The sequence below is a fragment of the Ruegeria sp. CF3 genome (assembly GCF_056537365.1).
Window position 1 is genome coordinate 1 of record NZ_JBQFRK010000006.1, and the last position, 57,671, is coordinate 57,671.

51 protein-coding genes and 1 pseudogene (1 of these 52 running past the window's edge) are annotated in these 57,671 nt (G+C 53.6%); 37 read left to right on the forward strand and 15 right to left on the reverse strand.

Going from position 1 to position 57,671, the window contains the following annotated elements; all coding sequences use genetic code 11:
• On the forward strand, positions 1-298 hold a 298-nt coding region (locus ACR0KC_RS17635; protein ID WP_480796368.1), incomplete at its 5' end, for a hypothetical protein.
• Positions 299-493: 195 nt separating this feature from the next.
• Here the strand turns inward: ACR0KC_RS17635 and ACR0KC_RS17640 are convergent.
• Positions 494-1,075 (reverse strand): TetR/AcrR family transcriptional regulator, encoded by a 582-nt coding sequence (locus tag ACR0KC_RS17640; RefSeq protein ID WP_170408611.1) that lies wholly within the window; start codon positions 1,073-1,075, stop codon positions 494-496.
• A gap of 124 nt (positions 1,076-1,199) precedes the next feature.
• On the opposite strand from ACR0KC_RS17640, the gene ACR0KC_RS17645 reads away from it, so the two are divergent.
• Entirely contained in the window at positions 1,200-1,790 is a 591-nt protein-coding gene (locus tag ACR0KC_RS17645) for a YceI family protein (RefSeq protein ID WP_480707230.1), read from the forward strand.
• Positions 1,791-1,855: 65 nt separating this feature from the next.
• The gene (locus ACR0KC_RS17650) at positions 1,856-2,395 is read left to right on the forward strand and encodes a luciferase domain-containing protein (RefSeq protein WP_480707232.1); all 540 of its coding nucleotides are present in this window, start codon (positions 1,856-1,858) and stop codon (positions 2,393-2,395) included.
• 491 nt (positions 2,396-2,886) lie between these two features.
• On the opposite strand, the gene ACR0KC_RS17655 is transcribed toward ACR0KC_RS17650, so the two are convergent.
• The gene (locus ACR0KC_RS17655; RefSeq protein WP_170733646.1) at positions 2,887-3,801 is read right to left on the reverse strand and encodes a LysR substrate-binding domain-containing protein; all 915 of its coding nucleotides are present in this window, start codon (positions 3,799-3,801) and stop codon (positions 2,887-2,889) included.
• Between the two features lie 181 nt (positions 3,802-3,982).
• Here ACR0KC_RS17655 and ugpB point away from each other — a divergent pair, with 181 nt between their 5' ends.
• From ugpB to ACR0KC_RS17725, 14 genes are all read left to right on the forward strand, one after another.
• Entirely contained in the window at positions 3,983-5,293 is a 1,311-nt protein-coding gene (ugpB, locus tag ACR0KC_RS17660; protein ID WP_480707234.1) for a sn-glycerol-3-phosphate ABC transporter substrate-binding protein UgpB, read from the forward strand.
• Between the two features lie 61 nt (positions 5,294-5,354).
• Complete coding sequence (ugpA, locus tag ACR0KC_RS17665) at positions 5,355-6,236, forward strand: sn-glycerol-3-phosphate ABC transporter permease UgpA (RefSeq protein ID WP_155150415.1); 882 nt, start codon at positions 5,355-5,357, stop codon at positions 6,234-6,236.
• Between the two features lie 20 nt (positions 6,237-6,256).
• On the forward strand, positions 6,257-7,093 hold the full coding sequence (gene ugpE, locus ACR0KC_RS17670; protein ID WP_170392936.1) for a sn-glycerol-3-phosphate ABC transporter permease UgpE: 837 nt from the start codon (positions 6,257-6,259) through the stop codon (positions 7,091-7,093).
• Between the two features lie 3 nt (positions 7,094-7,096).
• Positions 7,097-8,152, forward strand: a complete 1,056-nt coding sequence (gene ugpC, locus ACR0KC_RS17675; RefSeq protein WP_170636329.1) for a sn-glycerol-3-phosphate ABC transporter ATP-binding protein UgpC — start codon at positions 7,097-7,099, stop codon at positions 8,150-8,152.
• The gene (locus ACR0KC_RS17680; protein WP_480772055.1) at positions 8,152-9,099 is read left to right on the forward strand and encodes a glycerophosphodiester phosphodiesterase family protein; all 948 of its coding nucleotides are present in this window, start codon (positions 8,152-8,154) and stop codon (positions 9,097-9,099) included. Before ugpC ends, ACR0KC_RS17680 begins: the two co-directional genes overlap by 1 nt.
• Before the next feature lie 341 nt (positions 9,100-9,440).
• Positions 9,441-9,914 (forward strand): LysR substrate-binding domain-containing protein, encoded by a 474-nt coding sequence (locus ACR0KC_RS17685; protein ID WP_480772056.1) that lies wholly within the window; start codon positions 9,441-9,443, stop codon positions 9,912-9,914.
• 907 nt (positions 9,915-10,821) lie between these two features.
• Positions 10,822-11,406, forward strand: coding sequence for an ANTAR domain-containing protein (locus tag ACR0KC_RS17690; RefSeq protein WP_170513598.1), 585 nt, complete (start codon positions 10,822-10,824; stop codon positions 11,404-11,406).
• On the forward strand, positions 11,403-12,572 hold the full coding sequence (locus tag ACR0KC_RS17695) for an ABC transporter substrate-binding protein (RefSeq protein WP_170407176.1): 1,170 nt from the start codon (positions 11,403-11,405) through the stop codon (positions 12,570-12,572). Before ACR0KC_RS17690 ends, ACR0KC_RS17695 begins: the two co-directional genes overlap by 4 nt.
• 271 nt (positions 12,573-12,843) lie before the next feature.
• Positions 12,844-14,208, forward strand: a complete 1,365-nt coding sequence (locus ACR0KC_RS17700) for a CmpA/NrtA family ABC transporter substrate-binding protein (RefSeq protein ID WP_170663071.1) — start codon at positions 12,844-12,846, stop codon at positions 14,206-14,208.
• Between the two features lie 73 nt (positions 14,209-14,281).
• Entirely contained in the window at positions 14,282-15,364 is a 1,083-nt protein-coding gene (locus ACR0KC_RS17705; RefSeq protein WP_480707245.1) for an ABC transporter permease, read from the forward strand.
• Between the two features lie 5 nt (positions 15,365-15,369).
• Positions 15,370-17,049, forward strand: a complete 1,680-nt coding sequence (locus ACR0KC_RS17710) for an ABC transporter ATP-binding protein (protein ID WP_480772057.1) — start codon at positions 15,370-15,372, stop codon at positions 17,047-17,049.
• A gap of 4 nt (positions 17,050-17,053) precedes the next feature.
• The gene (gene nirB / locus ACR0KC_RS17715; RefSeq protein WP_480707249.1) at positions 17,054-19,489 is read left to right on the forward strand and encodes a nitrite reductase large subunit NirB; all 2,436 of its coding nucleotides are present in this window, start codon (positions 17,054-17,056) and stop codon (positions 19,487-19,489) included.
• Positions 19,486-19,818, forward strand: a complete 333-nt coding sequence (nirD, locus tag ACR0KC_RS17720; RefSeq protein ID WP_480772058.1) for a nitrite reductase small subunit NirD — start codon at positions 19,486-19,488, stop codon at positions 19,816-19,818. Before nirB ends, nirD begins: the two co-directional genes overlap by 4 nt.
• Positions 19,818-22,478: a molybdopterin-dependent oxidoreductase gene (locus ACR0KC_RS17725; protein WP_480772059.1), complete on the forward strand. Its 2,661-nt coding sequence runs from the start codon at positions 19,818-19,820 to the stop codon at positions 22,476-22,478. Before nirD ends, ACR0KC_RS17725 begins: the two co-directional genes overlap by 1 nt.
• 986 nt (positions 22,479-23,464) lie before the next feature.
• Here ACR0KC_RS17725 and ACR0KC_RS17730 read toward each other — a convergent pair.
• Complete coding sequence (locus ACR0KC_RS17730; RefSeq protein ID WP_480772060.1) at positions 23,465-24,211, reverse strand: IclR family transcriptional regulator; 747 nt, start codon at positions 24,209-24,211, stop codon at positions 23,465-23,467.
• Between the two features lie 217 nt (positions 24,212-24,428).
• Between ACR0KC_RS17730 and ACR0KC_RS17735 the strand changes: the two genes are divergently transcribed.
• The 11 genes from ACR0KC_RS17735 (at position 24,429) to ACR0KC_RS17785 (ending at position 34,051) form a co-directional block, all read left to right on the forward strand.
• Positions 24,429-25,265, forward strand: coding sequence for a cyclase family protein (locus ACR0KC_RS17735; RefSeq protein ID WP_480707254.1), 837 nt, complete (start codon positions 24,429-24,431; stop codon positions 25,263-25,265).
• 61 nt (positions 25,266-25,326) lie between these two features.
• Entirely contained in the window at positions 25,327-25,671 is a 345-nt protein-coding gene (locus ACR0KC_RS17740; protein WP_480707256.1) for a cupin domain-containing protein, read from the forward strand.
• An 11-nt stretch (positions 25,672-25,682) separates the two neighbouring features.
• Positions 25,683-26,468 (forward strand): SDR family NAD(P)-dependent oxidoreductase, encoded by a 786-nt coding sequence (locus ACR0KC_RS17745; RefSeq protein ID WP_480707258.1) that lies wholly within the window; start codon positions 25,683-25,685, stop codon positions 26,466-26,468.
• Between the two features lie 24 nt (positions 26,469-26,492).
• Positions 26,493-27,395 (forward strand): 3-hydroxyacyl-CoA dehydrogenase family protein, encoded by a 903-nt coding sequence (locus ACR0KC_RS17750; protein ID WP_480707259.1) that lies wholly within the window; start codon positions 26,493-26,495, stop codon positions 27,393-27,395.
• 43 nt (positions 27,396-27,438) lie between these two features.
• On the forward strand, positions 27,439-28,719 hold the full coding sequence (locus ACR0KC_RS17755; protein ID WP_170609926.1) for an ABC transporter substrate-binding protein: 1,281 nt from the start codon (positions 27,439-27,441) through the stop codon (positions 28,717-28,719).
• Between the two features lie 50 nt (positions 28,720-28,769).
• Positions 28,770-29,498, forward strand: a complete 729-nt coding sequence (locus tag ACR0KC_RS17760; protein WP_480707261.1) for an ABC transporter ATP-binding protein — start codon at positions 28,770-28,772, stop codon at positions 29,496-29,498.
• Positions 29,491-30,198: an ABC transporter ATP-binding protein gene (locus ACR0KC_RS17765; protein WP_480707263.1), complete on the forward strand. Its 708-nt coding sequence runs from the start codon at positions 29,491-29,493 to the stop codon at positions 30,196-30,198. The genes ACR0KC_RS17760 and ACR0KC_RS17765 overlap by 8 nt, the downstream gene beginning before the upstream one ends.
• Position 30,199: 1 nt before the next feature.
• Complete coding sequence (locus ACR0KC_RS17770; RefSeq protein WP_480707264.1) at positions 30,200-31,063, forward strand: branched-chain amino acid ABC transporter permease; 864 nt, start codon at positions 30,200-30,202, stop codon at positions 31,061-31,063.
• Positions 31,060-32,088: a branched-chain amino acid ABC transporter permease gene (locus ACR0KC_RS17775; protein ID WP_480707266.1), complete on the forward strand. Its 1,029-nt coding sequence runs from the start codon at positions 31,060-31,062 to the stop codon at positions 32,086-32,088. Before ACR0KC_RS17770 ends, ACR0KC_RS17775 begins: the two co-directional genes overlap by 4 nt.
• A gap of 4 nt (positions 32,089-32,092) precedes the next feature.
• Entirely contained in the window at positions 32,093-33,031 is a 939-nt protein-coding gene (kce, locus tag ACR0KC_RS17780; protein WP_480707268.1) for a 3,5-dioxohexanoate:acetyl-CoA acetone transferase, read from the forward strand.
• Positions 33,032-33,106: 75 nt separating this feature from the next.
• The gene (locus tag ACR0KC_RS17785; protein WP_170636322.1) at positions 33,107-34,051 is read left to right on the forward strand and encodes a YHYH protein; all 945 of its coding nucleotides are present in this window, start codon (positions 33,107-33,109) and stop codon (positions 34,049-34,051) included.
• A gap of 45 nt (positions 34,052-34,096) precedes the next feature.
• On the opposite strand, the pseudogene ACR0KC_RS17790 reads toward ACR0KC_RS17785, so the two are convergent.
• The 3 genes and pseudogenes from ACR0KC_RS17790 to ACR0KC_RS17800 form a co-directional block, all read right to left on the reverse strand.
• Positions 34,097-34,201: pseudogene (locus tag ACR0KC_RS17790) on the reverse strand (nuclear transport factor 2 family protein); the annotation flags it as partial.
• A 138-nt stretch (positions 34,202-34,339) separates the two neighbouring features.
• Positions 34,340-34,516, reverse strand: coding sequence for a hypothetical protein (locus tag ACR0KC_RS17795; RefSeq protein ID WP_170513124.1), 177 nt, complete (start codon positions 34,514-34,516; stop codon positions 34,340-34,342).
• A 257-nt stretch (positions 34,517-34,773) separates the two neighbouring features.
• Complete coding sequence (locus ACR0KC_RS17800) at positions 34,774-35,415, reverse strand: TetR family transcriptional regulator C-terminal domain-containing protein (RefSeq protein WP_170424725.1); 642 nt, start codon at positions 35,413-35,415, stop codon at positions 34,774-34,776.
• Positions 35,416-35,605: 190 nt separating this feature from the next.
• Here ACR0KC_RS17800 and ACR0KC_RS17805 point away from each other — a divergent pair, with 190 nt between their 5' ends.
• The 7 genes from ACR0KC_RS17805 (at position 35,606) to ACR0KC_RS17835 (ending at position 44,411) form a co-directional block, all read left to right on the forward strand.
• Positions 35,606-36,469, forward strand: a complete 864-nt coding sequence (locus tag ACR0KC_RS17805; RefSeq protein WP_170424729.1) for an ABC transporter permease — start codon at positions 35,606-35,608, stop codon at positions 36,467-36,469.
• Complete coding sequence (locus tag ACR0KC_RS17810; protein WP_170402644.1) at positions 36,466-37,260, forward strand: ABC transporter permease; 795 nt, start codon at positions 36,466-36,468, stop codon at positions 37,258-37,260. Before ACR0KC_RS17805 ends, ACR0KC_RS17810 begins: the two co-directional genes overlap by 4 nt.
• A gap of 20 nt (positions 37,261-37,280) precedes the next feature.
• Complete coding sequence (locus ACR0KC_RS17815; protein WP_480707272.1) at positions 37,281-38,396, forward strand: ABC transporter ATP-binding protein; 1,116 nt, start codon at positions 37,281-37,283, stop codon at positions 38,394-38,396.
• Positions 38,393-39,448 (forward strand): extracellular solute-binding protein, encoded by a 1,056-nt coding sequence (locus tag ACR0KC_RS17820; protein WP_480772061.1) that lies wholly within the window; start codon positions 38,393-38,395, stop codon positions 39,446-39,448. Before ACR0KC_RS17815 ends, ACR0KC_RS17820 begins: the two co-directional genes overlap by 4 nt.
• 94 nt (positions 39,449-39,542) lie before the next feature.
• Positions 39,543-41,609 (forward strand): oxidoreductase, encoded by a 2,067-nt coding sequence (locus tag ACR0KC_RS17825; protein ID WP_480707276.1) that lies wholly within the window; start codon positions 39,543-39,545, stop codon positions 41,607-41,609.
• Between the two features lie 8 nt (positions 41,610-41,617).
• Complete coding sequence (locus ACR0KC_RS17830; RefSeq protein WP_480707278.1) at positions 41,618-42,817, forward strand: aromatic ring-hydroxylating oxygenase subunit alpha; 1,200 nt, start codon at positions 41,618-41,620, stop codon at positions 42,815-42,817.
• A gap of 25 nt (positions 42,818-42,842) precedes the next feature.
• A complete protein-coding gene (locus ACR0KC_RS17835; protein ID WP_480772062.1) occupies positions 42,843-44,411 on the forward strand; it encodes a trimethylamine methyltransferase family protein in 1,569 nt (522 codons plus the stop codon).
• 36 nt (positions 44,412-44,447) lie between these two features.
• Here the strand turns inward: ACR0KC_RS17835 and ACR0KC_RS17840 are convergent, their stop codons facing one another.
• Positions 44,448-45,842, reverse strand: coding sequence for an aminotransferase (locus ACR0KC_RS17840; RefSeq protein ID WP_480772063.1), 1,395 nt, complete (start codon positions 45,840-45,842; stop codon positions 44,448-44,450).
• Positions 45,843-45,921: 79 nt separating this feature from the next.
• On the opposite strand from ACR0KC_RS17840, the gene ACR0KC_RS17845 reads away from it, so the two are divergent.
• Entirely contained in the window at positions 45,922-46,635 is a 714-nt protein-coding gene (locus tag ACR0KC_RS17845) for a TetR/AcrR family transcriptional regulator (protein ID WP_480772064.1), read from the forward strand.
• A 17-nt stretch (positions 46,636-46,652) separates the two neighbouring features.
• Here the strand turns inward: ACR0KC_RS17845 and ACR0KC_RS17850 are convergent, their stop codons facing one another.
• The 5 genes from ACR0KC_RS17850 to ACR0KC_RS17870 all read right to left on the reverse strand — a co-directional run bounded on the left by ACR0KC_RS17850 (position 46,653) and on the right by ACR0KC_RS17870 (position 52,606).
• Positions 46,653-48,464 (reverse strand): BCCT family transporter, encoded by a 1,812-nt coding sequence (locus ACR0KC_RS17850; RefSeq protein ID WP_480772065.1) that lies wholly within the window; start codon positions 48,462-48,464, stop codon positions 46,653-46,655.
• Positions 48,465-49,015: 551 nt separating this feature from the next.
• Complete coding sequence (locus ACR0KC_RS17855) at positions 49,016-50,026, reverse strand: DUF2955 domain-containing protein (RefSeq protein ID WP_480772066.1); 1,011 nt, start codon at positions 50,024-50,026, stop codon at positions 49,016-49,018.
• Complete coding sequence (locus tag ACR0KC_RS17860) at positions 50,016-50,972, reverse strand: HlyD family secretion protein (RefSeq protein WP_170392807.1); 957 nt, start codon at positions 50,970-50,972, stop codon at positions 50,016-50,018. Before ACR0KC_RS17860 ends, ACR0KC_RS17855 begins: the two co-directional genes overlap by 11 nt.
• Before the next feature lie 104 nt (positions 50,973-51,076).
• Positions 51,077-52,156: an AI-2E family transporter gene (locus tag ACR0KC_RS17865; protein ID WP_480772067.1), complete on the reverse strand. Its 1,080-nt coding sequence runs from the start codon at positions 52,154-52,156 to the stop codon at positions 51,077-51,079.
• A gap of 180 nt (positions 52,157-52,336) precedes the next feature.
• Positions 52,337-52,606: a potassium channel family protein gene (locus ACR0KC_RS17870; protein WP_480439390.1), complete on the reverse strand. Its 270-nt coding sequence runs from the start codon at positions 52,604-52,606 to the stop codon at positions 52,337-52,339.
• 423 nt (positions 52,607-53,029) lie between these two features.
• Here ACR0KC_RS17870 and ACR0KC_RS17875 point away from each other — a divergent pair, with 423 nt between their 5' ends.
• Positions 53,030-55,678 carry an AsmA family protein gene (locus tag ACR0KC_RS17875; RefSeq protein WP_480707291.1) on the forward strand — a complete coding sequence of 883 codons (2,649 nt, stop codon included), beginning with the start codon at positions 53,030-53,032 and terminating at the stop codon, positions 55,676-55,678.
• Between the two features lie 217 nt (positions 55,679-55,895).
• Here the strand turns inward: ACR0KC_RS17875 and ACR0KC_RS17880 are convergent, their stop codons facing one another.
• From ACR0KC_RS17880 to ACR0KC_RS17890, 3 genes are all read right to left on the reverse strand, one after another.
• Positions 55,896-56,225 carry a hypothetical protein gene (locus ACR0KC_RS17880; RefSeq protein ID WP_480707292.1) on the reverse strand — a complete coding sequence of 110 codons (330 nt, stop codon included), beginning with the start codon at positions 56,223-56,225 and terminating at the stop codon, positions 55,896-55,898.
• A 721-nt stretch (positions 56,226-56,946) separates the two neighbouring features.
• Positions 56,947-57,618: a nucleoside/nucleotide kinase family protein gene (locus ACR0KC_RS17885; RefSeq protein WP_480772068.1), complete on the reverse strand. Its 672-nt coding sequence runs from the start codon at positions 57,616-57,618 to the stop codon at positions 56,947-56,949.
• Positions 57,615-57,671, reverse strand: partial view of an ATP-binding cassette domain-containing protein gene (locus tag ACR0KC_RS17890; protein WP_170392954.1) — the 3' portion only. It continues 726 nt past the right edge of the window; only the last 57 of its 783 coding nucleotides appear in the window; its start codon lies beyond the right edge, outside the window; the stop codon is at positions 57,615-57,617. Before ACR0KC_RS17890 ends, ACR0KC_RS17885 begins: the two co-directional genes overlap by 4 nt.

Here is a 57,671-nt window from a genome sequence, read left to right on the forward strand (position 1 = left end):
TCATGAGGCGCACTTCAGGCAGTTTCTGGCTGAATCACTCAAGGCATCACTTGAGGAAGGAACGGTTAAAATGCGTGGCGCTAGAAGAGTGACGGCTTTTTCTGAAGCACTAGCGCCAATTCATTCATTGATGGAGCCGAAGGACGTTGACGACCTGGCGAAGCGGTTATCCATGACGACGGGAATGGAACAACTTATCATTCTTGAAGACATTCTGCGTGTAGACGAAGCAACTGGTTACCGACTTCAGGAAGGGTTGGTCGACGCTCTTTTGGATCGGTACTTGCCAAAAAACTGAGGATGGCCGAATTACAGAAATGCGCAGAAAGCAGACTTTGCAAACCTCAACGAACGATCATAGCGAACGTTTGCCGAGACCTTTTGGAGCCGCAGTTATGAGGAACCGGCTGGACAGGCTATTGATCATAACTTGCTGTTTTGTCGAAATCTCGCGCCAGTTGAAGGTCGCTGTGATTGCAAAGTCAGGCGATGGTCACTGTCCTGAATTGGTTTTCGCGATACTGCAAAGCAGATCGACATGTTTGTCCAACCATTCTTCGTTCAGCGCCTCGTGACGAATGAGCTTGCGGAAATAAGGTGCAGCGACTGCCAGTTCTATGAATTGGTCAACCGGAACGTCGGCGGCGATCTCACCCCGATCTATTGCGGCTGAAAGCACGGCTTCAACACTTGCAAACCTGTCTTTCATGAATTCAGTGATCACCAAGCGCGCTTCTGCATCGGTGGACGCAGCAGCGACAACTTGAGGCGCAATTTGGCCCCATGGTGTGTCGTTCAAGGCTCCCATCAGTACTCCGAGTAACCAGCGCAGGTCAGATCGCAGCGGGCCATCTGTTTTGGGTGGTATGTTAGGCGGTGTTGCGATGCGCCTGAATGCTGCATCACGCAGACCGCGCGCATCTGGCCAGTGCCTGTAAAGTGTGCTGCGCGAAATGCCCGTTGCCTTTGAAACCGCGCCATGAGTTACGTGCAGCACGCCCTCATCCATCAGTATCCTTTGCGCCGCATCAAGTGCGGCCTGTCTTGTGGCGATCAGCCTGGGATCTTCTTTCAATCGCCCCTCCTATAGAACATTTTGTTGCGCTGTAGAACATTTTGCCCTAAAAGTATGGTCAGCCAATACCTAAATCGCAAAACTCAATTCCACAAACACGTCTTGTCAAAATGGGAGCGTATCAATGTTCAAAGTGGCAGCAACCCCGCTGGCGGTACTCTTATCGATGGGCGCGACAACCGCTTTGTCCGAGAGTGGCACCTACGAGCTGGATCCTGGACACAGCCAGGTATTGTTCAGCTACGACCACATCGGGTTCTCAGAAACATTTGGAATGTTCTCAGGTTTTAGCGGTGAGATAAAGTTCAACGAAGATGATCCGTCTGCATCATCTGTCACAGTGTCTATGCCTGTAAAATCTATGATCACGGGCTGGGATGCCCGTTTGCAACACTTCATGTCCGATGATTTTTTTGGCGCGACTGACGGTGACGTGGTCACATTCGCCTCAACCAGCATCGAAGTCACCGGGGACAATTCCGCGAATATTTCTGGCGACCTGACCATGAATGGCATCACCAAACCTGTTGTTATGGAAACAACGCTTAACAAGTCAGCGCCATACCCTTTTGGCGAAAAGGAGGGCAGACCGACCTTGGGGCTGGCAGCAACGGCGACTATCGTGCGGTCTGAATTCGGACTTGGGGCCTTTGCACCAGCCGTGAGCGACGAAATAGATCTCTTGATCAATATCGAGGCGTTAAAAGCTGAATGATGCGTGCAGGGGCACCGAAACCGCGCTGAGCACTCAATCTTTACTTTTGACGGGCTGACAACAAAATGAATGTGCACCTGAGAACATTGGCGGTTGCTATCACGGTAGTGGCATTGATGTGCTCGATGGCGTCCGCGCAAGAGCGCTCCTTGCCGGAGCGCACCTCGCACCGTCCTGAAACGACAAGCGGCATACCGCATACTCAGATTGGTGTCAAAATTGATGCCGAATTGGCCCAGCTATTGCTGGAGCGAGTTGCTCAATTCCCAGGGGTTACACTTGGCCCCACACGCATATCACTACCTGGCGCAATTGGTTTTCAGCTTGATCCCGACATGTTTTTGTCTCAACCGAGCTCTATCGTCGGTGGGTTTGAATTTGCGCATATGCATCCTGATGGCAGCTTGCACGCTTCGCTGCATCCGGCAATGGCGCGGCGGGCAATTGAGGCTGGCTGGGCCGTAGCTCACCCTTGGGCCAAGCAACGTCCTGGGTGGAGCGGCTTTGTCTTGATATATACACCGACCACACCAGAAGAGTTGGATGTCGTCATCGATCTGGTAGAAAGCTCGTACACCTTCATCACCGGCAACACCTTGGGCTAAGCTCGAATTGTGCGAAAGTGTGCGGGGACACCTGTTTCCTGTCAGAGAGCAGTTTCAGCCACCTTGTTTCTCATAGTCATTTTTTTATTAAATTGTCGCCGTGGCGAAGCGCTCGATACCTTCAAGCCATTCACACTAATGGAAGCTGCCGTCCGCTTGTTAGATTTTGCAAAGCTCAGAGTCGAAGTTCCGCTTCGGGCCGCCATCGGTCACAGATGAAGAGAGCAACGGGCTGACACTTTCAGAATGGATATTGCAAAGTGAACCTTTGTTAGTAACGCGAAACGCGCTAACTACTTCACCTCAATTCTAGGCTTCGCCAGCCAATTAGACATTTTGCTCGGCTGTGTGTTTCAACGCAAGTTTTGGAATGTCTGACGTCAGCGCCCATGGGACAGTTTAGGTCGATTTGATAAGAGAGGGTTTCTGGCTATGAAGAAAGAAAGTGTACGGCTTGTTGTCACCGAACATTAGCGTTTGCAGCCCTACAATCAGTGATGGTGTTTATCTACCTTGAACGGGGCTAGGCTCTCTCGGAACTGCTCGATGAACTCAAGCGTCACCAGTGACGGTTGTTTCAAAACCGGGCGAACAAGGGAAAGCGTATGTGACAAGAGCGGTTTGAAGGGTCGGTAGCTCAATCCGTCGTCTAAATACTGGACGGCGTCCAACTCGCTGACCACGGAAATCCCAACACCCTTCACAGCCAACTCACAAGCCGCCGTGAACTGTCTGACTTCGATGTGGGAATTCAGTTTGACGTTGGCATTTTGAAACGCTTTTGAGAGTTTTCCAAAAAAGTCGCTGTCGCGCCTTGTGTGAATAATCCTGGCATTCGCAATATCCGTAGGTGACACCTCGGAGAGTTCTTCCAATTCATGTCCGGTAGGAAACACGCAAACTGTACGGACATCGATGTCTCTGCTTTCGACGGCCGGATGCCCGTTAAAACTATCTGTGATTCCGAAATCATATTGCTCACCGATCATCCACTCGAGAATGCGTTCCGGTCTGTCTGGCTCGATCGTCATTGTTACACCTGGCCGATCTTCTAGAAACTTGGCGATGACGTTGGGAAGATGACTGGTGGCGAACCCAGGCAAACATGCGATGCGGATGTGTCCCGCTTTGCGTTGCGTTATGTCCTGACTGACATCCGAGATTTGCTTCATCAATTCCAGAACGCGCTCTACGCTGGGTTGCAGATATCGTATCTCCTGCGAGGGCACCAAGCGACCTTCGCGACGATCAAAAAGCTGAAAGCCAAGTGATTTTTCCAGATCAGAAAGCAGTCTGCTGACTGCAGGCTGACTTATCCCAAGATCCGTAGCTGCAGCAGTGACCGACCCATTGATGGAAACGGCCATGAGCGCTTCCAATTGCCGGATCCGCAAAGTCTGACTCATATTTTGAACCTGGTTCGTTGTTTCCCTGGTTGGTTTATAATGTAATGTTATGTTTTTCTCAAAAATTAAATGCTTGAATTATAAAATTGTAACGTTAACGTCGTGAAATCGTCATGTGTGCTGATTACGCGTTGCGGTCGGTATTCAACGAAGCATCAACCCCTGATGCATGGGAGGAATCATGAAAAAGAATTTTCTAGGCGCTCTCGCCTTAACAACTGCTCTGTCGCCGTTGGCGGCTATGGCGCAAACCGAAATTCAGTTCTGGCATGCCTTCACCGGTCGACTAGGCGATCTTGTGAAGGCTCAGGTTGAAGAGTTCAATGCCAGCCAAGATGAGTTCACTGTAGTAGAAAGCCATAAAGGCAACTATTCGGAAACCTTGAATGCGGGTATTGCTGCTTTCCGAGCAGGTGAACAACCACATATCCTGATGGTTTTCGAAGTAGGCACGGCAACGATGATGTCGGCCGAAGGGGCTATCAAACCAGTGTATGAAGTGATGGCTGAAAGCGGTGCATCATTCGATCCTGATGCCTACATTGGTGCCGTCAAAGGCTACTATACGACCACTGACGGGGACATGCTGTCGCTGCCCTTCAACTCGTCCACACCCGTTCTCTGGGTCAATCGCGATGCTATGGAAGCGGCGGGTGTTGACCCTGACACGGATTTGTCGACCTGGGAAAAGGTTGGTGACGTTCTTGACCAGCTTAAGGCTGGGGGTGAAGACTGTCCGCTGGTCACTGCTTGGCAAAGCTGGATCCACCTTGAGAACCTTTCGGCCTATCACGACGTCCCATTCGCATCGAAGGACAATGGATTTGCCGGTCTTGATACCGAGCTGATGTTGAACGGACCGACGCAGGTGGCACACCTGACCGCGATGGGTGACTGGGCCAAAGATGGTAAATTCATCTATACCGGCCGCAGAAACGAAGGTGGCGCGAACTTCCGGGCAGGTGAATGCGCACTATTCACCGAAAGTTCGGCAGGTTATGCCGGCATTAGCTCTGAGGCTGAGTTCGAATTCGACGTGCGCCCATTGCCCTATTGGGAGGCGGTCGTGAGCGAGCCGCAAAACACCATTATTGGTGGCGCTTCGCTTTGGGTGATGGAGGGTCACGATCCTGAAGAATACAAAGGTGTCGGTGAATTCCTGAGCTTCCTGTCATCTTCGGACGTTCAGGCGAACTGGCATCAGAACACAGGGTATCTTCCAATCACCGCCGAAGCTGGCGTCGCGACCCGAAATGCTGGTTTCTATGAAGAAAACCCAGGTACTGACATTGCTGTCATACAGATGACCGCCAAAGAGCCGACTGCGAATTCGAAGGGTCTGCGTCTGGGGTCGTTTGACCAGATTCGCGGCATCATCGACGAAGAGCTCGAGGCTGTCTGGTCCGGTGAAAAGACCGCTCAGGAAGCAATGGACAGTGCGAAAGAACGCGGCGATGCCCTGCTGCGCCGGTTCGAGTCTGCCAATCAATAAGTCCTAATTTGATGCGGGCCTGTTTCGGGCCCGCATCTTCTTTATTCGGTGGTTTATCGGGATGGAAAAACGCGTCACCTTTCGCGGCTGGCTTCTGCCATTGGCTCTGATCGCCCCTCAGGTCATTATCTCCGCCGTTTTCTTTTTCTATCCGGCCGGGCAGGCGGTGTGGCAGTCCCTGTTCATTCCTGACCCATTTGGGCTGTCGTCCCAATTTGTTGGATTGGGTAACTTCGAGTTTCTGCTGAGCGACAAGTTCTATCGCGCATCTTTCGTGACGACGGCGGTGTTTTCAACGCTCGTAACACTGTGTTCAATGATCCCGGCGTTGTTTCTGGCGGTCATAGCGGACCGCCTGATCAAAGGATCGGGTGTTTACCGGACGCTGCTGATCTGGCCCTATGCCGTTGCCCCCGCGGTTGCAGGCGTGCTGTGGCTGTTCATGTTCAACACACGTGTTGGTGTCGTGTCGTGGTACCTCGGCCAGCTTGGTTATGACTGGAACCACGTTCTGAACGGCACCGAGGCCATGGGCCTGGTGGTTGTAGCCTCAGCCTGGGGGCGTATCAGCTATAACTTCTTGTTCTTCTTTGCAGCGCTGCAGTCGGTCCCAAGATCGGTGATCGAGGCTGCGGCAATTGACGGCGCGCGCTTCTGGCGCCGGTTCTTCACAATCGTGCTGCCGCTTTTGTCACCAACCGCGTTCTTCCTGTTGGTGGTGAATGTTGTCTATGCATTCTTTGAGACCTTTGGCGTCATCCACACGATCACTGGCGGTGGCCCACAGCAGGCGACGACCATTCTAGTCTACAAAGTCTTCTCGGATGGGTTCGTTGGACAAGATCTCGGTTCGTCCTCCGCTCAGTCCGTCATCCTGCTTATTGTCGTTGGTCTGCTGACCGTCATCCAATTCAAATACGTGGAAAAAAGGGTGCACTACTGATGGCAGCCCAACAACACGGAATGGTCGAAAAACGTGGCATGGGGATCTGGTTGACCCATGCCATGATGATCCTTGGCGTCTTAATCATCTTTTTCCCGATCTGGCTGGCGTTCGTGGCATCGACTGTGACCCAGCCGGAAATCGTTTCGCCGCCCATGCCCATTCTTCCCGGCGATCAATTCTGGGAAAACTATAAGGCCGCTCTGTTCTCCGGCGTGAACGTTCCAGTCGCCACAATGTTGTTCAACAGTCTTGTGATGGCCATCGGAATCGCAGTGGGCAAGATCATAATTTCGCTGCTGTCAGCTTTTGCGATCGTCTATTTCCGTTTTCCCGGGCGAACGACATTCTTTTGGCTGATCTTCCTAACGCTGATGCTTCCGGTCGAGGTTCGTATTGTGCCGACGTTCGAAGTTGTCGCCGGGTTCGGCATGCTCAACAGCTACTATGGGCTGATCTTCCCCTTAATCGCCTCGGCCACGGCAACGTTCCTGTTCCGGCAGTTCTTTCTGACGATCCCGGATGAACTGGCCGAAGCTGCACGCGTCGATGGTGCCCGCCCGATGCGGTTCTTCATTGATATCGTGGTCCCCATGAGCCGAACGAATATCGCGGCGCTATTCGTGATCCTTTTTATCTACGGGTGGAATCAATATCTCTGGCCGCTGCTCATCACTACCGATCCTGAAATGAACACCATCGTGATGGGTATCAAACAGATGTTCCCATCCGGCGACGACGTAGCTGAATGGCCGGTCATCATGGCCACTTCGATTTTGGCAATGATCCCGCCGGTCATCGTAGTGGTGTCTATGCAAAAGCTCTTTGTCCGCGGCCTTGTCGATAGCGAGAAATAAGAAATGGCAACAGTAAACTTAGAGAATGTCAAAAAGAGCTTTGGCCCGACGGACGTTATCCATGGCATCGACATAGATATTGCGGACGGTGAATTCATTGTGATTGTTGGCCCTTCGGGCTGCGGAAAATCCACGCTTTTGCGAATGGTTGCGGGCCTTGAAACCGTAACGTCCGGTGAAATCCGGATTGGAGAAGAACGAGCCAACGACAAAGAGCCGATGGATCGCGATATCGCGATGGTGTTCCAGAATTATGCGCTCTACCCACATATGTCGGTGCGCCAGAACATGGGGTATGGGCTAAAAATCGCGGGGCTTCCAAAAAACCAGATTGACCAGAAGGTGACCGAGGCCGCCAAACTGTTGCAGCTGGAAGCTTTGTTGGACCGCAAACCCCGGCAGCTTTCAGGCGGTCAACGCCAAAGGGTGGCAATGGGGCGGGCAATTGTTCGCGAGCCGGCGGTTTTCCTGTTTGATGAACCACTCTCAAATCTTGATGCCAAGCTGCGTGTTCAGATGCGTTTAGAAATTCGCGAGCTTCAGGAAAAGCTTGGAATTACATCGCTTTACGTGACTCACGATCAGGTCGAAGCGATGACGATGGCAGACAGGATGATCGTGATGAACGGAGGCATCGCTGAGCAGATTGGGACGCCATTGGAGGTATATGAAACACCAGGAACCCTTTTCGCGGCTCAGTTTATTGGTAGCCCTGCAATGAATATCTTTAATGCTCAGCGTGAAAACGGAACGGTTAAGATAGGGGGCTTAGAGATTGGCCCATCCACGGGGCCTGATACCCCACTAAAGCTTGGAATCCGACCAGAGCATCTGTTTCTGGACGACAATGGTCCGTTGGAAGCCGCTATTCAGATGGCAGAACCGCTAGGCGCAAACACCTTATTGCATGGCCAGCTCACGGATGCAGGCGACGCGATTACGATAAGTCTTCCGGGTGTCCACCCAATCGAAGGCCGGCATCCAAGCATGCGGTTCTCAGTTGCCTCAGAGCACATGCATCTGTTTGACCATTCATCCGGCAAGAGGTTGGAAGGCTGATGGTCTTTCCACAGGTTGAAGCCTTTCGTGGTGGCAAAAACCTGATCCGGGTTGTGGGGCATCGAGGTGCGCGGGGTGTGCTGCCCGAAAACAGTATGATTGGCTTTGACTTTTTGCTCTCTATCGGCGTCCCGCTGCTTGAGTTTGATGTTGTCCTGACGGCCGATGACGTACCGGTCATAACCCACAACCATCGGCTGCACGCTCCTAGCTTTCGTGACGCAAATGGCCTGTTTCTGACCGGAGAAGAGCCGAAGGTCTCGTCATTGACGTTCGAGCAAATCCAGCAATTTGACATCGGGCGGTTGGATGGTCATTCGGCTTATGGCCAACGGTTTCCGGACCAGGCTCAACTGGATGGCATCCGTGTTCCAAAGTTGCAGGATTTGCTGGATTTGGTTGATGATCCAAAATACGGCGATGCCTATCTGATGCTCGAACTGAAGTCGGATCCGGATTTGGCTCACGATGCGCTTTATAGGAAGAAATTTGTCGGGCGGGTTCTTCAAGAAGTACGCGACAAAGGATTGTCTTCGCGCGCGGTGCTCCACAGTTTTGATTGGAACCTGTTGGAGGAGTGTCAGCGGCAGGCTCCTGACATGCCGTCTTCCTACCTGACGCAGCTTCCGGAAAACGCGGCGGATGTTGGTGAGGATTCCTCGAAAGCGGTTTGCCCTGACTTTCGTGGTCGTCGTGATGAAATTCCAAATTTGGTCAAGCAAGCTGGCGGTTCGCTTTGGTGCCCATACTACACGGATGTAACGGCTGAAAATGTGGCGCGCGCAAAAGAACTGGGCCTATGTGTTGCCGTTTGGACGGTCAATGAGCACGAAGAAATAGACAGGATGATCGACCTGCGCGTGGATGCAATTGTATCTGACTACCCCGGTCGGGTTCAAAGGCATTTATCGGATTTGTGTATGAGGTGGCGCGTCAGAAACCAGTGAGTTCTGAGTCGCAAGAGCCTGACGCTTTTTTGTTTCTTCCTGTCATAATCGAAAAGGATAAATCACATCACCGCTTTAATCTGGCCAGCTAGGCGAAAAGAATAGTGGTTCAGCGTACTAAATAAATGCAGCGTTGCCTCTGCAATTGTTCGGGGACCGCCTTAAGGTCCTTCTAATCACGTCGCGTGACACGGGACGTTGGATCCTGCCGAAAGGTTGTCCGATAGATGGCAAGAAAGACTGGATTCTTGCTGCGAACGTTCAAACGTCAAGGCACTAGTGTTCAATCAAGGTTGAATGTCCGTCGCGCGACTCGATGAAGCCGTCTTGGGGTTCATTCAATGCAAAAACCTCTTGTGGGGACGGACGATGTGGTCGGGCGAAAGTTGGTCCAGATGTCTCCAGCAGCCTATTGCACGCGAGACTACGCCAAACGGATCTGCGACAATGGCGGCGAGGGGTTGCATTTCATCGGTTGGCATGAGCCAGAAGAGGCCATTACGGCCAAATGGATCAAAGACAGTTACCATCCGAAAGCCCGGCTCAAGCATCGTGTTTCAGAACTTGTGCCTTTGATCACATTGGCGGCGTCCGGTCTTGGCATGGCCTATCTTGCGTGCAATCTTGGCGACCGCCATCCCGATCTGATCCGTGCGCCCTTCCAAAAGCCAATACCGTACCGAAACATTTGGCTATTGCTGCATCGTGATCTTAGAAACACCACGCGTGTCCGGCTCTTCGTCGATTTTATGTCCGAGCGGGTCAGGTCTAGGCGAAACGAGTTCTGGGTTTCGGGAACCTCAAAGCGGGAGTAGCGGTTATTCTATTCGGAAAGATGGACGGTAAACTGTGCTCTTTTGAGACACTAACAGCAGCGTCGTTGAATGGCGGTTACTCGTATTGGGTCAGAAATGCTTGACGTTTGGGTCAGAATTGAATGACGTGATCGACCGCTTTGTTGAGGTTTTGGTTGTCGATTGAGTCCACGATCAGTGAAGTTCCACATTTCCTTGTTGTAAGGCGACACATAGTTCTGCCAGCAGCGACAGAGCCTTGCCGTTTTCGCGTCCCTTCCTTCATCCAGAACCCGGACCGATTTAGTTGATCCTGACTTCCTTTCGAGAAAACCAGGGCTGATTTGCAGATCAGACGCTGGAGGCGCCTGTTCCTGCTGCTCTGCCATGTGGCGAACGCGCTTGGGGGCGACGCAATGTTATTCGACAATAGTGGTGCGGCCCGCAAGCGCAGCCGAAGACCCGGTTTTGTCTAATAGGGTTGCCCGAGGGGGAAGGCAGCGTCTTACCCCTGATCGCCAGAGGCGTTTGGCTTGTCCAAATCCTACTAGCCCAAAAACAAGTGCGGCTGAGTTGGCTGTGCCGTTACTTCTGCTCCAGAACACGTTGCTTTTCTAAAGAATCGGCGGAAAGCGGTCATTTGCTGCAGGCGCGGGAACACATTGTATTAGTTGTCAAAGCGGACCTTCGGTTTTGATCTGCAAATGGAAGTGGAATCTGGTGCCTCAAGCAAACTGGTAGCGCAACTGAAAAACCAAAAAATGATGCGATGTGCTATCACGGATTTCTTTGATGGCATGTAGAAAAACTGTGCAGGTATTCCGCTAAGTGTGAAATCAAGCTGAAAAATTGGGCGAACGGCAGCCTGATGAATCATTAAATGGCGCTGGAATTGCTACCAATGCGCCTTGGCCTCACTTGTGACCCTATGAACCAACATCTAACTGTCGTTGTAGTCGAGCAGAACCAAGAACGAGCCTTTGCGATTGTAGATGCTCTTAAAGAGGCCGGAGACGTAGACGTTTCTGTAATCGGCAATGTCTCCGGGCTGGCAAGGAAAATTGCTACTCATAGCCCAGATATTGTCCTGATTGATATCGACAACCCCTCTCGAGATATGTTGGAAGAACTTACCGTTGCTTCGGGCCCATTGGAACGACCCGTGGCTATGTTCGTCTCAGGCGCCGCAGGCGGATTGGCGAAAGCTGCTGTTGAAGCCGGTGTATCAGCCTATGTTGTTGATGGATTGCAAGCTGAGCGCATTAAACCTGTCATCGATACCGCCATCGCTCGGTTTCAAGTACTGCGCCAGATGCGGACTGAACTTGCAGAAACCCGCCGTGCGCTTGAAGAGCGTAAAGTGATCGACCGCGCAAAAGGTTTGCTGATGAAAGCCAAGGGCATTTCGGAAGACGAAGCCTATGCGCTACTCCGAAAAACCGCGATGAACCAAAACCGCCGCGTCGCCGAGGTGGCCGAAGCCTTGGTCACTGCTTCGGGGTTGTTGTCATGAGAACCGTAACACTGCCCGTCGCGTATATGCCGCTTGTCGACGCGGCCCCGTTGATCGTCGCGCGCGAGATGGGGTTTGACCATGCTGAAGGCATCTCGCTGGACCTGCGTCCGGCGCCATCGTGGTCCTCTTTGCGCGATATGCTGGCCTTTGGGCATGTGGACGCGGCGCATCTACTATCGCCTGTCCCCGTTGCGATGGCTTTGGGTCTTGGTGGAATCGCGACACCGCTATCTGCGGTATCTGTCCTGTCTTTGAACGGCAATGTTATAGGTGTTGGAACGCAATTGGCCGAGCGACTGATCGACCAGGGCTATGGTTTTGATTTCACCGATGCCGCTGCGGCTGGGGCTGCACTGGCAAAAGCTGCCGATGAAGTCTTGGTGTTTGGCGTGCCTTTCCCATTTTCAATGCATGTCGAGCTACTGCGCTATTGGATTGCGGGAACCAAACTGGCCTCAAAACAGGTCGAAATCCGCACCGTCCCGCCGCCACTCATGGCGCAGGCGCTTGCGGGAGGCGAGATCGATGCCTTTTGCGTGGGCGAGCCTTGGGGCTCCTTCGCAGTGGACGACAGTGTTGGCGCACTGCTGTTGCCCGGAAAGGCGATCTGGACTTGTGCTCCTGAAAAGGTGTTGGCAGTCAGAAACGACTGGGCCGAGACGGAACCGCATTTGCTGGGAAGTCTCATGCGGACCGTATGGCGTGCGGGACGCTGGCTGTCAAACACGGACAGCCGAACAACCGCGTCCGAGATGCTGTCACGCAAAACCTACCTCAATGTCTCACCCGAGCTGATCGACCGAGCGTTAATGGGTGAGTTCGCCATATCTGCACGCGGCGAGCAACGCAGTGTGGAAGGGTTTGTCGAGTTTTTTGACGGTGCTGCCACCTTCCCGTGGCGTAGTCAGGCAAAATGGGTCGCGCATCAATTGGCGCTAAGAAACGGGCTGGACGTCGGTACAGCGGAACGACAAGCAGCCAAGGTCTTTCGAAGTGATCTCTATCGTCGGGAGTTGCAAGGGCTTGGTGTGGAAACACCCGGCGCATCCGAGAAACTTGAAGGAGCTTTGTCTGAGTCGACGGCAGTTGCCTCAGCCAATGGCAGCTTGATTCTGTCTCGGAACGTCTTCTTCGACCGGCGCATTTTCGAGCCCGCAGGGTAAGATTGCACAATTTTTTTGCAGCGCAGCATCTCTTTTTGCTGCGCTGCAGAATTCTCGAAGTGAAGATGTCAAAAAATGATGACGTCGCACTGCGCGTCTGACTTAATCGGGACATCGGAAGGCAACGACGCCCACCGACGGAATTCGCCCACAATCCAGGGCACCTTAGAAGAGCAAAGCCGCTCGACCATCCGCCACCTCCTCCCGGCGGACTGTGTCGGCGGCTTTTTTTGTTTGCCCATGGGGTTGGGCTGAACCGAAAGGGATCGAGATGAAAAAGCTTCTTTTAGGCCTCGCCGCGACGACGGCGCTTGTGTCTCCAGCACTGGCCGAATTGGAACTGGAAAAAGACGAGCTGACCTTTGGCTTTATCAAACTGACCGACATGGCGCCGCTGGCTGTCGCCTATGAGAATGGGTACTTTCTGGACGAAGGCCTGTTCGTGACGCTGGAAGCACAAGCAAACTGGAAGGTGCTGTTGGATGGCGTGATTGACGGACAGCTTGACGGCGCACATATGCTGGCTGGACAACCATTGGCCGCAACCATCGGTTATGGGACCGAAGCCCATATCATCACGCCATTCTCAATGGACCTGAACGGCAACGGCATCACTGTCTCCAACGAGATTTGGGAAGAGATGAAGCCGAACATCCCGTTGATGGACGACGGCCGTCCCCAGCATCCGATCAGCGCCGAGGCTCTGGCCCCGGTCGTCGAGAAGTACAAATCAGAAGGCAAGCCATTTAACATGGGCATGGTCTTCCCGGTTTCGACCCATAACTACGAGCTGCGCTATTGGCTGGCCGCCGGTGGTCTGCATCCGGGTTACTACAGCCCTGAAAACGTGACCGGTCAGATTGGTGCGGATGTGTTCCTGTCGGTGACCCCTCCACCGCAGATGCCTGCCACGTTGGAGGCCGGCACGATCTATGGCTATTGCGTGGGCGAGCCGTGGAATCAGCAGGCTGTGTTCAAGGGTATCGGCGTACCGGTTATTACCGACTACGAGCTGTGGAAGAACAACCCCGAAAAGGTCTTTGGTCTCAATGCCGAGTTCGCAGAACAGTACCCCAACACCACTCTGGCAGTGACCAAGGCCCTGATACGCGCGGCGATGTGGCTGGACGAGAACGAAAATGCCAACCGCCCTGAAGCCGTCGAGATTCTGAGCCGGGCTGAATATGTGGGCGCGGATTATGAGGTTATCGCCAACTCGATGACCGGCACGTTTGAGTATGAGAAGGGCGACAAGCGTGAAGTCCCCGATTTCAACGTGTTTTTCCGCTACAACGCGACCTATCCGTTCTACTCGGACGCCGTTTGGTACCTGACGCAGATGCGCCGCTGGGGGCAGATTGCCGAGTCCAAGCCCGACAGCTGGTATGACGAGGTCGCCAAGTCCGTCTACAAACCCGAGATCTATTTGGAAGCCGCCCGCTTGCTGGTCGACGAAGGTCTGGCGAATGAAGCCGACTTCCCCTGGGACAGCGATGGTTACAAAGCGCCGACCCCGGCCGAGGATATCATTGACGGCATCGCTTACGACGGACGCACACCCAACGCCTATCTCGAAAGCCTGTCCATAGGCCTGAAGGGCGAGCAGAAGATCATCGGCTCGGACGTGCAAGGCTAATTCCCCTAATCCTGCGCCCGGCCCGCGCCGGGCGCAGCCCCCAAAGTGCCCCGCCATCGCAAGGACACATCAGATGACAACGGTCGATCCCGAATTCAACGCAGACGCTGCCCGAGAGGAACGTCGCGCCCGCCTTTTCACCCGCATCAATGCAGCCGACAAATGGTTCCAGGTTCTGGGTCTCAGCTGGGCGACCCCGGTCCTGAAAGCCGCCGCCGGGGACAATCCCCGCGCTCAGATGACCGAGATATGGCGGTTGCTGATCGTGCCTCTGTTGTCGATCTGCTCCTTCTTGTTGCTGTGGGGAACGCTGGCCCCCAAGGTGCAGACCTCTCTCGGCGCGGTTCCGGGGCCGGCGCAGGTTTGGGAAGAGATGGTCAGCCTGAACCAGGATGCCAAGGCCAAAGCGGCCAAACGCGCGAAGTTCGAGGCCATGGTCGAGAAGCGCAATCAGAAATTCATTGACGCTGGCCAGCCGGAGAAAGTGAAAGAGGTCGCCTTCACGGGTGCTCCGACCTATTACCAGCAAATCTGGACTTCGATCAAAACAGTGTTTTTTGGGTTTCTGATCGCCACCGTCATCGCGGTCCCACTTGGTATCGCGGCCGGCCTGTCTCCGACTGCAAATGCAGCCCTAAACCCGCTAATCCAGATCTTCAAACCGGTCTCGCCTCTGGCCTGGTTGCCGATCGTCACGATGATCGTCTCGGCCGTTTACGTCACCAATGACGGCTGGTTCGCGAAATCCTTCCTGATCTCGGCCATTACCGTGACCCTGTGTTCGCTATGGCCCACATTGATCAATACATCTTTGGGTGTAGCCTCCATCGATAAGGACCTGGTGAATGTCTCCAAAGTCCTGAAAATGAACACCTATACCAAGATCACCAAGCTGGTGCTGCCCTCTGCCCTGCCTCTGATCTTCACCGGCCTGCGCCTGTCACTGGGCGTCGGCTGGATGGTTCTGATTGCGGCGGAAATGCTAGCGCAGAACCCCGGTCTGGGCAAATTTGTCTGGGATGAGTTCCAGAACGGTTCCTCCAGTTCGCTCGCCAAGATCATGGTTGCGGTCTTCACCATCGGTATCATCGGCTTCCTGCTGGACCGGGTGATGTACGCGCTGCAATCCCTGTTTACCTTCACAAACAACCGGTGAGCGCGATGAGCATCCTAAGTTTCAAGAACGTCTCGAAATCCTTCGGTGAAGGCACCGCGCGCACGGATGTGTTGAAAGGCATCGATCTGAACGTGCAAGAGGGTGAGTTTCTGGTGATCCTCGGTTTTTCCGGCACCGGCAAAACCACCCTTATCAATCTAATGGCCGGGCTGGACACCCCAACCGGCGGAGAGGTCACCTTCAAAGGCACTCCGATCAAAGGGCCGGGCCCTGAGCGTGGCGTGATCTTCCAGAACTACTCGCTGATGCCCTGGCTGACGGTCAGTGGCAATGTGGGGTTGGCGGTGGATACGGTATTTCCGGGTCTCAGCAAGACCGAGAAGGCCGAAAAAGTCGCGCATTACGTCAAGATGGTCGGCCTCAGTCACGCCGCGACCCGCCGCCCGGCAGAGCTGTCGGGTGGGATGCGCCAGCGGGTCAATGTGGCGCGTGCGTTGTCGATGAACCCCGAAGTTTTGTTGCTGGATGAGCCTCTGTCGGCGCTCGACGCGCTGACCCGCGCCAATCTGGCCGATGAGATCGAACATATTTGGGAAGCTGACAAGAAAACTTGTGTCCTCATCACCAATGACGTTGATGAGGCGATCATTCTGGCCGACCGTATCATTGCCCTGAACCCGGATGGCACGCTGGGGCAGGAATTCCCTGTCTCAATCCTGCGCCCTCGGGACCGTGGAGCCATGAACAATGACGAGACTTTCAAACGCCTGCGCGCGGACGTCACCAAATACCTGATGGATGTGGGGATCGAGGCCAAGGTCGAAGGCTCGCGTATCCTCCCGGATGTCACCCCAATCCACGGTGTTCCAACGGCGGTGGCCGAGGCGCAAAAGGGGCTGATCGAGAACCGCTTCCTCGACTTCTCGCAGCTTCACAAGGTGTATCCGACGCCCAAAGGCCCTCTGACCGTGGTCGAGGATTTCGAACTGAAGATCGACAAGGGCGAGTTCATCTCGCTGATCGGCCATTCGGGTTGTGGCAAGTCCACGGTTTTGACCATGGCGGCGGGGCTGAACGACATCTCGAAGGGTGCGATCAAGCTGGATGGCCGTCACGTCGAAGGGGCCGATCCCGAACGCGCGGTGGTGTTCCAATCCCCCAACCTGTTCCCATGGTTAACCGCCAAGGAGAACGTCGCGATTGGGGTGGACAAGGTCTATCCAAAGGCCAGCATTGCCGAGCGGCAAGATGTTGTTGAATACTATCTGGAACGCGTCGGTTTGGCTGACGCGATGGACAAATCCGCCTCCGACTTGTCGAACGGCATGAAGCAACGCGTCGGTATCGCCCGCGCCTTTGCCCTGTCCCCCAAGCTGCTGTTGCTGGACGAGCCCTTTGGGATGCTCGACAGCCTGACCCGATGGGAATTACAGGAAGTCCTGATGGAGGTCTGGTCCCGCACCAAGGTCACTGCGATCTGCGTTACCCACGACGTGGATGAGGCGATCTTACTGGCCGATCGCGTGGTGATGATGACCAACGGTCCGCAGGCAACGATCGGCAAGATCACCAAGGTTGAGCTGCCGCGTCCGCGCACGCGCAAAGCGCTGCTGGAGCACCCGGATTACTATGCTTACCGGCAGGAAGTCCTCGATTTCCTCGAAGAATATGAACATGGCGCCAAGCCAAAAACACCCGCCCCCAAGGCGATTGCAGCGGAGTGAAATCATGAAGCAAAGACTTGTTGTCATAGGCGCGGGTATGGCCTCAGGCCGGGTGTTGGAACACCTGACCGAAGCCGCGCCGGATACGTTCGAAATCACCCTGTTCAATGCCGAGCCGCGCGGGAACTACAACCGCATCATGCTCAGCCCAGTGCTGTCGGGCGAGAAAACCTATGACGAGATCGTCACCCATGACGACGCGTGGTATGCCGCGCGGGGCATTGCCTGCCGCTTTGGTGAAAAGGTCGCGAAGATCGACCGCGAGATGAAGGTGGTCGAAGGTCAGAACGGCCACGTTCCCTATGACAAGCTGGTGATTGCGACCGGATCTAACCCGTTCATGATCCCTCTGCCAGGGCATGATCTGGAGGGCGTGATTGCCTACCGCGATCTGGAAGACACCATGCAGATGATGGGCATGGGCCCTGACAACAAGGTGGTCGTGATTGGCGGCGGCTTGCTGGGGCTCGAGGCCGCCGCGGGTATGGCTGCCCATGGCGTTGACGTGACGGTGGTGCATATCATGGGTCACCTGATGGAGCGACAGCTGGACGAGGCCGCAGGCTACCTGCTGAAGAAATCGCTGGAAGACAAAGGCATCAGGATTTGCCTGCAGGCGAACTCTAAAGAAATCCTCGGACAGGACGGAAAGGTCCGCGCGCTGCTTCTGGACGACGGGACCGAATTGCCCTGTGATCTGCTTGTCATGGCCGTGGGTATCCGCCCCAACACAGCTCTGGCGCAAGAGGCTGGGCTGGCCACCGGGCGCGGTATCCATGTGGATGACCAGATGCTGACTTCGGATTCGGATGTCTTTGCGGTAGGTGAATGCGTCGAACATGACGGGGCGGTCTTCGGTCTTGTCGCGCCGCTTTACGATCAGGCGAAAGTGGCTGCGCAGGCTTTGTTGGGTGAAGAGGCTGCGTTTGCTCAGAAAACCCTATCGACCAAGTTGAAGGTCACCGGCTGCGATCTGTTCAGTGCGGGGGATTTTGCGGATGGGCCGGGGCGCGAGGATATCGTGTTCCGCGACCCCTCGCGCGGGGTCTACAAACGGCTTGTGATTGAAGAGGATCGGCTGGTCGGCGCGGTCATGTATGGTGACACCACTGATGGCAGCTGGTTCTTTGGCCTCATCAAAGACGGCGCCAGCGTAGAAGAAATGCGCGAGACGCTGATCTTTGGACCCGCATATCAGGGGGGCGACACTGCGGACCCTCTCTCAGCCGTTGCAGCATTGCCGCATGAGGCGGAGATTTGCGGCTGCAACGGCGTATGCAAAGGTGACATCGTCGAGGCGATCAATGCGGGGGCGGGTGATCTGGGCGCGGTGCGCACGACCACAAAGGCTAGCGCATCCTGCGGAACTTGCACAGGATTGGTTGAGCAATTGTTGCAGGTCACTCTGGGCGACGCGTTCCAGATGCCTGCCGCGCAGCCGGTCTGCGGATGCACCGACCTGACTCATGAGGATGTGCGACGCCTGATCAAAGGGCAGGAGTTAAAAAGTCAGGCTGCCGTTTGGCAGGAACTGGGTTGGACGACGCCCAATGGCTGCCATGTCTGTAGGCCCGCGATCAACTACTACCTGCTGGCCGACTGGCCGTTGGAATACCAAGACGACCCACAAAGCCGTTTCGTCAATGAACGCAAACACGCCAACATCCAGAAGGATGGCACGTTCAGCGTTGTACCGCGTATGTGGGGTGGGATCACCACGCCCGACGAACTGCGCGCCATTGCAGATGCGGCGGATAAATACGATGTTCCCACCGTCAAGGTCACGGGCGGTCAGCGGATCGATCTACTGGGCGTCAAAGGCGAAGATCTGCCCGCCATGTGGTCAGACCTGAACAAAGCCGGGCTGGTCTCTGGCCACGCCTATTCCAAAGGTCTGCGCACGGTCAAAACCTGCGTCGGCACCGATCATTGCCGGTTTGGTACTCAGGACAGCACCGGGCTTGGCATAAAGCTTGAAAGAATCCTGTGGGGGTCGTGGACGCCGCACAAGCTGAAGCTGGCCGTATCTGGCTGCCCTCGAAACTGTGCCGAGGCGACCTGCAAGGACATCGGCGTAGTCTGCGTCGAATCTGGCTATCAGATCAGCATCGGTGGGGCCGCAGGGATGGATGTCAAAGAGACCGAGCTACTCTGTCAGATTCCCACCGAAGAAGAAGCGATCGAGATCGTGATGGCCGTCACGCAGGCCTATCGAGAAGGCGGCAAGTATCTGGACCGTTTATATAAATGGCTGGGTAAGGTGGGCATGGACTGGGTCAAGGTGCAGGTCGTGGACGACCATGAAAATCGCGCGGCCCTCGTCGCGCGGTTCGAACTGTCGCAAAACATCTACCGCAAAGACCCCTGGGCCGAACACGTCAAAGAAAAAGCGCAAACTTACGCGCCAATTGCAGATTTCACACTGGAGGCCGCAGAATGAGCTGGATCGACATCGGACATATCGACGAGGTTCCCTTGCGTGGGGCGCGTCTGGTCAAGACGCATATCGGCTGCATCGCTGTCTTCCGTACTGCCGAGGTGGAGGTCTATGCCGCGACCAACAGCTGTCCGCACCAGGGCGGTCCTTTGTCTGAGGGTATCGTGCACGGGCAGTCGGTGACCTGTCCTTTGCACAATTGGGTATTTGACCTGAATACGGGTGAGGCGCAAGGCGCGGATGATGGCCGCATCACCATCTATCCCGTGCGCATTGAAGACGACCGTATCCTGTTAGACGACAGCGCAGTTACCCGGCGGAGCGCCGCCTGATGGACGGAAGTGGTCTGCCTGAAGTTCGCTCGACTTGCGCCTATTGCGGGGTCGGCTGCGGTGTGCTTCTGCGGCCCGATGGGGCCGGAGGCTTGACCGTTCGCGGCGATCCGGATCATCCAGCGAATTTTGGGCGTTTGTGCTCGAAAGGATTGGCTTTGGGCGAAACAGTTGGGCTGGAACATCGGTTGCTGGCTCCTCGCGCCTTCGGCCGAGACACAAGCTGGGACAACGCGCTGCAACTGGTCGCAGATCGGTTTTCTGCCGCAATCAAGAACCATGGACCGGACAGCGTGGCATTTTACGTCTCGGGGCAGTTGCTGACAGAGGATTATTACGTCGCCAACAAGCTGATGAAGGGTTTTATGGGGTCGGCCAACATCGACACCAATTCTCGACTGTGTATGGCGTCAACTGTGGCCGGACACAAACGCGCCTTTGGCACAGATACCGTGCCCGGGACTTATGAGGATCTGGATGAGGCTGATTTGGTTGTCTTGGTTGGCTCAAACCTCGCATGGTGCCATCCCGTTCTCTATCAACGCGTCATAGCTGCGCGTCAGGCGCGCGGTACGAAGATTGTGGTTGTCGATCCACGTCGAACTGCAAGCTGCGATCAGGCCGATCTCCATCTGGCGTTGCAACCCGGCAGTGACGTGGCATTGTTCAACCGCTTGCTGAGCAGAATTCACCAATCGGGGCATGTGGCACCGGATTTTCTGGATCGCAGCGTAGGGTACACTGAAGCCCTCGAACTCGCACAGCTTGATGATCCGGATGAGACCGGACTTACCCCAGGTGAAATCGAAGCGTTTTGCGATCTGTGGATTGGAACCGAGCGGGTTGTTACGATTTTCAGTCAAGGCGTAAACCAATCCTCCAGCGGAACAGACAAAGTCAACTCGATCCTGAACTGCCATCTGGCTACGGGACGCATCGGACGCACAGGGATGGGCCCGTTCTCGGTTACCGGTCAACCAAACGCCATGGGTGGTCGAGAGGTCGGCGGTCTGGCCAACATGCTTGCGTGTCACCTGGATATCGAAAACGAGGCCCACAGAGCAGCCGTCCGGGACTTTTGGAAAGCGCCCATCCTGCCAGAAAAGCAGGGGCTCAAAGCTGTCGACATGTTTCGCGCCGTTAAAGATGGACAGATCAAAGCACTTTGGATCATCCACACCAATCCAGCGGCCACGATGCCGGACGCCGATCGAGTCAAGACGGCGATCAAAAACTGCCCATTCACCGTTGTAAGCGACCTGACTGCCCAAACAGACACCGCGCGTCTCGCAGACGTATTGCTTCCAGCAGCAGGATGGGGCGAAAAAAGCGGCACAATAACCAATTCCGACCGCATGATCAGCAGGCAACGAGCCGTTCTGACCCCTCCGGGACAGGCACGTGCGGATTGGGATATCTTGGCCGAGGTTGGCCGCCGCATGGGTTGGGCCGAGGCCTTCAGCTATGAGTCTGCAGCGCAGATTTTTAGGGAATATGCGAACATGTCCTCGCTTGCCGTCTCATTTGGCAAAGACTTTGAGATTGCTGGCTTTTCGGACATCAACGACGAAGATTATGATGCGATGTGCCCGACACGATGGCCCACGGCATCGCGGAAAACTGACGGTCGTTTCTTCGGGGACGGGCAGTTTTTTCATCCTGATGGCAAGGCGCGGTTTGTGCCGGTCACCCATCGAACGCCCAAGGCAGAGCCATCAAAACGCTACCCTTTCATGTTGAACACAGGGAGAAATCGGGATCAGTGGCACACCATGACCCGATCCGGATTATCGCCTCGCTTATCGGCCCACCTTGCCGAGCCCTATTTGGAAATGAACCCAAAGGACGTTGATCAAATGGGGCTTGGTCCTGTCGATTTGGTCGAAGTTAGTAGTTCAGTCGGCAGCGGCATATTTCGGCTTCGCATTACGGAATCTATTGCGCGTGGCAATGTGTTTGCGCCCATTCATTGGACCGGAGAAACGGCACCGTCGGCCCGTGTAAACGAGATAATTCCCAGTGTAACTGACCCGATTTCTGGTCAGCCGGAAAGCAAATCAACAGCGGTATCTGTTCGACGTATGAGAGCAGCATGGTACGGTTTCGCCGTTTCAGCCGATGCAGCGTTCCCTGAAGCAGAGTATTCGGCGACAGCCAGAACAACCAACGGCTACAGGATGGAGTTGGCAGGGAACCAGATTATTGAAGACTGGGAAAAGACCGCTCGCGTTTGGTTTAGTTTACCGGATGCAACGGCTACTTCAGTAGAAGATCCCAAACGCGGCTCTTATAGAATTGCGCTGTCAGACGGTCAGCGCATTCTGGCAGTGCTCTTCGTCTCGCGCCGACCTATCACCCTGATGCGAGACTATTTGGCAACTTTGCCTGAGGTAACGCCTCAGCAGATTCTGTCTGGCCATTCATCTGTTGATTCTGAGGACTGCGGCCCAATCGTCTGTTCGTGTTTCGAAGTCGGGCTAAAAACCCTTATCCGCGCCATTCACGACAAGCGTTTGATCAATGTCGACGATATCGGAGACGCCCTTAGTGCGGGAACGAACTGCGGTTCATGCCGGCCAGAGTTGGCTGATTTAATCGCCGAGCATTCGAAATTGAGTCACGACAAAACGAAGAATTCCCTGCAAGAACTACTGGGATAGAATCGCGGTTCTCGAGTATTACAGCGGTGTGCTTAGGTTGGCTTTTAAAGAACACGCGGGATCCCTTCGCTCGACACCACCTATCTGGTTAAGCTTGGTTGACGGTTCTGGCGGTTCAGTCCGAGGATGGCGTCGCTCTACGCTCAAGACCTCCCCGGTGTTCGAATTTCGCGTTGACCGCGAATGTCTTCTTTGGCGCGCCGCTGCGCAGCATCGAAGACTGTTTTCAGATGACTGCTTAGGGCCGATCCAAGAGTTTTCTAGGTCTGCTAGAATGCCCCTGAGACGCATACGAAAACCTAAGGTGGCCGTAATGGAATTGTCCGGCATCGGCACGACCGGGAGGCGTATCGCTACCGAAGTCGGGTCATAGATCACCTGTTTGAAAAATGGTCTTCTCGGAGGTGACGCGCAAATCGGTGCGATGATCGCTTAAGGCGCCTTGATGCGCTGCTCTTTTTCATCGACCCGCTTTCTGCACTGCCTCATGATGTGGATGAGAAGTCGCTGCTACGACCGGCCACGCTGTATAACACTGCGCTGGCCATCAACGCGGCAAGCGCGACGCTAATGGTGTGCGCGGCTAACGTTTAAACCGTCGAAGCGGACGGAGCATTCATATTCGCACAATCTACCGAAATTTGAATGTCCGCGGCGGGGATTTAAGGCGTCATTCAGCCAGATAAAGCAAATGTCGGTTTTGTCCGCCGAGGCAGCCTTTCGCACTTGTTCCACATAACGGCCATAACCCAACCAAAGATCGTTTCTCATAAAACCGCTTCAATGACGATCGTGGTTGGGTATGACGCCAGCAAACACCCAATGGTTGTGAAAATCGCAATTCGAGGCGGATATCAATCTTGGCGGCCATGTTGAACTAACAGCCATCCGGTAGGCGGAATGTTTGGACTTTCCCCGACAGAAGTGCGGACTGTTAGAAAAGGTAGTTCATCGACTTCAACCTGTCCCAAATCAGCTTATTTTGCTCACTGGAAAGTTTGTTGAATGTTTGTGGACGTCTCAATTAGCGCTTGTTCGATGGTTGCTCTTTGCCGTGCAAATCGCGTCGTTGGTACTGGAATTGAGATCGCGTGCAGGTCTCCCACCCAGTCGACAAAAGAAAACCCGATAGCCGATACACCAGCAGAATGTTCGTCCAAATCATAGGCAAGGCCCTGTTCGCGGACTGTATTTAATTCGGAAAGGAACTCATCCAAATTCCTTTGGATACCGTTCCGTTCCCATTCGTTCTGAATAAGCTTTGTCGCATCTCCTTCATCGAGTTGAGCGAGACAAGCTTTCCCATTTGCAGTGGTGGTCAGCGGAAAAACCTCGCCTACTTGCGAAACGGTCGTCAATCGATAGACGCCTGGGACCTGATCTAAGAAAACCATGCCGATACCGCGCATGACGGCTAGGTCTGTGGTTTCCCCGGTCTTTTGGGTCAGTTCCGTCAAAAGCAGACGGCAGTGTTCGACGATGCTGTACTGCGCCGCGCCCGCGAGAGCGCTTAGTTCGGGACCGAGCCTCAAACCACCCCCATTAGCCTCCGCTATGACAAGGTTTTCTTCGGCAAGAGCGCTTGTGATTCTCTGTACCGTAGAGCGGGGCAGGTCAACACGCTCGGCGATTTTCCCCAAGCTCATTCCGGATTGGTTTTCTTTCAGAACACGCAAAATCGAGGCCGCTCTGGAAATAACCTGAATGCCACCTTTATCCGCTTTTTCAGACATTTAACCTACCTCATCCTGTCTTGGTATCGTAGTTTTGGATACCTAGCGATTTTTTAGTGTTGTATCACAATGCGGTGCAAGTCAACCGTATAGTGAGTTTTTTGGTTGACCATAATGCGGTGCGTATGCATCATCATACGGGACAGGTGGGGAGGCCACCCAGACAATTGAAAAGCGAACACCGCCGCGTTGTCGGCGAACAAAGGAGATGTGCCCAATGGTCGAAATCCGTGGCATTGAGTTTCAGGCAAACACCGACAACGACATGGGGCTTGAGTTTTATAACCTGAGCCACAGATACGGGTTTCAGTGCCCCAACTGGCCGTATTTCAAGGACGTCCAGATCGACCGAAAGCACTACATGGCCAAGTCAGGCGTGTTGTCTCAGACGATTACGACGACGATGCACGTTACCACTCATATTGATGCACCGGCCCATGTTGTTCAGGGAACGCCGTTCATCGACGAGGTGCCGCTGCCGCATTTCTTCGGTTCGGGATTGGTAGTCTCGGTTCCCAAGAAGAAGTGGGAGCAAATCACGGGAGATGATCTGGAGAAGGCTTGCGGGCACTCAATCCGTAAGGGCGACGTTCTGATCATCAACACCGGTTGGCATAAGCAGTACGAAGACGGTGACTATTTTGCTTATTGCCCGGGTCTCGTTCCTTCTGCTGCCGAGTGGATGATCGAGAAAGGTGTGAAAGTCGTTGGCCACGATACCCAAGCGAACGATCACCCGCTGGCAACTGCCATCGGTCCGCAGCGAAACGGTCCGATCATGCCACACCTCGAAAAAGAGTATCTTGAGTGGTCAGGCGGCACGCCATGGGAGGTTGATTTCCCTGAGTGGGAACCGGTTCACAATATGCTGTTTTCCAAAGGCATTCTCGGCATCGAAAATGTTGGTGGGGATCTGGATGCGGTGACCGGCAAGCGGTGTACCTTCGCGTTCTTTCCGTGGAATTGGGACCGTGGCGACGGCTGCATCATCCGACTGGTTGCGATGATCGACAAGAACCAATCCTACCGCATCGAGGCTGGTGAAGATTTCTGAACACTCACGGACCGGTCGCCGGTTCACCGGCGGCCGCCATTAAACCTGAGCGGAGATGGACATGCATCTGAAGCGGTTTATAGACGCCCAGCCCTACGAAGCACCGAACCATTTTGGATGTCATGGGTTGCGCTTACAAGGGTTTGAGGAAGGCGGGCCGACAAATCAGTGGATTGGCTTCAGCCAGTTCCTGCCGGGCGGTGGTGCCGGGCCGGATTCCACTCCGTTCGAGAAAGTCTACGTCGTTCTGGAGGGCGAAATGACCGTCATCGTTGACGGCACAGAAACCACCCTTAGACCCATGGACAGCTGCACGATCGCACCGGGCGAAGCGCGCGAAATTGAAAATCGCGCGAACCAGACCTGCAAAATGCTGGTTATCATTCCGTATCCGCCAGAAAACTAAGGACGAAAAGAATGTCTGATCCACTCAAGATGTTTGACGTAAAAGATAACGTCGCACTGATCACCGGAGCTTCGGGCGCATTTGGAATGGTTGCGGCACGCGTCTTGGCCGGGGCTGGTTGCAACCTTGTTCTGGCGGCGGGAAACCAAGAAGCGCTCAATGACATTGCCAAAGAGTGCGAGGCACTTGGTGCAACGGTAGTGACCATCAATACCCGACCGACCGATGAAGCATCGTGTGACGCATTGGTTGATGAGGCCGTCAACACCTTTGGCAAGCTCGACATTCTCGTTGTCGCGTCCGGTATGAACAAAGTTGCTCTGATCAACGACATGGCGCCGGAAACCTTTGGTGCAGTGATGGACGCCAACGTGAACCAAAGCTGGCTGTTGGCGCGCGCAGCGGCAGCGCACATGAAGCAAAGCGAATATGGCAAGATCATATTCGTCAGTTCCGCGCGCAGCATCCTTGGGCACCCTGCCGGATACACGGCGTATTGCGCGTCAAAGGCCGCCGTGAACGGGATAACCAAAGCCTTGGGATGTGAGCTGGGTCCGACAGGGATCACCGTCAACGCGATCGCACCGACAGTGTTCCGTTCGCCTTTGACGGCTTGGATGTTTGAAGACACCGACGAAGCGAAGGCAGTGCGCGATGGTTTCCTGACCCGTGTTCCTAAGGGGCGGCTGGGTGAGCCAGAAGATCTTGCGGGTCCGCTCCTGTTTCTCGCGTCGCGCGCATCTGATTTTTACACCGGGCATATCCTGCATGCCGATGGCGGATATACGGCGGGCTAAGGGATGGTGCGTAAGAAACAGCAAATGGCAGTGATTGGTGCTGGCCTGATGGGTCACGGCATTGCCCTTACCTTGGCGAAGGCGGGCCAATATGTCGCCATTACCGATCCCGTGGAAGAAGCGCGCGTCACCGTGCCCAACCGCATTCGCGCCAGTATGGCCGCAATGGGGGATGATGAGGTTACAATCACGAAAACCCTCAAGATGATTGAGATTTTTGCGACGACGGAAGGTACTGTGCGAAACGCTGATGCTGTGTTCGAAGCCGCACCCGAAAAGCTAAGGCTCAAGCAAGCGATCTTTGCAGAGATCGAGGCGCATGCACCAGAAACTTGCATACTCGCGTCGAATACCTCGGTCATGCCAATCACCCAGATTATGTCCGGTTTGCGGCTGAAAAAACGGGCATTGGGAACCCATTGGTGGAACCCGCCGCACATGATCCCTTTGGTCGAGGTCATCAAGACCCAGTGGACAGACCCTGAGATCGCACAGACAATGTTCGATCTGCTGAAAGATGCCGGGAAAACGCCGGTTATGGTCGAAAAAGATGTGCCCGGCTTTATCGGCAATCGCCTTCAACATGCGTTGTGGCGCGAAGCGGTCAGTCTGGTGGAAAACGGTATTTGTGACGCCGAAGCCGTCGATACCGTGATCAAGTCCAGCTTCGGGCGCAGGCTTGCTGTTCTTGGTCCGCTGGAGAACGCGGATCTGGTCGGCACTGACCTGACGCTCGATATCCACGAAAACGTGCTGCACGATCTTGAAGCACAAAGGGGCCCTTCATCCTATCTTAAGTCGCTTGTCGAAGCGGGCAAGCTGGGCATGAAATCCGGCGAAGGGTTCAGGACATGGGCCGAGGGCGAGGCAGATCAGGTTCGCCAACGTGTCGCGAAACATCTGAAAAATCTCGAAAAGACTTTGTAAGATCAATCAAACACTGGCGGCAGGCCGGTGAAGGGAGGACGCAATGACAAGGACATTCAAAACGGCCACCAGGCGTAGTTTCATCGCCGGGGCAACGGCAGCAATTGCGGCACCGGCAATCCTGAGGGCGACGCGTGCTTATGCTGCGAACCCGACCTTGCGTGTCGGCAATGTCAGCCCGCGCACCGGACCGCTGGCTGGTTTTGCCGAGGCTGATGAATACGTGCTTCAGGCCATCCAACAAGTGTTCTCAACCGGGATGGAGAACAACGGCAAGACTTGGAATGTCGAGATCATCTCAAAAGACAGCCAGTCCAACCCGAACCGCGCAGCCGAGGTTGCCGCAGATCTGATCCTGGGTGATGAGGTCGATATCATTGTCGCCGCTTCTACCCCGGATACGGTAAACCCGGTCGCCGATCAGGCAGAGATTAATGAGGTTCCCTGCATCACGACCGACTGTCCGTGGCAGCCTTACTTCTTTGGTCGCAATGGTGTTCCGGGTGAGGGGTTTGAAACGACCTATCACTTCTTCTGGGGCCTAGAGGACGTGATCGCAGCGTTCCTTGATATGTGGGACAAAACTGGCGTGACCAAGACAGTGGGTGGTCTTTTCCCCAACGATGCCGACGGCAATGCTTGGGGCGACGCCGAACTGGGACTGCCAAAACCGCTGGCCGCCGCTGGATATACGCTGACCGATCCCGGTCGCTATCAGCCTCTGTCCGACGACTTCTCAAACCAGATCGCAGCGTTCAAGGCTGCTGGCTGCGAAATCGTCACTGGCAACATGATCCCCCCCGATTTCGCAACGTTCTGGAGCCAGGCCGCCCAGCAAGGCTTTAACCCGAAGGTCGTGACCATTGGCAAAGCACTGCTGTTCCCATCCGTTATTGAATCGCTCGGTGACCGCGGGGACGGGTTGTCGACCGAGGTCTGGTGGTCTCCACATCATCCGTTCTCGTCTTCTCTGACCGGTATTACCTCGAAAGACCTGGCTGAGGGTTACACGGCAGAGTCGGGCCGTCCATGGACTCAGCCGCTTGGCTTTAAACACGCTTTGTTCGAGGTCGTCGCGGATGTCATCAAAAGAGCGGATGATCTGGAAGACCCGTCTTCGATCATTTCGGCAATCACATCCACCAACCTGAACACAATTGTGGGGCCGGTGAACTGGGGTGATGGGCCGATGAACAACGTCACCAAAACTCCGTTGGTCGGTGGCCAGTGGCAGAAGTCCGGAGACGCCTATGAGCTGCAAATCGTAGCAAACAGCACCGCGCCCGAAGTTCCGGTCACGGCAGATATGAAGCTGCTGGGCTGACTAGACGTTCGGCGCCGATCTTGGCGCCGAACCCTCTATCCGAGAGAAGCATGACGACAATCTTGAGACTCCAAGACCTGAGCAAGGCATTTGGCGCGGTCACTGTTGCCGATGCTATGAGCTATGAGATCCAGCAAGGCGAAGCACTCGGGGTCATAGGTCCCAACGGTGCCGGCAAAACCTCGATGTTCAATCTGATCACCGGGACGCTCAAATCGAATTCCGGGGTGATAGAATTCAATGGGCAGAACGTCACTAAATGGAGCGCCGCAAAGCGGAGCCATGCAGGCATCGCGCGTTCTTTTCAGGTTCCGCAGCCGTTTTCGGGCATGACTGTTTTCGAAAACGCTATGATCGCCGCCACGCAATCAGCTGGCTTGCATGGGCATCAGGCTGAGCGCTTTTGTCTGGAGGTTCTGGACCAAACGGAGCTGCTGCCCAAGGCAAACGTTCTAGCGGGCAGCCTGACTTTGTTGGAACGCAAACGCCTGGAACTGATACGCGCGCTTTGCGCCAAACCCAAACTGCTGCTGTTGGATGAGATTGCAGGTGGCTTGACCGAAGCTGAGTGTAAGTCTCTGGTTCAGACCATCAAGGATATTCACGCGTCCGGTGTCACAATTATCTGGATCGAACATGTTGTGCACGCCCTGCTGGCCGTCGTTGACCGCCTGATCGTCATCGATTTCGGAAAGAAGATCGCCGAGGGCGAGCCGCAGGCAATCATGGAAAGCGCGGAAGTCAAAGAAATCTATCTGGGGATCGAAGCCGATGCCTGACTCAATTCTTCAGACACGCGGTTTGAACTCCTATTACGGCGATTTCCAAGCGCTTTATGATGTCGAATTGGACGTCGGCGAGGGAGAAGTTCTGGCAATCATTGGTGCAAACGGCGCAGGCAAGACGACCCTGATGCGGTCAATCACCGGGTTGCTGACGAACGGAGTGGATCAGATTCACTATCAAGGTCAGGATATCAGCCGGCTTCGCGCAGACGAGGTTGCAGAACTTGGCCTTGCCATGGTTCCAGAAGGTCGCCAGTTATTCCCATCTTTGTCAGTCAAAGAAAACCTGATGATCGGAGCCCAAGTTGGTCGCTCAGGCCCTTGGGATCTGAAAGCTGTCTATGATCTGTTCCCGATCCTCGAAGAGCGCAAAGATCAGGCATCAACATCGCTTTCAGGCGGTCAACAGCAGATGGTCGCCATCGGGCGCGCATTGATGGCCAATCCAGATCTAATCCTGTTTGACGAAATCAGCCTTGGATTGGCACCGATCATTATCAAAGACATCTACGAGGCTTTGCCCGGCATCATCGGTGAGGGCATGAGCGCGATCATCGTCGAACAGGACATAACCAAGGCACTGTCGGTCTCGAGCCGGGTCTATTGCCTGCAGGAGGGGCGCGTTTCGCTGGAAAGCGCGTCTAACACCGTTTCGCGCGAAGACATTTCGCGCGCGTATTTCGGGATCGAATAATATGGAATGGCTGAACGCTATCGTGCAGGGAACTTTGCTGGGTGGGCTATACGCGCTGTTTGCCGCAGGTCTGTCGTTGATCTTTGGCGTCATGCGGCTCGTCAATATCGCTCATGGCGACTTGATTGTGCTGGCCGCGTATTTGGGGCTGACCGTGACGACCGCGACGGGGATGCTTCCGATGTCCGCCCTGGTGATCGTCGTGCCCGCTATGGCGCTGATTGGGTATGCCCTTCAACGCGGCCTACTGAACCAAACCCTGGGCGACGATATTCTTCCACCGCTGCTTGTGACCTTCGGGCTGAGTGTAATTATCCAGAACGCGTTGCTTGAGGTCTACACTGCCGACCCTCAAACATTGAATGCTGGCACTTTGGAAACAGCAAGCGTCGCTGTTGGAGGGTTGACGCTTGGGCTTCTTCCGCTCCTGACCTTCGGGATCGCCATCGCTGTGATCTGGGGGCTGCAATGGACCTTTTATCACACCGCGCTTGGTCGCGCGTTTCGGGCCGTGTCCGACAATCAAGATATCGCACAGCTTATGGGCCTCAATCGTCGGCATATCTTTGGACTGGCCATGGCGCTGGCGCTGGGCGTGACCGCAATTGCCGGGATCCTGCTTGGCATTCGGACCAGCTTTGATCCGTCCATTGGTGGCGGTCGCCTGATCTTTGGTTTTGAAGCGGTCATCATCGGTGGGCTCGGCAACCTCTGGGGCACGCTCATTGGTGGCGTCATACTTGGTGTCGCGCAAACTATTGGAGCCAAGATCGATCCGGGTTTGCAATTGCTAGCCGGCCATATCGCCTTTCTTGTCATTCTCGCCGTGCGCCCAAACGGCCTGTTCCCGAGGGTTTCCGGATGAACTTCCAAGAATATTCGGTTTCCCGTTCTTCGAAACCAGCCCGCGTTGCTGCGATCCTGGCCGCAATCAGCTTGCTTGTTTTAATTGCAGCCCCTTGGTGGGCAGGTCGCGCGGACATGCGCCTGATGGGTGAACTTTTCCTCTACCTATCCCTCGCCACCCTTTGGAACCTCATGGCGGGTTACGCTGGTCTCGTGTCGGTCGGTCAGCAGGCCTATGTCGGCTTCGGTGGCTATATGCTGTTTGCACTGACGATGCTGGGCGGTTTGCATCCATTGGTTGCTATCGCAGCCGCAGGGGTCCTGGGAGCGTTGATCTCGATCCCGGTCGCCGTCCTGATCTTCAGGCTTCGGGGGGCATATTTTGCAATAGGCACCTGGGTCATCGCTGAAGTCTTCCGGCTGAGCTTCGCGCAAATCTCAGCGCTTGGTGGAGGGTCAGGATCTTCGCTGCCCGTTGCCATCGTGAAATCACTGGCGTCCGGGCGCGCGATGCGTGAGGCGCTGAGCTATTGGCTGGCACTCGGGGCCGCCGTGCTGGTTGTAACCGCCGTGTATCTCTTCCTGCGTTCGCGCCAAGGTTTGGCGTTGACGGCAATTCGGGACAACGAACTGGCCGCCGGTAGCCTTGGCATCGATATCTGGCGAACGAAGTTCATAGTGTACGTCGTCACGTCGGCATTCACGGCGATGATCGGCGCGCTGATCTTCTTGCAAAAGCTGCGCATATCGCCGGATGCGGCGTTCAGCGTCAATGATTGGACTGCCTTCGTCATCTTCATCGTAGTGATCGGCGGCATCGGTACCATCGAAGGACCGATCATCGGCACACTCGTCTTCTTTGCGCTGCGCGAAACGCTGGCCGACCTAGGAACAACTTACCTGATCGTTCTCGGCGTGGTCGCAATTGTCGTCATGCTCAAGGCACCAAAAGGCATCTGGGGCGCGATCCGTAGCCGCTATGATCTGCAACTTTTCCCGCTGGGCTATCGCGTAAAGCGCATCGGGCAATCCAAGGAAAACTGAACCCATGGCTCGTCAGAAAAAAACGATCATCACATGCGCTGTAACAGGAGCAATCCACACGCCCACCATGTCAGAGGCGCTGCCATACACTTATGATGACATCGCGAGGCAGGCGATCGAAGCCGCCGTGGCCGGTGCGTCGATCCTACACCTGCATGCCCGAAACCCTGAGGACGGGTCGCCATCGGTTGAACCTAATGACTTTGCGCCATTCCTGCCGCGCATAAAACAGGCCTCCGACGCGGTTGTGAACCTATCGACCGGTGGATCGCTGACATTATCCATTCAAGACCGGATCAACCCGGCCAAGACTTTCAGCCCCGAGATGTGCTCGATGAATATGGGTTCGATGAACTTCTCGTTTCACCCTTTGGCCAACCGATACGGTGATGACGATTGGAAGTTTGATTGGGAGAAGGACTATGTCGCGAATTCCGATCAGAACATCTTTCGCAATACCTTCCGGGACATTCGCGAGGCGGCGGAAACGCTTGCGCCTCATGACATCAAGTTCGAACACGAATGCTATGATGTCGGGCACTTGTACAACCTGAAATTCTGCATGGATATCGGGTTGTTCAAGGCACCAATTTTCATTCAGTTCATCTTTGGCATCCTCGGCGGCATTGGACCCGAAGTCGACAATCTGATCTTCATGAAACGTACTGCTGACCGGCTGTTCGGTGACGACTATCGGTGGTCGGTCTTGGGAGCAGGTGGAGCACAGATGTCCCTTGCCACGACGGCAAGCCAGATGGGTGGTAACCTTCGGGTCGGTCTTGAAGACAGCCTATTTATCTCTCGTGGAAAACTGGCCGAATGCAACGCTCAGCAAGTCGTTAAAATCCGACGTATTGTAGAAGATCTGGGCAGTCAGGTCGCGACCCCTGATGAAGCAAGGGAAATTCTGGACTTGAAAGGCGGAGACCGCGTCGCTTTCTGAAGGTAGGATGACCAATGACTACTTTCTTCGACCAACATTTTTTTGGAGTTTACGAAAGCCCAAGGAGTTTGAGCCATGCGATTGAAAGTTCTGACATTCAGTGCGCTTCTGACAGGATTTACGGCGGTTCAGGCTCATGCGCAAAACGCAGCTCGGGACATTACCAATCTCTTGCTCAGTAACCGATCAGCAGATTGCGCGGACTATGCTGGCGTGTATTCCGCTTCAGTGGAAGACGTCACCCGCCAGCAACATTTTAACTCCGAACTCGAAATCTCGGCAGATAGTCAGCAGTGTACTCTTAAGACCAATGGCATTCCTAACCATGATTTCAACGGGCCTACAGCCAACTTCGCCAACGATGTAAAGGAATTGTCAGGCACTTTTCGGGTTCCCAGAAATCCAGAAAAAGCCCCCAAACAAACTGCACTGTCGCAACGGAGTTATGATGCCATTTTGTTGAATGGCGTGCCGGTCGATTTGCTCTCGGCCGGGTGTTATCGCCCAAGCGGGCCGCGAGCAGACAAGAATGGCAACGTTTTGGCGGGGTGTCGAGACACGGATCCTTGGCTGCTCGATCCCCCGTCCTACGATCAGTATTTTGGTGTGGATCTTCACAATGCCCACGCCCAGCCCGACGGAAGGTATCATTACCATTCCAATCCAAATGCTCTGTTTTTGGATCACGACCTTGATAAGCCGTCACCAGTTATTGGCTTCGCAGCTGACGGCTTTCCGATCTACGGGACGATATTCAAAGACAGCGATGGCAAAATTAGACCGGCGATCTCTGGCTATGAACTTAAAACCACGCCGAGACCTGCTCCGCCTAAAGGGCCGGGTGGCACTCCGGACGGGACATACATCGACGACTACGAGTTCACCGGGGCTGGCGATCTGGATGAGTGCAATGGCATGACTGTGGATGGTGAGTATGGTTACTATGTCACTACAAGCTATCCATGGGTGCTGAACTGTTTGGTCGGACAACCTGACCAGTCATTTGACAAAAGACGGTGAGTTGTCTTGGCTCTTCCAATCACCGAAAGTCTATTAGAGTCAAGTTTACAAGCTCTCAAAAACTTTGATGGCGCCATCTGATTTGTTTGTGTGGTGATGGGCAATCGTCCAACTGCCCCCAATACGGCGAAATACGTTTGTGGCTCTGTGTGCGACTTCGACCCGTTTGCTTCAAGGGAGGAAAGTCCCTTTTTCTAACCCAACTTCGTAAACAAAGTCACCAAATGTGAAGATGATGCGTTCCTTCATTTCAACCATCCCACATTCAAAAAATTCTGCGGCATTCTTCTATGCAATCCAAATAGCATCCAAGCCCACTTCGCTCCCACCATTGGGGCGCATCGCTGTAACGCCATGGCTAAGTAACCATACGCTGCTCATTGGTCTCGGATTCTTGTTGAACACGCTATTTAGCGCCGAACAAATTTCTTCAGACGCAGCAAGAATTTCGTCGTTTTGTGCCATGAACCTTCTCAGAAACTCAATTTGGCTAACCGCCACGTTAGTTGGTTCGAGACGACCGTGTTCCTGAGACCGCTGTTGGTGATGGCAGTTAGGTCAACGTCAAGGCCATGGCCGGAAGATCGTACGCGGCTTTTTTGCTGAATGTTGCAGCCTGTTCGAATGAACATTATGTGCCACTTCCATGTTTCCATCTCGCTGGTTGAAAGACTGATACTATCCACTTCTAAAGTGGCCAGAAAGAAAGCTTGTCGCAAGTTTTACTCAAACAAAAGGGCCCCTTGTAGGTCAAAGTGTTTCGGGAACATTGCGTGCAGAAATCGAAAAACAATTCTCATTGCTTCGTCGCGATCGAATGAATCCGGGTGGAGTAGGTAATCTGTCCACATGCCTTCCAGCATTGCGAGTGTGCCGTGCGTAGCATCCCTAGCAACTTGATTAGGGTGTTCGGTTCCAGCTTCTTTCGCAATTCGAGCGAAAGCGTTGAAAACCAGATTACGAAGCTTAGCATCGCGGGTATCTGAAAACGCTGCGATTGCTGCTCTGTTTCGGGCCTCGCCTCGAAACGCGTACCAAATGGAAACGTTTTTCTTATTGAGAATGGTTTCACTCAAGTCGCCCCGAACAATCATCTCAATATGTTCCTGTCCGGTTTGCCCGGTCGTTTCCAACAAGTCATAAATTCCATTGTAGTATTGTTCGGATGAGTAGCGGGCGGCTTCGTCAACCAAATTGTCCTTGCCGCCAAAATGAAGGTGAATCATTCCGCGGGACAGCTCGGCGCGTTGAATGATTTCGCTGACCGAGGTCTCGGAAATCCCTTTTTCTGCGACCGAGTCGAGTACTGCCTCGATCAGAGAAAGGCGATTTCGCTCGCGTATTTCTTGTCGTCTTCGAGTCATTGGATCAGGCGGCTCTGTTTGTTTTCAGTCTCTTGCGGTGCTTTCTAGCGGCCAGTGTGAAATTGGCCATCCCCGGTTGCGAAATTATCAGTTGACACAACTAGTCCAAAAATTCCAGATTTAAATGGACGATTGTCCATTTTGTGATCGACATTGTCGTGCCACCGAAAACGAAGCTCAGCAGGGAAGCATGGCCGGAGTACTACGAGGTGAAACGGGCAAGGGCCTGGCACTGAGCGCGCCTGCGACGCTCTATGTCGGCCTGCTCGTGGCTGTTCCGCTTTGTATTCTTGTCGCCTACAGCTTTTGGACCCAGACCTATGTCGAGATTGACCGCACACTGACCTGGGCGAATTACCAAGAGGCGTTTACCGACCCGCTGGTTCGACATCTGATGGTCCGGTCGGTCGCGATTGCGGGGGCAGTGACATTGGCAACGGTCGGTCTGGCCTATCCGATTGCCTACTTCATCGCATTTCGGACGCAGAAAAAAACCCTCTGGCTATTGCTGATTACCATCCCGTTTTGGAGCAGCTACCTGCTGCGGGTGTTCAGTTGGAAATTGATCCTTGGCTTCAATGGGGTGATGAACTCAGCATTGATTTCGCTGGGGCTGATAGAGGAGCCGCTTACATTCCTGCTCTACAATGAATTCGCCGTTGTCCTTACACTTGCACATGCCTGGGCGCCGTTTGCGATCCTGCCGATTTATGTGTCGCTGCAAAAGATCGACCGCAGCCTCTTGGAGGCCGCAACCGATTTAGGGTGCAGCAAGTTGGAACGGTTTGTGCGCGTAACTTTGCCCCTGACGGTGCCAGGGATCATCGCCGCTTGCTTGATCATATTCATCCCCACGGTTGGCGACTATGTCACGCCAGCCCTGGTCGGCGGTTCGCAGGGAAAAATGGTGGCCAATTTGATCCAGGTTCAGTTTGGCGCGGCCAATAATTGGCCATTGGGTGCAACCCTGTCCCTGCTTGCCATGCTTTCGGTCGGTTGCGTCGCAATCCTGTTTGTGGTGGTCGTCACCGCACTGGGGCGGAGGATCAGATGACCAAGGCTATTCGTATCCCATGGTTGCTTGTTTATGCGATCGCCTATCTGGTGTTTCTGTACCTGCCAGTTCTGCTCTTGCCGCTGTTTTCATTTAATGACGGAACCATCGTGGCTTTCCCGCTAAAGGGGTTCACGTTGAAGTGGTACGCGCAGTTGGGTCAGCAAGACACGTTGCTGCAGGCGATGGTCAATTCGCTGATCGTCGGCAGTGTGACTGCCTTGATGGCGACGTCTCTGGGCCTGTTCGCCGCGCGCGCCTATGTCCGGTACCGTTTCAAAGGACGGGAGTTCTCCGAAGGTCTGGTCATGCTCCCGCTGGTCGTGCCCGGTATCATTGTCGCCAGCTCGATGCTGGTTCTGTTCATCAGTATCGGTTTGAAGCCATCGCTGACAACGGTGATCCTTGGGCATGTGTTCGTGGCACTGCCCTTCTCCGTGTCGATTATGAAATCTGCATTTGACGATTTCGACCAGTCTTTGGAGGAGGCCGCGTTCGACCTTGGTGAAAGCGTCGTGGGTACGTTTCGGCGTGTTACCTTGCCAATCGTCGCGCCCGGCATCATCGCCAGCCTGCTGGTGACGTTCACCGTGTCGTTTGATGAATTTGTCCTGGCCTTTTTCCTATCCGGGAACAGCCCGACATTGCCTGTCTATATCTGGAGCCAGATCCGCTTTCCGGCAAAATTGCCCAACACGTTGGCGCTGGGGTCGCTGCTTTTACTGTCTTCAGTCCTGCTGCTGTTGATTGCCGAATACTTCCGCCGCCGTTCCATCCAATCCTCTGATTGAAGCCAAAGGAAAAGAGTAAGATGAGCGAACAGAACATCATCGAAATTCAGGGCGTCGAAAAACGCTTTGGTTCCTTTGTGGCTGTGTCCGATCTGAACCTGACCTTGAAAGAGGGTGAGTTCTTTTCGCTGCTTGGGCCTTCGGGCTGCGGTAAGACAACAGCGTTGCGCATTATTGCAGGTTTTCAAGATCACGAAGAAGGCGAGATCCGAATCGATGGTCGAACGATGGGAGAGGTGCCTGCCAACAAGCGCCCCACCAATATGGTGTTCCAAAGCTACGCGATCTTTCCGCACCTGAATGTCGGCGACAATGTTGGGTTTGGATTACGCAAGACAAAGCTCTCGCGGAAGGAAATCAAAGAACGCGTGGCCGAGGCGCTTGAGATGGTTGAGCTTGGCGGATTGCAGGACCGCAAGGCCAATGAGTTATCCGGTGGTCAGCGGCAACGTGTGGCGCTCGCTCGTGCGCTTGTCATGCGACCGAAGGTGTTGCTGCTGGATGAGCCTTTATCAGCGCTGGACAAAAATCTGCGCGAAGCGATGCAGTTGGAAATGCGCCGTCTGCAGCAGAAGCTTGGAATTACCTTCGTGATGGTCACGCATGATCAATACGAGGCGATGACCATGTCCGATCGGATCGGCGTCATGTTCGCTGGACAGCTCAAGCAAGTGGATAAGCCTGAGGTTCTGTATTCACAACCTTGTAACCGGGAAGTGGCCTCTTTCATCGGCGGAATGAACTTTCTCGATGCCGAGGTAACGGCAGAGAACCCTGAAGCGCTGAAAGTCAACGTTCAGGGCTTTGGGGAGATGACGATCGGAGTGAACCCAAATGTTCAGGTGCATGACAAAGAACTTCTTGTCGGCGTTCGGCCTGAGCAATTGGAAATCAGCGCGGAAAAACCGGATGGGTACGATGCTCTTGTTCAAGGCGAGGTATCGGACGTCGCCTTCTATGGTGAGAGCGTCCACTACTATGTGCGCGTCGATGGTCTGAAGGACAGCGTTGCGGTCGCCGTACCGAACTACTTTCACACAGTCGATCACAGCCGGGGCGATACCGTCTGGCTTGGGGTTCAAAGCGCCTCGGTGATCGACTTGGGTAAACGTGAATCTTTGGGAGGAGACAAATGAGTAAAACAACATCACTTACGGCGGCAATGGTTGCCACCTTTGCCGCCAGCCACGCTCTGGCGAACGCCGCTGATCTGACCGTTTTTGACTGGTCCGGATATGAGGATCAGGGTTTCTATGGCGACTACGTCGAAAAGTACGGCGGCGCGCCTAGCTACACCTATTTTGGCAGCGTGGAAGAAGCGTTCACTAAGCTTCAGTCCGGGTTTGAAGCCGATTTGGCCCATCCCTGCACGGATGCCCTGAGAAAGTGGGTAGCGGCAGACATGATCAAGCCGATTGACACCAGCAAGCTGGAGAACTGGGACAAGCTGATGCCCAAGATCAAAGAGGTCGATGGCATCACCATCGATGGGCAGACCTACATGGTTCCGTTCGAATGGGGCAATACTGGTCTTATCTATCGCACCGATATGATTTCGGCAGATGATGTTTCGCTGCAATTGCTTGCCGATCCTGCATATCAGGGCAAAGTCGCCATTCCGGACGCCGCTTCCAGTGCCTTTGCAATGGCGGCATTGGCAACTGGCGCCTCCAGCTATACTGATATGAGTGACGAGGAATTCCAAAAAGCGGCGGACTACCTGCGCGCGATTCATCCGAACGTACGCTTTTATTGGTCTGACGCCGGCCAACTGGATCAGGCAATTGCCAGCGGTGAGGTCACGCTGGGTTGGGGATGGAACCAATCGGAACTGAACCTGATCTGGAACGAAACGCCAGCGGTCATGATGCGTGATGTGGACAAAGGTATCGCAACTTGGGTCTGCGGTTATGTGCATCTGAAATCTGCAAAACAGTCGGATGAGCAAGTCTATGACATGCTGAACGCGCTCAGCTCTGCCGCAAGCGGTAAATACATCATCGAAAGCTGGGGATACGCACACGCCAACGAGGACGCGTTTGCCCAAGCTGACCCGGAACTGATCGAAACCTACGGGTTCTCGGATGTGGACAGCTTCTTTGAAGGCAGCCTTTTCTTTGACGCTGTTAACCCCGAGTTGGAGGCCAAGATGTTGAAGGAATTCGAGCGCATCAAAGCTGGCTTCTAAAGGCACTCTTACAACACAGCCGGGAATGGTGGGGACGTAGGAAACCTTCCATTCCCACGAAACTAATTCCGATTTTCTTGGAGGAAGCGCGGTAATGTCAGGCGCTGACCGATATTCTGTTCTCTTCGAACCGGTTCAGATCGGGCCAGTAACGGCTCGTAACCGGTTCTACCAAGTGCCCCACTGCAATGGTTTGGGTCATTTGCGACCTCAGGCCGAAGCTGCCATGCGGGCGATGAAAGCCGAGGGCGGTTGGGCGGTTGTATCCACTCAGGAGGCCGAGATTCATCCGACTTCGGATTTGTCTCCTTATTCTGAAAACCGAATTTGGGACGATCAGGATATTCCAGCACTGCGTCTGATAACCGACTCAATTCATGAGAAGGGCTCGCTTGCGGCAATCCAATTGGCGCATAACGGTCACCATGCCCAAAACCACCTGACCCGTGCGCCCTTGCTGGCCCCATCAGAACTTGTCCTGCAGACCCCATACCCGAAACAGGCCAGAGCCATGGACAAGTCGGATATTCGTGAGTTCCGCAAGTGGCATCGCGCTGCGGCTCGTCGCTCGCGCGAAGCCGGGTTCGACATTGTGTATGTCTATGCCGGGCATCACATGACATTGCCTCATCATTTTCTGCTGCCACAGTTCAATGATCGGACGGATGAATATGGAGGTTCGTTGGAGAACCGGGTGCGACTGACCTACGAGCTTCTGGAAGAAACCAAGGAGGAGGTTGGAGACAATTGCGCCATTGCCTTGCGGTTTGCGGTTGATGAAATGCTTGGGTCAGACGGCATGCAAGCGCAGGAAGAAGGCCGTGCTGTAGTCGAATTTCTGGCCGAGCTTCCAGACCTTTGGGATGTTAACGTGGCGGATTGGAGCAACGATTCTGCGACGACCCGGTTCGAGCCCCGCGACGGCTTTCAAACCTCATATATCGAATTTGTGAAACAAGTGACCTCAAAGCCTGTTGTCGGCGTCGGGCGTCTAACGTCTCCGGACTTGATGGCGTCACTGGTCAGGAAGGGTATCCTTGATTTTATCGGCGCGGCGCGACCATCCATCGCTGATCCGTTTCTGCCCAACAAGATCAAGGAAGGTCGCATCGAAGAAATCCGAGAATGCATTGGTTGTAACATCTGTGTTTCATCCGATTCTCTCGGCGTCCCCATACGCTGCACACAAAACCCGACTATGGGCGAAGAGTGGCGGAGGAAATGGCATCCTGAGATCATTGAGCGTCGGGTAGAAGAGGAAGCTGCGCTCGTTGTCGGCAGTGGACCAGCCGGGCTTGAATGCGCCATGCAATTGGCGCGTCGGGGCTACGAGGTAACTCTGGCGGAAGCAAAGCAAGAGCTTGGCGGCCGCGTGTTGCAGGAAGCTAGCCTGATCGGGCTATCCGCCTGGAAGCGCGTGACAGATCACAGAATTTACGACCTGCAACAACGCGGGAACGTTCATCTGTTCACCGACAGCCGACTGTCAGCCAGTGAGGTCGTCGAACTGGGTATTACGAACGTCTTTGTTGCAACGGGCGCAAAATGGCGACGAGACGGGCGCGGAAAATCTGCATTCCACGGTGTGTCAATCGATTCAGGTTCTCAAGTTCTCACTCCGGATGACGTTATGGCCGGGGTCATGCCGCAGGACGGCCCGATTGTGGTCTACGATGATGATCAAGCCTATCTCGGTGGAGTCTTGGCGGATCATTTGGCTCAGGCTGGGCGAGAGGTTTTCTTTGTGACGCCGGCCTCAATAGTTTCGCCGTTTACCGAATTGACGTTGGAGCAGACTAAAGTGCAACGCAGTCTGTTGGAAAAAGGCGTTCACCTAAATCTGTCCCAGACTTTGGTCGATGTCGCGCCAGGTCAGGCGACATTGCAGTGCGTCTACACGGGGCGAGAGAATTTCATTGAATGCGGCTCCGTCGTTCTGGTGACGCAACGAATGCGAGAAACCGCCCTTTACGACAAGCTTTGCGGGTTGAATGAAAGTCCGCTGCGTACGTTGGAATTAATCGGAGATGCCGCGAACCCGGGCTTGATCGCGGACGCTGTATACTCGGGTCACATGGCTGCTCGAAATTTCGAACGTAACGCGGACGACATCGACCGTGAATTCTTCCGCCGGGAAATCGTTTCCCTTGAATCTGCATGAGGTGCGCAATGCCAAAAGATGACTTGCAAGTAATGCGCGACTTGATGGACGCGCAACGGGAGGGGTTCGCCTTGCCTCGACACTTCTATACGTCTCAAGCAGTATACGAGAACGATATCGACGCGTTCTGGAACCGTAACTGGATCTGGGTCGGCCACGTTAGTCAGGTCGTTGAACCGGGCGACTATTTCCTGTTCGACTATGGGCCCGAGTCCATCATTGTCGTTCGGGATCGTGAGGGCGAGGTGCGAGCGCATTTGAACGTATGTCGCCACCGAGGATCGCGGGTTTGCATTGAACAGCAAGGCAAGGTGCGCAACTTCATATGCCCTTATCATGCATGGACTTTTGACCTGAACGGCAAGCTACGAAACGGCCGATCGATGGGACAGGACTTTGACCCTAGCCAGTACGGGTTGTTCCCTGTTCAGGTGAAGATTTTTCAGGGTCTGATCTTTGTCTGCGCGGCAGAAGATGCTCCGCCGCTGGATGCTGCCCTGGAAAGGCTGGCCCCGCTTTCAAAGCCGTTCGATTTTGAAAACCTGAAAGTAGCGCACGAGGCATCATACCCGGTTCCGGCGAACTGGAAACTGGCCCTTGAGAACTACTTGGAGTGCTATCACTGCGCGCCGTCCCATCAGGACTATTCGCGTAGCCATTCCCTGAAAGATCCAGCCCAGGTTCTGGAGTTTAGCGGGGCATTGAATGAACGGATGAAAGAAGCCGGAGTGCCCACCGAGGAACTTGATCTGACAGGAGAAAATGCGGACGCGCCGGGCGCAGATGTTTATTGGCGGCGCTACCCTTTGTTCCCCGGCTATGTGACCGGCAGCAAGGATGGAGCGCCTCTGGCGCCGCCTTTGGGCGAACTGAAATCCCACGATGGCGGAGCAACTGATCTGGGGATCGGCACACTGAACTACTTCCTCGTCTATGCAGATCACATGGTCGGGTATCGCTTCGTCCCTCGCGCGCTGCAGGAAACGGATATTCAGATCGTTTGGTACGTACGCGGAGGCGCTGAAGAGGGTCATGACTATGACAAGGATACTCTGACGTGGCTTTGGCATGTCACGTCGCTCGATGACGAGCGGATCATACGACACAATCAGGAAGGCGTGAACTCGCACCATTTCGTCCCAGGGCCGCTGTCCGAGATGGAGTGGAGCATCCCCGGGTTTTATCGCAATTACTTCAGCATGATCTGACACGCTCAGAATTCGGAGAAATACTATGACAGAGTTGACGAAGCGCAGATCAAGACGGCGCGGGGGTGGGCGTGAAGCACGTGCAGCTGTGCGAACCAGCAACGTCGCCTCGCAAGCAATCTGGCCGGGCATTTCGGGTGGGCGGTACAAGCCCCTTTCAGACGCTGACATGTCGCGCATTCATGAAGCCGCTCTTGGCATTCTGGAGCGCACGGGTGTCGGTGATCCAACGCAGGAAGTTCTTGATCTCGTGCTGCCCAAAGGGGCGACGGTGAACGAGCATGGTAGGCTGTGCTTCCCTCGCGCGTTGATGGAAGACCTTTTGGCGAAGGCTGCCAGCGAGTTCTATGTCCACGCACGCGGCTCGCGAGCCGGCAAGGACGACATGCACTGCACCAAGGACAAGGTGTATTACGCAAACTCCGGTACTGCTGTGACAACTTTCGACGCGGAGACTCGCAGTTTCCGGCCATCAACACTCAAGGACATTTACGACTTTACCCGATTGGTTGACCGGCTCGACAACATCCACATGACCGGTGATACGGTTCTGGCAACGGATGTGCCGCAGGACTACGAGCATGACATGAGCATGCTCTACGCCATTCTGGCGGGTAGCGAAAAACCATCTTGCCTGACGTTCCGTACTCGAGAGCACATTCAGGACGCGATTCATCTGTTCGATCTGGCATCAGGCGGGGAGGGCAAATTCTTCGAGAAACCCTCGGTCATTTTTGGCGGTTGTCCCATAGTGTCCCCGCTCCGGTTCGGGCGGGAAAATTTGGAGATCCTGATTGATACAGCGAAGATGGGGCTTGTCTGCGATTTGGCTGTTCCACCGCAAGCTGGGGCGACGTCGCCTGCGCCTCTGGCCGGGACTTTGGCGCAAGCCGTCGCCGAGACTCTATCTTGCGTCGCCATTGCCAACCTGATTAACCCGGGCACCCCTGTTGTCTTTGCAGCTTGGCCGTTTATTACCGATCTGCGCACTGGATCGTTTACAGGCGGCAGTGGTGAGCAGGCGTTGATATCCGCGGCAGCTATCCAAATGGGCAATTTCTACAACCTGCCGACCAGCGTCGGATGTGGTATGACGGATTCCAAAATCCCCGATGCGCAATATGGTCTAGAAAAAGCTCTGACATTCGCTTTGGCGGCTCATGCCGGTGCCAACCGGCTCTGCGAGTTTGGCGGAATGCTCGGCAGCCTGATGGGCTGTAGCTTTGAGTCGATGGTCATCGACAACGAAGCTGCGGGCATGATCTCACGGACGCTTCGCGGGATTGAGGTGAGTGATGAAACGCTTTCAGTCGACGTCATCCATGAATGCGCGATCGATCCCGGACATTTCCTCGGTAATACTCAGACATTGCAGTACATGGAAACCGAGTATGTCTACCCGACACTGATGGACCGCGAGCTGACTGATACTTGGGAGAAAGCGGGTCGTCAGGACATGTTCGAGCGTAGCCGATCCCTAGTGGATGACATTCTGTCCAATCACTACCCGAATTACTTTGGTAGCAAGGCGGACGAAGAGGTTCGGTCCAAGTTCCCGATCAAATTGCCCCGTGATGCAATGCGCGCTGGGTAAGCGCTGCTGCAGGTAGGGCAGGCTTCGCGGTTGCTCCTATGTTCTGAATACGCCTTGGCGCGTCAGGTCGTCGGTTGCCAGCCGGATTCCTTTTTCAAGGATGTCAAACATCTCGTTCAACTCGCCCTCCGTGATGATCAGCGGAGGGGAGAACACACACATGTTGATGATGGGCCGCAGGATCAGCCCGTTTTCCTGGCAATGGTGATCAATCATAGCGCCAACCGACTTATCTAGATCCAATAAATTGTTAGCTTCGGCGTCCGCAACGCATTCAACGCATCCAACCAGCCCCATACCGCGGGCATCGCCGACCAGTGGCAAGTCGGCCAGAGCCTGTAGGCGCTCTTCAAAAAGCGGAGTGATTGCGCGGACATGTTCCAGAATGCGGTCGCGCTCCATGATTTCAATAGTTTTCAATCCCGCTGCCGCGCTCACTGGATGGCCCGAATAGGTGAAGCCGTTTGAAAAAGTAGCGTTCCGCCCGTGATCTCCGCTCACATCTGCAATCAGCCGATCAGAGATGATGCACGCCCCCATAGGTACGTACCCGGACGTCATGCCTTTGGCGCAAGTGATGATGTCGGGTTGAATTCCAAAGACGTCTTCAGAAGCAAACCAGTGTCCAAGCCTCCCAAATCCGGTCACGACCTCGTCTGAAATATACAGGACATCGTATTTCTGGCAGATTTCCAAACAGCGCTGATGATATCCTTGTGGAGGCACAATGACGCCACCAGAGCACAAGATCGGTTCAGCGATGAAAGCAGCGACCTTGTCTGCGCCGGTCTGTAAGATCATGTTTTCCAGATCCGCTATTTTTTCGTCCAGAAAGTCGTCAACCGTCTGATCGGAGCGACGAGTATACGGATTAACATTCGGCAGGAAGCGCGTCAGCTGACTTGCCTGGTCCAGCCAACCTTTGTCACGCTCTTTTCCGGACACCGAGGCCGCCAGATACGTCGATCCGTGATAAGCTTTCTGCCGCGATATCACGATTTTCTTTTCAGGTTTTCCCAGCAGGTTATTGCGAAATTGCACAAACCGCAGAGCGCTATCCACGGCCGTTGAACCTCCTGTTGTAAAGAACACGTGGTTCAGGTCACCCGGGGTTCTCTGGACAATTTCATGTGCCAACCGGGCCGGAGCCGAGTTGGCATTATTGAACGGCGAAAAATACGCCATCTCTTTCGCCTGCTGCGCCATCGCGTCGGCAATCTCGATGTTTCCATAGCCCAATTGAATGCACCACATACCAGCAGGGCCGTCTATCAGGCGCTTTCCGTCCTCTGTCACGACGTGAACGCCAAGGCCGCTTTCGGCAAAGGTCCGTTCGTTTTGGCCCAGATGTGCCATGCCCTCCCACGGGTGCAGAAAGTTCTCGTTGTCCCAATTGCGTATGGATTGAAAATCGGAGTTCGATAGGGTCATAGGCCACCGTGATGTAATATATATCACAAAATGAACAAGCATTCATTCAATGTCAATCCTTGAACCTCCGCTCTGTTAAATGCGAAAAGATCAAGAAAGCGCACCCCAGCAAAGGACAAGTAAAATTACTCTCGAGCCCGATACTCCAGCAAACGCACGGGAACTCAGCAGGTTGCAGAACCGAAATCAGTTGATCCAATCGGCTGCAGACGCCATCTATAAATACGGAATTCGCGGCACAACCGCGGCAAGAATCCAAGAGTTGTCGGGATTGTCGCAAGGGATGATAAACCTACACTTTGGCTCCAAGGAAAAGCTGCTGCTTGCGGTGGCTGAGGAACTGTCAGTCCGCTACGCGGGGCAGTGGAAGGCCATTGCAATAAATCCAGAGTTAGACCCGGCAGACAAGCTAATCTCTATCATTAAGGCAGATTTCGACCCCTTAGTCCTTAATGCGCGGGACGTTTCGATCTGGTTTTCCTTTCGGGCTGAAGCGCTCTCAAACCCAAACGTTTTTCCTTTCATCGACTCGCGAGACAAAGGTTTCCGCGCGGTGATCCTGGAGCTGTTGGAGCAAATAAAGGACGAAGGCGAGTACGAGGACATAGACGTCAAACTTGCAACAAACGCGTTGGTTGCTTTGTTGGAAGGGCTTTGGACCGACTACCATTTGCATTCGGATATCTTCAAATCCTCGGAGGCCTTGAAGATCTGCCTGTTTGTGCTGCAGTCGATATTTCCAAAACACTATAGCACTAGTCGATCCGCGGGTACAGGTGACTTAAGTGACTAGGAACTAACTTCGGTCAATCACGAATCCGTCTGTGTCTCATGGTGAAATCGACGCAAGTCGTTGATCATTGCTTTGGCCAAAGAGACGCACATAAGCAATAAAACAACACTGAACGGCAGTGCCCCGATGATCATCGAATTGGTCAATGCCTCTAATCCACCGCCGCCCGCGACCAGCAAAGTACCAATAACAAGTGTTAGCAGAGAGCCCCAGATGATACGATGAAGCAGGCCAGTGTCTTCAGACCCGCCGGACATGATCGTGTTCATCACAAGGATGCCAGAGTCGGCGGATGTGACAAGGAAGGTCATGGTTAACAGAACACACATGACACTCACTACCGCGAGCAGGTCACCCGATATCATTTCCCCCAAGGTGACGAATAGTGTTGCCGTCGTTGATGCCGCAATGATTGATCCATTGGCATCTCCATTCAGTTCCAAATCGATGGCCGCCCCGCCCAGAATGGCCATCCATGCAAAACATACGAGGGACGGGGCAATTACCGCGCCAATTATGAACTCGCGTACGGTTCGACCTCTTGAGATACGCGCTAAGAAAAGTCCGACAAAGGGCGAAAACGCGATCCACCATGCCCAATAAAATGTAGTCCATCCGGCCTGCCATCCAAACAACCTGCCGCTTGTGCCCGCGTTATAAACTGCAGTCTTGGTCGCATCAGAAAGACCGGCTGTTTCGTTGCTCAAACCCTCAAGAAAGGTTGCTTTTGTTCCCCATGGATCAGTTGCACCCGCAAAGAGTTCGCCGACAAAGGGCGCCGCTTCTGCAGGCAATACGGAGGCAAACTCGACTTCGGAAATCGGTCGAAAAGCTTGGAAGCTCAGAGGGACAAAACTTTTGATATAGTCAACCAGCGCTGTAGCATAGGTCGTCGCCGCAAACGCGAATGAGCCATAAACAATGAATACCACCAGCAATACCAGTGAAAAGAGAAGATTAATATTTGACAAGTATTTGACACCACGCCCGACGCCAGAGACGGCAGAGAGTGTCGACATAATCATAACAACGATCAACGCCGTTATTAGGCCGGCGGTTGACGGGATCATATTGGTTACTTCTTTCTCCACAAGCCAATTCGCTCCGGTAATTAGAAACGCACCATCCACCAATTGAGAAACGCCATAACCGATCGTTACCGCTACGCCGAGTATTGTCGCAACGACTCCGAGTATATCGATCACATGGCCTGCAACACCGTTTGAATATTCTCCAAGCAACGGGGTCAGTGCGGTGCGGATTGTCAGCGGCATGCCTCTGGTAAATGCGTAGTAGGCAAGGCTAAGGCCGGTGACGACGTATATTGCCCAGGCGTGAAATCCGGTGTGCAAAAAAGTATAGCGGTAGGCTCCTTCAATCGCGTCTTCGCTTTTGGGCGTGACTTCCCCGGAAATAGTCAGTGGATTGGTTTCCCAAAGGCCAAGTGGTTCAGCGGTTGCATAGACCATTAGGCCCACGCCCAGACCCGCCCCAAACATCATCGAAAACCAAGAGAAGTTAGAAAATTCCGGTTTCTCATCTTCTAAACCCAGCCTCATTCGGCCGGTTGAAGGAATGAGCGCGATAAGGAAAAGGAAGAGTACAAATAATCCAACGGAAAGGTTGTAGAATGTATTGAACTCGGACAGCATTCCTGACTTCCAAGATCGCAGTGTATCATTGGCTGATAGTGGCCAAACCAGTGCCCAAAGAACGAGTAAAGAAACCGAGAGTTTGCTTACCAGCGCAATCGGCAGGCAATACCCTTTATAAAAGCCGGTCCGCTGAGTTCTTATTTTCAGGTCTGTGAAAGGTTCTTCAAGCGCCATGTTTTCTCGGTCTTACATAAATTGATTGCTTTGCATGCCGCGCAGCCAGCCGATTGTTTCAAGACTAATTTACTTTCAGCCAGAATAGGACTGTAGCGGCGGGAGCGATAGATGGGAGAGAAACCTATGAGTCGCAAATGGCAAAACCTGTGCGTTTTGAAAAACTGAATGACTCAAAGTCAAAGGCTAAGCCGTCGTTCAATGTTGAAACTATGTGTCACCCGACGCGTGTTGTAAGGCGACACATAGTTCTGCCACCAGCGATAGAACCTTGCCATTTTCGCCCCACTTCCGTCATCTGGCATCCAAGTCAACTTCATCTATTGGGATTGCCGTTGTAAACGCATTAGGACCGGAATTAGATCGGAAGATGAAGCTCTGGAGTTATGGGAACAGGCTGTAAAGACCGGCTTGATACGAGGCAGAAGAAGCTGGGCAGTCAAAGCTGGAGATCGGACCGTATACAGGGCTGCAATTAATGCGGTGGTTGCAAAAATCGGTCAAACTGGGAACTCTGCTGGTTTCAGCGCCAAGCTTTGTCGCAATTAACTTTATTGACTCGCCTGGCGCTCTTTTTCTGGCCAGAATTCATCCACCACGACATATGCGATAATTACAAAGAAAGCGGCGCTGGCGACTTGCAATACACGAGTGATGCTCTTGACGTCAGCCTCGTCTGAAAACGGCGCAACCGAACCGCCATATACAATCAGAGCTGTTGTAATAGCGGAACCGGCGGCGGCGGCGAGCGGGACTTTTGACTTTCCAAGTGCTCCGAGTGTTAGGCAAAAGAAAAAACACAGCAGAATGGGGGTTAGAATGACCGGAGCTATTACGTTTATTTCATAGCATATGATGGATACTGCAGCCCCAAGTAGATTTGCCGTCAGCATAGCTTTTGCAACTGTTTTGCCTGCAGCAGGCATTGCCGCAAGTTGCTGGCTCAGCAGGGCGACAAAAAACAGGACCAACAAAGCAGAAGCGCCGGAAATAAAGAACGCCATAGCAAAGGGCACTGTGACCAGAGACATCCTGACTATTCGGCGATTTGAGTCGAAGTCCGGCGATGTTGCCGCTTTCTTTTGAGGTGCCGTTTGAGGTGCAGGGGGTATCAACACGAACATCAGCGTCGATACGAAGCCTGCGAATAGCAGGTTTAACGGTATCCAGTACACAAGCACCAAAGCCAGATCCTGTGATTGCAGAGCTAAATTCGGAATCATCAACGCCCCCATGAGAGCAATGACACCCGGCAATACTCCGGCACCGGAAACTGACCAAATGAAAGACAGGATTATTCCAATGGCCACCAGAATGAGAAACACAAGTGGATAAGGTGAGAAGATTGACGACAAAAGGAACGAAATGAACATCAATCCAATCGAGAAGACAAACAGCTTACCAAATGCTGCCAAAGGTAGTGCCGCAGGTGCTTGAAGGAAAAGGGCAGTGAACACCGCCCCAACAACGGCAAGGGGCCATCCAAGAAATAGGCCCAATGCAAAGACACCCGTAACACCCAGCGCAAGCCGGGTGACAGAGCTTTGATCCTCAGTACGCATAGGAGAAGATTGAAACTACGCGGATGTAGGCGCGGCCCACGAGGTTCAGCAACGAGTTGTCGCTTAGATACATGATCACATCGGCCTGCCCGTTCAGTTGAAAGCGAAGATCGTCTTCGGCACTTCCAGCTTCATAGCCGGGTAAAACAATCCTGACCGGAAACCTTTCAGGCTCCCGCAAAAATCCCTTGGTGCTTGGCGGGCTCGCCAATTGCCCCGGCTCATCACCGCCACTCAAAGAAACAGCAGCACTAAAGCTCTCAATGACGCCCGGAACAATCTTACCTGGATGCATATCCAACACCACATCAACCGGAGACCCTATTGAAGCTCTTCCCAGATTGTTTTCGGTAAAATACGCCTCGATCCAGACGTCGGTTGCATCCAGAAACGTCAAAAGATCCTGGCCGGATCGCGCATACGTTCCGGGGGCAATCAGCAGATTAGAAATGACACCTGTCGCCGGAGCACGCAGTTCGGTCCATTCAAGGTTCAGTTCCGCATCCGCCAAGGCCGCCAGTGCGCGCTGGATTTTCGGGTTTTCAATCCCATCGTCACCAAGCCTTTGCTTCGCTTTTTCCAGATCAGCTTTTGCGTTCTCAAAGTTTGCCTCAGATTCTGCCAGTTGTCCTCGTGCATCATCGGCCTTTGAGACGGCAATCAAACCTTTCTTTTCGAGCGCAAATACACGTTCCGTCTGAATGCGCATCGTATCCAGATCGCTCTGCGCCCTTGCGAGTTTGGCTTGTGCCGCACTTACCTCTGCCGAAGACGCACCCACTTCTTGGGTCGCCGCTTCAAGATCAGCTTCCGCCTTTGAACGCTCGATTTCGTAGGGTCTGGAATCTATTCGAACCAGAACATCACCTGCCGAAACGACTTGGCCGTTTTCTACCAAAACTTCCGTTACCGTTCCGGTTACCTGAGGCACGATTTGGGTGGCCACAGCTTTTACTCTGGCGTTCCCGGTAAATGGCGTTTTTCGATCAGCGACCAAGTACCAAACAAGAAAAAACAGAATGACAGCGAGGGTTGTCCATATTGTCTTTCTCATTTCAACGCACCTTCAGCAGCGTCATCGGCTTCAGGTGAGGTATCAATCCAAACCTTGAACAGCTCATAGAAGACAGCAAAGAGAACCGGCCCCATAAAAACGCCGATCAACCCGTACGCCATCATACCTCCGAGAACACCGATGAGGATGACCAACATGGGAGTCTCAAGGCCTTTTGAGATGAACACAGGTCTTAGGAAACTGTCCATTATCATGACTGGAACGGCCAGTATGGTGAAGATCAAAGCAGTTCCGCCAGACATGGAGCTCCATGCGTAGATAATTACCGGTATAAGAACCAATCCGGGCCCGATTTGGATAATTGAGAGTATGAGGCAGACAAATGCCAGTGTGGCGGCCGAAGAAATCCCGAACAAAGCCAGCAGTATCCAAACGAAAACAGCCTGAATGGCTGCTACGCCAATCACGCCTTTTGTAACGTTCCGGATCGTTGCGCCTGCCAGTGTCACGAATTCACCGCCGCGTGGTGCAAAGACACGGTTGGCAAAGCGCTGAAGACCCTGGACCAAATTTGGCCCCGGGCTGAACAATGCCCCCATAATCAATACGGACAGAGCTAAGCCAAGAAGCCCGATACCAATGCCCAACACCTTTCCGAAGAGCGATTTGGTGATCTCAAGGATTTGCGCGCCGTATTTTGCAAGCGCGCCGTCAAGATTGCGCTCAAACATTCCCCAGACATCGGAGATTTTATTTCCAACCAACGGCAATTCCTTGAGGCCCTCGGGCGCAGGGGGGATTTTCAATTCACCCTTGTCTGCTTGTTCCGCGAATTCAGACCCTAGTTCTGCAGCACCAGACACCGCAGTTGCGACTGGCCCCAGGGTCAGAACAAGGCCCAACAGAACGATAATTGTTGTGGCAAGCTTCTTACGTCCTCCCAGCTTGGATTGCAGCCAATCAAATGCCGGGTAGAGCGCGACGCAGAGTATCGTTGCCCAGATAACCACACTTGCAAGCGGAGCCACCATGACCAGGGCGCTGTAAAGGAACAATCCGAGAAAGAGCAATCGTATCGCGAGGTCGACAATCTTCGCGTCCTGGGTCTTTTCCATTCCATCCCTCCACTATCTGTTTTCCAAACAATACACTCAAAAAACGTAATATGTATATTTTTTGAGTTTGCGGCGCTCATCTATCAGTTTGAAGGTACGAGTGAATCCGAGGCACGGCTTCAGATGCGCGGTCGCACTGATACCTGCGCATGAACTCAAATTGCCTTAATTTGGGATAATCTATTTGTCCGTTTTTTCGTCGTCTTGGGACAAGATTGTATCTGCCACTGTGGTCGCCGCAGTCACGAAAACACCCAAGCCTACAATGATATATACCATTGTGAAGATTTTCCCCGCCGCAGTTTCAGGTGAGAAGTCACCGAACCCTACGGTCGAAATTGTCACTACGGAAAAGTAGATCGAGTCTAGCCAACTCCAACCTTCGACAAAGTGGTAGAAGACCGAGGCCCATAAAATCATTCCGACTGTGAAGGCAAGAAGGCCTTTCACTCTACCGTCCTTGAAAGCGACGCCTATCCCACGTGTTATTCTAGTTAGCGAATTCATTGTGTCCCCGTCGTTTGAAGAATTCACATATAACAGTAATTAGATGGATGTGGAAAATTGAAGCATTTTAACCGCGTCTAGTTTAATTGGGGCGTCCAGGCGCAGTCGTCAAAGCTAATGCAATGTGCTCGTTTATGAAACGTTAAACGCGTTTCAAGCCAGCTATTTTGAAACTGGATCAGCAGCACATCCTAAATTTAGTCCTTTAACCGTTTCTTGGCCGCCCGACCAATTCCGCAAGAGAAGTCGGCTAAATGGTCAAGGTCATTTAGGGTTCAGCAAAATAAGAAGCCACATATTCCATTAACATGATGCTTTAATGGTCTAGTCTGCCCAAGAAAGGAATCAGAACCTTAGGAGAAAAGCGTGCGGTTCATCACAAAAGGTGTAATGGTTTGTTGCGCTGTCGCGTTCGTCGCGGTTGTTGTGGCATGGCTTTTCCTGTCCTCTGCGTTGTTTTCTTCTGTCAGAACCACTTTTGTTGAAAACCTGATATCGAAGAAACTTGATCAGGACGTGTTAATAGAAGATGAAGTGCGTCTAGGCCTTGGTCGGCAACTGCAGGTATCCGCAGCGGGATTGGTACTACCCGGCGCGATCAAGACCAAAGCGAATCTGGCGGCAATCGACAAACTTGAGTTCAATATTTCTGCCCGCGACCTTTGGAACAGCAAATTGTCGCTGAGTGAGCTTTCTATCTCGGGTGTTCACCTCAACTTGATCACGGACAAAGACGGTGTCGGAAACTGGCAGTCCGCTTCCCAAACGGGCGCTAAAGCCGGGGATCCGGCCAAACCTGCAATCCTGTCTGTGGCTGGAATTCTAACGGACCAAAAAATTGACCTGACCGATGTTGCCGTTCTTTACCAGAACGATCTAAACGGGCTTGTGCTGGATCTGCAGCTTCCTGAGCTGTTTTTAAAGCGTGATACGGAAACCGACGTTGCGACCGCGGTTGGGGCTGGTTCACTAAATGGAGAGAAGTTTGATCTGAACGCGAGCATTCCCGCGGACGACCCGTTTCAGGTCGCTGTGAACTTCGAACAGATTGCGATTGCCGCCGAAGAAGTCCCTGAAGAGAACGGGCTACAAGTGAATACGACCATAGAGGTTGCCGAACTTGGTCAGCTTCTTGATATCCTGAAACTCAATCGCGTTCTGGAGGGTTCAGGAAGCATTGGTGCAACATTCAAATCAGTCGACGGCGTAGCCCGGATTGATGACCTGGCTGTATTGACTGAATTGGATGGTGGGCAAAGCCTTTCGCTGACGGGACAAATCGGAGAGTTGGGAAACCCAGAAGACGTATCCCTGACAACCCGCATTCGGTTGTACCCTGAAGATGCTGAACCCGCCCCAGCCGCGTCGCGGTATGATCTAAAACTAATAGCAGTTGACATGGTTATCGATAGCGTACCCGGGCAGGTCCCGCAGCGGCAAATGGTCATTGAAACCAACGGGTTCACATTGGATACCTCTGGTGAAGGGCCGCCCCCGATTAAGTTTTCCGAGCTTTCCAGAACACCCGAAGGCGCCTTGAGTGTTGGAAACATCAATTTGAGAATTGGGAACCCTGCTGATCCATTTATCATTTTGAACGGTTCGGTCGAAGACGCGTTGCAATTACAAGGCATATTGGCCGACGGGTTAATGGATATACCCGCAAGCAGCTTGATCTCATCAGAGCTTCTGGGACCGGATGATCAACTTGGTCGATTTTCTGGTAACTTTCATTTGAACGGCGACATCAATCAGCTTTCGCTGACAAATTTGGATGGCCAGACAAGCGAAACGGAACTTTGGAACCTTGAGGTGCATGGCTCTGTCAAAAATGTGCTCAAATTCGAGAACCTGGATTTGGCGATTCAAGTAGAAGTCCCCTCCGGAGCGGACCTGTTAGAAGCCCTATCGCTTGAACGGGTGGAAACTGGACAGGCTATCTTTGAAATTGGCCTTGCCAGCGAAGGAACCGATTGGGATGCGAATGCCAAAGTCAAGGTTGCCGACTCTGTCCTGCAAATTGTGGCCGATCTTGATGATGCAACGAGTGATCCTGTACTGCAGGGTTCCATAGAGAGTGACTTGATAAAGATAGATCAGATCCGAACCATCGTTCAGGCCGCTGCACAATTGAGGAAAATAGGCGGTCCAGAGCCCGACGAGGAAGACGTCATTGAGGAATCCGGCGACACTAGTCCTCTAAGAGACGTAACACTTAAACCTATTGGGCGTTCAATTCTCTTGTCCGGTATGGATATGGATGTCGACGTTGACCTTCGGCACATAGAGGGTGCCAAAGGCATCAGCAGTTTGCAGAGTGAACTGACGCTCAACGAAAATGAACTCAAGGCCGGACCTTTGAATTTTGAATACGGAGGTGCTCATTTCGATGTCAGCGGACAAATGGATCTATCGAACGACGCGCATCTGCTCACGCTGACCGGCACAGCAGGCGGCTGGCAGCTGGATGAAATTCTTCACAACCTGAACTTCAAAAAGGGCGCAAGCGGTACCATCTATGCAGATTTTTCGGTGACCGGCGGAACCGATTCACCTAAGCATTTTGCCAACAGCATGAACGGCGATGCCACGGTCTCAATGCGTGACGGCTCGATCGAGACCCAGCTTTTGGATCTGGCAGGGCTAGGGATACTACCTTGGGTGTTTACCAAAGAGAAACAAAAGGTTGCTCCGATCATATGTTTGCGTGCACCGATTAGTATTTCCAATGGAAGTATTTCGACGAAACAAACCACATTGGAGACAGATCATGTCCAAGTCGTCGTCTTTGGCGGTGTTAATGTAGCGGGCAAGGTTTTGGACTTAAACCTGCAGCCCCGCAAGATTGGCGAACCTCTGTCGAAGAGCCCTTGGCCCGTGACCTTGAAAGGCCCACTAGCGAAGCCGAAGATCAAGGTAAAAGACGGTCCCAAGCGACTGAAACGATCGGATGGTGCGGACAAAATGCCGGCAAAAAGAAAACTCTGCGTTCCGGATATTTTACAACTGCAGTAGTGGCGAAGGCAGTCGACAAAAGAACACAAATAAAGTTCAAAAAGAATGACATCGCTTTCAGGATGCGATCTTTGCTTTGGGTTTTCTCTCGATGTATTCCACACTTTAGTTGAATGGAAACTCTCTTAGAGTTCAGCCGACATGATGGAAGGACTTTGAGACGCAAATGGAAAAACGTGTGCACTATTGAAATGGCAGCTAAAGCAAAATCAATAGCTTAGTTAAGCGTGAGCGGCACATAGCTCTGCCACCAGCGACATAAACTTGCCATTTTCGCCTCACTTCCATCATCCATCACCTCGCCCGATTTCATCGATCCTGAGTTCCTTATGGGAAAATCTGGGCTAATTTGCAGTTCAGTCGCCGAGGGCGCCTGATCCTGCTGATCTACCACGTGGCGAACGCGGATGCGGGCGAGGCAAACCGACGCCACCCCAACATCCGCTTCTGTACCACGCTTAAGGATCGGGAGATCCATGGCTGTTTGCTTCAAGTGGGTAAGAAACAAAGCGAGAATAACGCTACCGCTACTTTCTATCATTTTCATTTAGAATAAATTTTAGAAATCTCCCCAACACAATTGGGAGGTCAATTAACAGGATGGTACGGATGCAAGAAGCATAGTTTCTCAGCTTCGAATTGGAGGTTGCTCAAGAAATGGTTCGCAAAACCCTTTGCGAAGCTTTCGATGGGCACCCCTGTCGCGAAGAAATTTGGCGACTAGCAGCTTACGTTAGGCTCTAACCAGTTGCGCTCCGCGGGCATCCCAATCGTTTATCTGAGCTCTGAGCGGGCCCTCGCCAGCACCAACAGTATTGCTCGTGCAGCAGGTTCCGAACCGCGCGTTGCTGCCATTGGTGATGATAGGTGCCGCACTCGAAACGAAGGTCTGCTTGGTGGCCACAACAGACCTGGTGATTAAGGCATTGGGTGGTCAAGTGCAAATACCATCGCATCGGCAATTGTTCCATCTGTACTGCCGTCATCCACAATGACGAATTCAAAACCCCGAATCAAAGCCCAGGCGTAGGTATCAATTCGTTTTATCATGCGCCGGGATTACGACCGTGCGCTCCGGCCTGCTTTCCAACAGCAGGTGGTGACGCCGTCAATCAGCCCCAAGTCTAACAGATCTTTGATGTTGCTTACTTCTGCAGTATCCACGAAAAATTTCATGGTTTTCCTCATCGTGTGTGAGCTAATATTGGTTGCACGTGAATTCGCTTAGAGGCGCTGCATCGACGGATGGCGGGGTCCAGGGCGTAAATTCAGAACGCGTGGCGCGTCCCGAATTCGGTGTAGTTCTGGTTTAATCTTAGGTCGGCATTTCGACTAGTGCTGATGACGAGTTCTGCATTTGGCAGATCGTTCGCTTTTGCGCGTTTCAATGCCGTGACCGGGTCAAAGCCATGGCTGATCCAGCGGTTTTGCAGCCTGTTTTCAAGCTCTTCCAAAGTTGGGCTGATAAAAACCGTCGCGGCATAAACATCCGTCAGGTTTCTCCATGGGTCGCTGTCCATCAGAAGATAGTTACCCTCAACGACGACGACCGGAGTTGCCGGGTGAACCGCAATGGCGTTGGCAATAGCTAGGTCCATTGTGCGATCGAATTTGGGATGAAAGCACTCGTGGCGCGTAACTTGAAGCTCTCTGATTGCAGCGCAAAACCCGACCCCGTCGAAAGTCTCTGGCGCGCCTTTTCTCGCCAGCAATCCACGCGTTTCCAGCACGCAGTTGTCCAAATGGTAACCATCCATTGGTACAAGTGTGGCTGACGGAACCGCCGAGCTCTGTTGTGTGTTCAGCGATTGCACAACGCCTTCCGCTAAGGTCGACTTTCCGGATGCAGGGGGGCCGGCGATTGCGATAATCGTCCGGACTCCAACTTGCCGCCGGGAGGAGATCAGGTCGCAAACGCGCTTTACGTCCTGCTCGATCACGCTGCGTCCTCTTTTGGGGGTTCCTTGGCACCGGTCATGAAGGCGACTGCATC

What these genes read in the sequence shown, in the direction of transcription:
- ACR0KC_RS17645 (WP_480707230.1), top strand. Translation starts at nt 1,200, where the DNA reads ATGTTCAAAGTGGCAGCAACCCCGCTGGCGGTACTCTTATCGATGGGC.
- ACR0KC_RS17650 (WP_480707232.1), top strand. Translation starts at nt 1,856, where the DNA reads ATGAATGTGCACCTGAGAACATTGGCGGTTGCTATCACGGTAGTGGCA.
- ACR0KC_RS17655 (WP_170733646.1), bottom strand. Translation starts at nt 3,801, where the DNA reads ATGAGTCAGACTTTGCGGATCCGGCAATTGGAAGCGCTCATGGCCGTT.
- ugpB (WP_480707234.1), top strand. Translation starts at nt 3,983, where the DNA reads ATGAAAAAGAATTTTCTAGGCGCTCTCGCCTTAACAACTGCTCTGTCG.
- ugpA (WP_155150415.1), top strand. Translation starts at nt 5,355, where the DNA reads ATGGAAAAACGCGTCACCTTTCGCGGCTGGCTTCTGCCATTGGCTCTG.
- ugpE (WP_170392936.1), top strand. Translation starts at nt 6,257, where the DNA reads ATGGTCGAAAAACGTGGCATGGGGATCTGGTTGACCCATGCCATGATG.
- ugpC (WP_170636329.1), top strand. Translation starts at nt 7,097, where the DNA reads ATGGCAACAGTAAACTTAGAGAATGTCAAAAAGAGCTTTGGCCCGACG.
- ACR0KC_RS17680 (WP_480772055.1), top strand. Translation starts at nt 8,152, where the DNA reads ATGGTCTTTCCACAGGTTGAAGCCTTTCGTGGTGGCAAAAACCTGATC.
- ACR0KC_RS17685 (WP_480772056.1), top strand. Translation starts at nt 9,441, where the DNA reads ATGCAAAAACCTCTTGTGGGGACGGACGATGTGGTCGGGCGAAAGTTG.
- ACR0KC_RS17690 (WP_170513598.1), top strand. Translation starts at nt 10,822, where the DNA reads ATGAACCAACATCTAACTGTCGTTGTAGTCGAGCAGAACCAAGAACGA.
- ACR0KC_RS17695 (WP_170407176.1), top strand. Translation starts at nt 11,403, where the DNA reads ATGAGAACCGTAACACTGCCCGTCGCGTATATGCCGCTTGTCGACGCG.
- ACR0KC_RS17700 (WP_170663071.1), top strand. Translation starts at nt 12,844, where the DNA reads ATGAAAAAGCTTCTTTTAGGCCTCGCCGCGACGACGGCGCTTGTGTCT.
- ACR0KC_RS17705 (WP_480707245.1), top strand. Translation starts at nt 14,282, where the DNA reads ATGACAACGGTCGATCCCGAATTCAACGCAGACGCTGCCCGAGAGGAA.
- ACR0KC_RS17710 (WP_480772057.1), top strand. Translation starts at nt 15,370, where the DNA reads ATGAGCATCCTAAGTTTCAAGAACGTCTCGAAATCCTTCGGTGAAGGC.
- nirB (WP_480707249.1), top strand. Translation starts at nt 17,054, where the DNA reads ATGAAGCAAAGACTTGTTGTCATAGGCGCGGGTATGGCCTCAGGCCGG.
- nirD (WP_480772058.1), top strand. Translation starts at nt 19,486, where the DNA reads ATGAGCTGGATCGACATCGGACATATCGACGAGGTTCCCTTGCGTGGG.
- ACR0KC_RS17725 (WP_480772059.1), top strand. Translation starts at nt 19,818, where the DNA reads ATGGACGGAAGTGGTCTGCCTGAAGTTCGCTCGACTTGCGCCTATTGC.
- ACR0KC_RS17730 (WP_480772060.1), bottom strand. Translation starts at nt 24,211, where the DNA reads ATGTCTGAAAAAGCGGATAAAGGTGGCATTCAGGTTATTTCCAGAGCG.
- ACR0KC_RS17735 (WP_480707254.1), top strand. Translation starts at nt 24,429, where the DNA reads ATGGTCGAAATCCGTGGCATTGAGTTTCAGGCAAACACCGACAACGAC.
- ACR0KC_RS17740 (WP_480707256.1), top strand. Translation starts at nt 25,327, where the DNA reads ATGCATCTGAAGCGGTTTATAGACGCCCAGCCCTACGAAGCACCGAAC.
- ACR0KC_RS17745 (WP_480707258.1), top strand. Translation starts at nt 25,683, where the DNA reads ATGTCTGATCCACTCAAGATGTTTGACGTAAAAGATAACGTCGCACTG.
- ACR0KC_RS17750 (WP_480707259.1), top strand. Translation starts at nt 26,493, where the DNA reads ATGGCAGTGATTGGTGCTGGCCTGATGGGTCACGGCATTGCCCTTACC.
- ACR0KC_RS17755 (WP_170609926.1), top strand. Translation starts at nt 27,439, where the DNA reads ATGACAAGGACATTCAAAACGGCCACCAGGCGTAGTTTCATCGCCGGG.
- ACR0KC_RS17760 (WP_480707261.1), top strand. Translation starts at nt 28,770, where the DNA reads ATGACGACAATCTTGAGACTCCAAGACCTGAGCAAGGCATTTGGCGCG.
- ACR0KC_RS17765 (WP_480707263.1), top strand. Translation starts at nt 29,491, where the DNA reads ATGCCTGACTCAATTCTTCAGACACGCGGTTTGAACTCCTATTACGGC.
- ACR0KC_RS17770 (WP_480707264.1), top strand. Translation starts at nt 30,200, where the DNA reads ATGGAATGGCTGAACGCTATCGTGCAGGGAACTTTGCTGGGTGGGCTA.
- ACR0KC_RS17775 (WP_480707266.1), top strand. Translation starts at nt 31,060, where the DNA reads ATGAACTTCCAAGAATATTCGGTTTCCCGTTCTTCGAAACCAGCCCGC.
- kce (WP_480707268.1), top strand. Translation starts at nt 32,093, where the DNA reads ATGGCTCGTCAGAAAAAAACGATCATCACATGCGCTGTAACAGGAGCA.
- ACR0KC_RS17785 (WP_170636322.1), top strand. Translation starts at nt 33,107, where the DNA reads ATGCGATTGAAAGTTCTGACATTCAGTGCGCTTCTGACAGGATTTACG.
- ACR0KC_RS17795 (WP_170513124.1), bottom strand. Translation starts at nt 34,516, where the DNA reads ATGGCACAAAACGACGAAATTCTTGCTGCGTCTGAAGAAATTTGTTCG.
- ACR0KC_RS17800 (WP_170424725.1), bottom strand. Translation starts at nt 35,415, where the DNA reads ATGACTCGAAGACGACAAGAAATACGCGAGCGAAATCGCCTTTCTCTG.
- ACR0KC_RS17805 (WP_170424729.1), top strand. Translation starts at nt 35,606, where the DNA reads ATGGCCGGAGTACTACGAGGTGAAACGGGCAAGGGCCTGGCACTGAGC.
- ACR0KC_RS17810 (WP_170402644.1), top strand. Translation starts at nt 36,466, where the DNA reads ATGACCAAGGCTATTCGTATCCCATGGTTGCTTGTTTATGCGATCGCC.
- ACR0KC_RS17815 (WP_480707272.1), top strand. Translation starts at nt 37,281, where the DNA reads ATGAGCGAACAGAACATCATCGAAATTCAGGGCGTCGAAAAACGCTTT.
- ACR0KC_RS17820 (WP_480772061.1), top strand. Translation starts at nt 38,393, where the DNA reads ATGAGTAAAACAACATCACTTACGGCGGCAATGGTTGCCACCTTTGCC.
- ACR0KC_RS17825 (WP_480707276.1), top strand. Translation starts at nt 39,543, where the DNA reads ATGTCAGGCGCTGACCGATATTCTGTTCTCTTCGAACCGGTTCAGATC.
- ACR0KC_RS17830 (WP_480707278.1), top strand. Translation starts at nt 41,618, where the DNA reads ATGCCAAAAGATGACTTGCAAGTAATGCGCGACTTGATGGACGCGCAA.
- ACR0KC_RS17835 (WP_480772062.1), top strand. Translation starts at nt 42,843, where the DNA reads ATGACAGAGTTGACGAAGCGCAGATCAAGACGGCGCGGGGGTGGGCGT.
- ACR0KC_RS17840 (WP_480772063.1), bottom strand. Translation starts at nt 45,842, where the DNA reads ATGACCCTATCGAACTCCGATTTTCAATCCATACGCAATTGGGACAAC.
- ACR0KC_RS17845 (WP_480772064.1), top strand. Translation starts at nt 45,922, where the DNA reads ATGCGAAAAGATCAAGAAAGCGCACCCCAGCAAAGGACAAGTAAAATT.
- ACR0KC_RS17850 (WP_480772065.1), bottom strand. Translation starts at nt 48,464, where the DNA reads ATGGCGCTTGAAGAACCTTTCACAGACCTGAAAATAAGAACTCAGCGG.
- ACR0KC_RS17855 (WP_480772066.1), bottom strand. Translation starts at nt 50,026, where the DNA reads ATGCGTACTGAGGATCAAAGCTCTGTCACCCGGCTTGCGCTGGGTGTT.
- ACR0KC_RS17865 (WP_480772067.1), bottom strand. Translation starts at nt 52,156, where the DNA reads ATGGAAAAGACCCAGGACGCGAAGATTGTCGACCTCGCGATACGATTG.
- ACR0KC_RS17880 (WP_480707292.1), bottom strand. Translation starts at nt 56,225, where the DNA reads ATGAAAATGATAGAAAGTAGCGGTAGCGTTATTCTCGCTTTGTTTCTT.